The following is a 56846-nucleotide window of genomic DNA, read 5'->3' on the forward strand; positions in this document are numbered from 1 at the left end:
GCGCGAGGGCATGTACGACTTCCTCACCGGCCGCGAATTCGTCGTCGCCAACGCCGAGTTGCACGGCCTGGGCAAGAAGGCCGCCCAGCGCGCCCTCGCCACGGTCGAGATGGAGTACGCGCAGGACCGCAAGATCTCCACGTACTCCAAGGGCATGCGGCAGCGCGTGAAGATGGCCTCCGCGCTCGTCCACGAGCCGTCCGTGCTGCTGCTCGACGAGCCCTTCAACGGCATGGACCCGCGCCAGCGCATGCAACTCATGGAGCTGCTGCGCACGATGGGCGACGACGGCCGCACCGTCCTGTTCTCCTCGCACATCCTCGAAGAGGTGGAACAGCTCGCCTCGCACATCGAGGTGATCGTCGCCGGACGGCACGCGGCCAGCGGCGACTTCCGCAAGATCCGCCGCCTGATGACGGACCGGCCGCACCGCTACCTGGTGCGCTCCAGCGACGACCGCACGCTCGCCGCCGCACTGATCGCCGACCCGTCCACCGCGGGCATCGAAGTCGACCTCGACGAAGGCGCGTTGCGCATCCAGGCCGTCGACTTCGGCCGCTTCACCACCCTGTTGCCACGCATCGCCCGCGAACACGACATCCGGCTCCTGACCGTCTCGCCCTCGGACGAGTCGCTCGAGTCGGTCTTCTCCTACCTCGTCGCGGCCTGAAGGGAGTCACCGTGTACGACCCGACTGTCGCCCGGCTCACCTACCGGGCCCTCCTCGGCCGCCGCCGGGCCCTCATCCTCTTCGCCCTGCCGCTGCTGCTCATCGTCATCGCCGTGGCGGTACGCGCCCTCAGCGGCGCCGACGACCAGGTCGCCTCCGACCTGCTCGGCGGGTTCGCGCTCGCCACGATGGTGCCGATCATCGGCGTCATCGCGGGCACCGGCGCGATCGGCCCCGAGATCGACGACGGCTCCGTGCTCTACCTGCTGTCCAAGCCGGTCAAACGGCCCACGATCATCGTCACCAAGCTCACCGTCGCCATCGCCGTCACCATGGCGTTCTCGGCGCTCCCCACGTTCATCGCGGGCATGATCCTCAACGGCAACGGCCAGCAGATCGCCGTCGCCTACACGATCGCCTCCCTCGTCTCCTCCATCGCGTACGCGGCGATCTTCCTGCTGCTCGGCACGATCACCCGTCACGCGGTGGTCTTCGGCCTCGTGTACGCCCTCGTGTGGGAGGCGGTCTTCGGATCGCTGGTCTCCGGAGCGCGCACGCTCAGCGTCCAGCAGTGGTCGCTAGCCGTCGCCCACAAGGCCGCCGACGGCGGTGACCTGGTCACCTCCGACGTGGGTCTGCCCGCCGCCGTGATCCTGCTGATCGTCGTCACCGCCGGGGCGACCTGGTTCGCGGGGCAGAAGCTGCGGACGCTGACGCTGGCCGGTGAGGAGTAGGCCGCTCCACCGGGGTTACGGGGTACGGGGCAGCGGGGTCGCGGGTGCGGCCCCGCTGTCGCGCGTGGGGGTGCTTGACGTCTTGACGGTGTCTTCACCCTCGTGCCGGGACACTTGGTGGGAGGGGGATGCTGCAGGAGTGTCTTGGAGGTGCCGGTATGGCATCGGACGACGGTCGGGACGAGGAATCCGCGGGCGCCGAGGGCGGCGTCTGGGACGACGTGGTCCTCGACGACGACTTCATACGGTCCGCCGAGGCCGCCGAGCCGTCCGCTCGGGCCCGGATGCTGTCCGCGCGGTGGCGGGAGCGGGCGCCCGAGCCGCAGCCGTGGCGGTCCGACGAGCCGCCTGCCGGGTGGTTCTTCAGTCGGCGGCGGAAGAAGCGGCGGCGCAAGTAGGTGCCCGGCGACCGGGTGTCGGTCTCTGCCGGGAGGAAAATCGGTGGCGGGGCGTGCGGGGTGCTCGGCAGAGTAGTGGGTGTCACCGCGTCGGGGTCCGCCCCGGTGCTCACCTTCTGGGAGAGGGGCCGATGATGTTCAACCACCCGTCGTCGTGCCCCCGGCAGGACGATCCGGGTCGGGCTCCGGAGTAGTCACTACACTCCGTCCGAGCCGTGCCACGGGGGATCGTCCGGGGCGGCCGCTTCGAGCGCGTGGTTCGCTGCGCGGGCCGCCCACCCAACGTTGCGCTGGGCCGGGCTCGGGGTTACGGGAGCATCCCGTGCCCTGGGCCCGGCCCTCGTGCATGTGTGACCGACGGCGCCGTTGCCGGAACGGCAGCCGTTGCGGCGGCAGCGTTACGGCAGCAGGCGTTCCAGGACCACCGCGATGCCGTCCTCCTCGTTGGACGTCGTCACCTCGTCCGCTACTGCCTTGAGGTCGTCGTGGGCGTTGGCCATGGCCACGCCGTGGGCGGACCAGGCGAACATGGGGATGTCATTGGGCATGTCGCCGAAGGCGATCGTGTCCGCGGCCTTCACGCCGAGGCGCCGGGCAGCCAGGGACAGACCCGTCGCCTTCGTCAGGCCGAGCGGCAGGAGTTCCACTATGCCCTCGCCCGCCATCGTGACGCCCACGAGATGCCCCGCGGCCTGCTGCGCCGCGGCCGCCAGGTCGTCGTCGCTCAGCCCGGGATGCTGGACGTACATCTTGGTGAGCGGCGCCGCCCACAGCTCCGCCACGTCGGTGAAGGGGACGGCGGGGAGCGGGCCCTCCTGGACCACGTACCCGGGGCCGACCAGGACGTCGCCGTCCAGGCCGTCGCGGCTCGCGGCGAGGGCCAGCGGGCCGACCTCCGCCTCGATCTTGGCGAGGGCCAGGCCCGCGAGCTGGCGGTCGAGGGTCACGGAGGTCAGCAGGCGGTGTTCGCCCGCGTGGTAGACCTGCGCGCCCTGGCCGCACACGGCGATGCCTTCGTAGCCGAGGTCGTCCAGGACGTGCCGGGTCCAGGCGACGGAGCGGCCCGTGACGATGATGTGGGCCGCGCCCGCCGCGGTGACCGCGGTGAGCGCGTCCCGGGTGCGCGCCGAGACCGTGTCGTCGGGGGACAGGAGCGTCCCGTCGAGGTCGGTCGCGACGAGCGGGTACGGAAAGGACGGCGTGCCGCCCGTGGCAGCGGTGCTCACTTGGCGGTGGGCTCCAGGATCTCCCGGCCGCCCAGATACGGCCGCAGGACCTCGGGGACGCGCACGGAACCGTCGGGCAGCTGGTGGTTCTCCAGGAGCGCCACGATCGTGCGCGGCACCGCGCACAGCGTGCCGTTCAGCGTCGAGAGCGGCTGGACCGTCTTCTTGCCGTCGCGCTCTGCACGCATGCGCACGGACAGGCGGCGGGCCTGGAAGCTGTCGCAGTTCGACGCGGACGTCAGCTCGCGGTACTTGCCCTGGGTGGGGATCCACGCCTCGCAGTCGAACTTGCGCGAGGCGGAGGCGCCCAGGTCGGCGGAGGCGACGTCGATCACCTGGAAGGGCAGTTCGAGGCCGGTCAGCCACTGCTTCTCCCAGTCCAGGAGCCGCTGGTGCTCGGCCTCGGCGTCCTCGGGCGCCACGTACGAGAACATCTCGACCTTGTCGAACTGGTGCACCCGGAAGATGCCGCGGGTGTCCTTGCCGTACGTCCCGGCCTCGCGGCGGAAGCAGGGCGAGAACCCGGCGTACCGCAGGGGGAGCTTGTCGGCGTCGATGATCTCGTCCATGTGGTACGCCGCGAGCGGGACCTCGGACGTGCCGACCAGGTAGAAGTCGTCCTTCTCCAGGTGGTAGACGTTCTCGGCCGCCTGGCCGAGGAAGCCGGTGCCCTCCATGGCGCGCGGGCGCACCAGGGCGGGGGTCAGCATCGGGGTGAGCCCGGCCTCCGTGGCCTGCGCGATCGCCGCGTTGACCAGCGCCAGCTCAAGCAGCGCGCCGACGCCCGTCAGGTAGTAGAAGCGGGAGCCGGAGACCTTCGCGCCGCGCTCGACGTCGATGGCGCCGAGCGCCTCACCGAGCTCCAGGTGGTCCTTGGGCTCGAAGCCCTCGGCGGCGAAGTCGCGGATCGTGCCGTGCGTCTCCAGGACGACGAAGTCCTCCTCGCCGCCCACCGGCACGTCCTCGTGCACGAGGTTGCCGAGCTGGAGCAGCAGGCGCTTGGTGTCCTCGTCGGCCGTGTCCTGCTCGGTGTTCGCGGCCTTCACCGCGGCGGCGAGCTCGCCGGCCTTCTTCAGGAGCTCGGCCTTCTCGTCGCCGGAGGCCTTGGGGATGAGCTTGCCAAGCGCCTTCTGCTCGGAGCGCAGCTCGTCGAAGCGGAGCCCGGAGGACCTGCGCAGCTCGTCGGCGGAGAGCAGGGCGTCGACGAGGCCGACGTCCTCTCCACGGGCGCGCTGAGAAGCGCGAACACGGTCGGGGTCCTCACGAAGCAGGCGAAGGTCAATCACCCCTCAAGGCTACCGTCGCCCGGTTCCGGCCCACGACTTGATATTCACTTCAAGGGCGATATGACCGTTTTGCCGGAATGGGAATTCTTGCGAGTGACGTGCGGATGTCGCCAGGGTGGCCGGAGATCGCCGCGCGTCCTGAGGGTCAATAAACCGGACGCGAATCCCCGAAACGGGGCAGATGTCTGCCGCCGCCTTGACTCGATCCCCTTGTGGGAAACGGGACTTGGGGAGCCGGTTGTCCACAGGAATGGAAGCATCCGAAAAGTTATCCACAGGCTGTGCGAAAGATCTGTGGACACCGGAACGGGCCGCTCCGAATGCCGCCTCCACGTCGATGGATTCCTGCCCCAAACCTGCTCTGGACCAACTTTCGAGTGGAAATGGTTAACTCCAAAGAGTTGATCAATGGAAAAGAATGGACGAGGGGTGATGTGCGGGGCTGTGGACGCGACTGGGTCCTGAGGGTCGCTATGTCGACGATGTCGTACGTCGTTGTCGACTTGTCCCCAGATCGAGAAGGGCACCTGTGGATAACTTCTGTGGACAACATAAATCTGCAGGTAGTACTGCGTTTTCAGCCAGGCGGGAGCCCGACGGGAGGCCTTTGCGAAGCCCCGGAGAACGGCAGGTGACGGGGCGGCGAACACCAGGGCGAATGCCCGGGTGAGGGTTCGGGCGAAGGGTCGGGCGAGGGGTTCAGGCGCGGGTTCAGATGAACGCCGAGAACCGGCGAATGCCTAGAACCGGCCGTCCTGGCATTGCGTCAGCCAGTCCGACGCCGCCAGGAACTCCTCGTCGGACGTCCCCGGCCGCAGCGGCCGCACATCCGCCACCGCCACCCCCGCACGCGGATACGACCCAAGGAAGCGCACCTTCGGGCAGATCCGCTTCAGGCCCATCAGCGCCTCGCCCACCCGGCGGTCGGTGATGTGGCCCTCGGCGTCCACGCTGAAGCAGTAGTTGCCGATGCCCTGTCCGGTGGGGCGCGATTCGATCCGCATCAGGTTGACCCCGCGTACCGCGAACTCCTGGAGCAGTTCGAGCAGCGCGCCGGGGTGGTCGTCGCCGAGCCAGATGACCAGGGACGTCTTGTCCGCGCCGGTGGGCGCCGCGGGCCGCCCCGGGCGGCCGACCAGGACGAAGCGGGTGGCCGCGTTGGCCGCGTCGTGGATCTCGGTGACCAGCGCCTCCAGGCCGTACGTCGCCGCGGCGAACGCGCCCGCGAACGCCGCGTCGAACCGGCCCTCCTGCACCAGGCGGGCGCCGTCGGCGTTCGACGCCGCCGACTCCCACAGCGCGTCCGGCAGGTGCTCGCCGAGCCAGTTGCGCACCTGCGGCTGGGCGACCGGGTGGCCGGTGACCGTCTTGATGTCCTTGAGCTTGGTGCCGGGGCGGACCAGGAGCGCGAAGGCGATCGGCAGGACCACCTCGCGGTAGATCATCAGCGGCGTGCCCTTGGCGAGCTCGTCGACGGTCGTCGTGACACCGCCCTCGACCGAGTTCTCGATCGGCACCAGGGCCGCCGCGGCCTCGCCGCCGCGCACCGCGTCCAGGGCGGCCGGGACGGACACCATCGGGACCAGCTCCCGGGTGGCCGCCTCCGGCAGGGTGCGCAGGGCCGCTTCCGTGAAGGTGCCTTCGGGGCCGAGGTAGGTGTAGCGCGTCGCCGACATGGCCTCACCCTAATGCGCCGGGTGAGGCGGAGGTCGTCCGTTGTCCAGCATGCGAACGATGGCGAACTCCGGTCGACAGATGACGAAAGTCGACAGATGACGAAACCCGTCACCCGTCACCCCTCCAGCAACCTCTGCCCCACGTACTCGCCGCTCCCCGCACCCCCGGGCACCGCGAACAGCCCGCTCGCCTCGTGCCGGATGAACTCCGACAGCGCGTCCCCCCGGTCGAGCTTGCGCTGCACCGGTACGAAGCCCTTCAGCGGGTCCGCCTGCCAGCAGATGAAGAGGAGCCCGGCGTCCGGTTCGCCCTTGGCGTCGAAGCCGGCGTGGTACGAGAAGGGGCGGCGTAGCATCGCGGCGCCGCCGTTCTGGTCGGGGCGGGTGATGCGGGCGTGGGCGTTGAGGGGGACGACCAGACGGCCGCCGGCGCCGGTCTTCTCCAGCTTCATCTCGGTGGTCTCCGTGCCGCCCGTCAGCGGCGCCCCGTCGGCCTTGCGGCGCCCGATGACGTCCTCCTGGGCCTTGGTGGCCAGCTTCTCCCAGTCGTCGAGGAGCATCCGGATGCGGCGTACGACGGCGTAGGAGCCCCCGGCCATCCAGGCGGGGTCCGTGCCGTCCGCCTTCTCGGGCACGAAGATCCGCTTGTTGAAGTCGTCGTCGGACGGCTTCGGATTGTTCGTGCCGTCGATCTGGCCCATCAGGTTGCGGGCCGTCATCGGGCGGGCGGTGGCGCCGGGCGAGCGGTTGAAGCCGTTCATCTGCCAGCGCACCTTCGCGGCCGCACCGGCCTCCCGCTGCAGCGCGCGCAGCGCGTGGAAGGCGACGAGCGGGTCGTTCGCGCCGATCTGCACCCACAGGTCGCCGCCGCTGCGGGACTTGTCGAGGCGGTCGGAGGAGAAGTCCGGCAGCGGGTCGAGGGCGGCCGGGCGCTGCTTCTCCAGGCCGGTGCGGCGGAAGAAGCCGTGGCCGAAGCCGAAGGTGACGGTGAGCGCGGAGGGGCCCGCGTCCAGGGCGATGTCGGTGTCCGCGCCGGCCACCGGTTCGCCCGCCATCAGCCGCTTGGCCGTGGTCGACCAGCGGCGCAGCAGGGCGGCCGCCTCCGTGCGCCCCGCGCCCGGCGCGAGGTCGAAGGCGATCAGGTGGCCGCGGGACTGCACGGGCGTGGTGATCCCCGGCTGATGTTTCCCGTGAAACATCACCTCGTCCGTGCCGAGCGACGTCAGGGCCGCCCGGGAACCGCCCGTGGAGTCGGACGAGTCCGAGGACGCCGCGGCGTACCCGGCGGCGCCGCCCGCCGCGCCGAGCGCGAGGCCGGTGGCGCCCGCTGTGCCGAGCAGGCGCCGTCGCGAAATGGTGTGGTCCGCCATGGTGGGTCAGCCGATCTGCACGTTCTTGTCGAGGGTCACTTGGTCGATGTCGGAGGTGCGCACGGTCAGTTTGACCTGCCACTTGCCGGTCATCGGGATCTGCACTCCGCTCGCGCTCCAGTGTCCGGTCGCGATGCGGTCGGGGGCCACGGGCAGCGGTCCCACGTCCTTCGCCTTGAGGGTGAAGGACACCTTGACCTCGGGGAGGTCGAAGGCGCTGCCGTTGGGGCGGGTCGCGTAGACGTGCAGGTCGTTGCTGCCGGTGCGGCCGGGCGTCAGCTCCATGCGGACGGCGCCCTTGCCGTCCTCGCCGCCGGTGTCGAACGGGAAGTCGACCTTGACCGGGCCCGCGGGCTGCTGGGCCGAGGTGGAGGCGGCGTTCTTGGCCTCCTCCTCGGTGCGGCCCGGTTCGGTGCTGGTCAGGATCGTGGTGACGGCGAGCAGGACGACGGCGACGCCCGCCTCGGCGAACACCGAGCGGCGCAGGCCGGAGCGGTGCGGGTCGGCGTCGCGGAGGCGCTTCTGGCGGGCGGTGTCCATGGCGGCCTGCTGCCGGGCGAGCTGCGCGGACCGCTTGTCCTGGCCGGGGGCCTTGGTGTCGGCGGCCTTGGTGCCGGACGCCTTGCCGCCGTTGCTCTTGCCGTCGTCGGCCTTGTCGCCGCTGCCCTTGCTGCCACCGGCCTTGCCGCCGTTGCTCTTGCTGTCGGTGGCCTCGATGTCCGCCGAGATGCCCGTCTTGGAGCTGTGCGCCACGGCGACGGGCTTCTTCTTCTTGGTCGAGGTCTTGGTCGAGGTCTTCGCCGAAGCACCGGTCGCACCCGTCGCACCGGTCGCACCCGTCGCACCGGTCGCACCAGCCGTACGCGAGGACGTCGCCGTACCCGCCCGCTGTTCGACGACCGCCACGGCCGCGGCCTCCGGCGCCACACCCCCGGCCTCCCCCGCGATCCGCCCCGTCCACCGCCGCGACACCGACGCGACGCCCACGAGGACGACGACGAGGCCGATCTTGACGAGCAGCAACTGCCCGTACCCGGTCTCGACGAGCGCGGTCCAGGAGCCGACCTGCCGCCACGACTGGTAGAGGCCGGTCGCCGCGAGCGTCACCACACTGGCGAACGCGACGCGCGAGAAGCGGCGCACCGCCGCCGCGTCGATGTCCGGAGCGCGGTACAGGCAGAGCAGCAGCGCCGCGAGCCCGCCGAGCCAGGCGGCGACGGCCAGCAGGTGCAGGACGTCGACGGGCATCGCGATCCCGGCCTGGATGCCGGTCGAGGCGTGCTCGGCGAGCGCCCAGGTCGCCGCGATGCCGATGGCGACCACGCTGCCGCCGATGGCCAGGCCAAAGGCGAGGTCCCGCTTCTCCTTGGCGTCCTCGCGCCGCTCGTACGCGCCGAAGAGCACGGCGATGAACAGCGCGGCGGCCGCGAGCAGCAGCAGCCGCGACACGAGCGCGGCGCCGGTCTTGGTCTGCAGTACGTCGCCGAGCTTCGCCAGGTCGAAGGCGTCGCCGAGCTTGCCGGAGCCGGTGTAGGGCGCCCGCAGCAGCAGCGTCACCAGGGTGGCACCGGTGAGGGTGAGCCAGCCGCCGACGACGAGGCGCTGCAGCGGCCGGACGCCCGCGCCGCGCTGCCAGCAGCCGAGGACGAAGGCGGCGCCGCCGACGACGACGGTGAACCCGGCGTACGCGAAGTAGCGCGCGATGTCGTAGAGGGTGCCGACGAGGCCGCCGCCGACGTCCTGGTCGGGCAGCGAGACCTTGGTGGCGGAGGGCGCGCCGATGGAGAAGGTGAAGGCCCCGGCGATGGGGTGGCTGTCGGCGGAGACGACCTGGTAGGCGACGGTGAAGGTGCCGTCGGGCAGGCCTGCCCGCAGCTTCACGCCGTAGGAGTGCGAGCCGAGGTCGCTGGTCTTGCCGGTGTCGACGCGCTTTCCCGCGGGGTCGAGGACCCGGACCGAGCCGTCGGACATGGCGACCTTCTCGGAGAAGGTCAGTGACACCCGCTCGGGTGCCTTGTCGACCACCGCTCCCTGCTTGGGGTCGCTCCCGGTGAGCGCGGCGTGCGCGTCGGCGGGCGCCGCGGCGGCGAGCAGTGAGCCGAGGACGGCGCCGATCAGGGCGACGGCGACGAGCAGCAGTCGTCCGTAGCCGGTCAGGGCGGCCGGCCCCGGGCGGGGAGCGGTGGTCCGCATCAACTCTTCAGTCCCCTCAGTGCGACGAGTGCTTGTCGGTCGACGAGTGCTTGTCGGTGGTGGAGCGGGTCTTCGCGTTGCTCGGGTCGTGCCGCATGCCGTCGTGCTCGGCGCTGTCGTGCCGCATGCCGTCGTGCTCGGTGCCGTCGTGCTGCATGCCGTCGTGCTTGTTGCCGCTGTCCTGCTCGGCGCTCTTGTCCTTGGTGCTGTCGGAGGAGCTGGCCGGGTTGTACGTGGCGGGCTTCACCGGCATGGCGACGGTGATCGGCTTCGACTTCTCGAAGCGGAGGGTGACCTCCACCTTGTCGCCCTGCTTCGGCTTGTGCTTGAGCTTCTCGAGCATGATGTGGTTGCCGCCGCGCGAGAAGTCGAGCCTGCCGTTCGCGGGCACGGTGAAGGACTTCCGCTCCTTCATCGTGGAGCCGACGGTGGCGTGCAGGGTGACGCTGCCCGCGAGCGGGCTGGAGGCGGAGACGAGCTTGTCGGCCGCGCCCTTGTTGGTGACGGTGAAGAAGCCGCCGGCCATGTCGTCCATCGCCGGTACGGGGATGTAGGCGCCGCCGACGGTCAGTTCGGGCTTCGAGGCGGCCGCGCTGTCCTGGTCGGACTTCTTGGACTTGTCGGAGTCGCCGCAGCCCGCGAGGACGAGGCCCGCGGTCAGGGCGAGGGCGCCGCCGGTGAGGAGACGGCGGCGGCGGGTGATGCGGTGGTTCACGGGTTCTGTCCCTTGAGGATCTTGGGGAGGTCCTGCTCGTAGTCCTTGGCCGTCGCGTCCTTGCCGTTGTAGACGACATAGCCGGCGTCGGACTTCGGCGAGAAGGCGATGACCTGCGTGCCGTGCATCGATTCGATCTTGCCGTTCTTGAGCTTCTTGGACGGCTCGATGCTGATGCCGACGGTGCGGGCGCTGCCCTGGATGGTCGGGAAGTCGCCGGTCAGACCGATGAACTCGGGGTCCTGGGCCTTCAGCCACTTGCCGAGTTCCTTCGAGGTGTCCCGCTTCGGGTCGGTGGTGACGAAGACGACCTGGAGCTTGTCGAGGTCGGCCTTCGTGACGGCCTTCTTCTGCAGCAGGCTCTTCTTGGCGACGGCGATGTTGCTCATCGTCAGCGGGCACACGTCGGGGCAGTTGGTGTAGCCGTAGTAGAGGAGCACCGGCTTGCCCTTGGTCTGCTCGCGCAGGTCGTACTTCTTGCCGTGGGTGTCCGTCAGGATCAGGTCCGGCTTCTTGAACGGCTTGTCGAGAACCGTCGCGGCTTCGTCCTTCGCGGACTCCATCGACACGTCGGCGACCGGCTTCTTGCTGTCGCCGTCGCCACCGCCGCACGCGGTCAGGGTGACGGCGGCCGCGGTCAGGAGCGCGGCGGCGGTGAGCGTCTTCGTGGTCTTCTTGCTCAACTTGCGCATACGAAAATGTCCCAGATGTGAGGGGGCCGGGACGCGCCGGGGCCGGGGCCCGCGGCGCGTCCCGCGGGTGGCTCAGCTGCTGCGGCGGCGTCCGGCGAGCACACCGAAGGCCACGCCCGCGGCGCCGACGACGATGCCGACGATGCCGAGGGTGCGGGCGGTGGTGTCGCTGCTGTCGCTGTCCGAGGCGCTCTCTTCCTTGCCGCCGGACTTCGCGCCGGCCTTGTCGGCCTTGTTGTCGGCGGCGGCGCCGTGGTGGTCCTCGGAGGCGGCGCTCAGCGCGAGGGCGGGCGCCGGGAAGTCGGGCTCGTCCTGGCCCTTCTGCTGCGGCTCGATCCAGCGGACGACTTCCTTGTTGCTGTACGTCTGCAGCGCCTTGAAGACCATCTGGTCGGCGTCCTCGGGGAGCTGGCCGAGGGACAGCGGGAACTTCTGGAAGGTGCCGGGCTCGACGCCCTTGCCGTCGGCGGTCCAGGTGACCTTGGAGACGGCCTCGTCGATCTTCTCGCCGTGGATCTCGATCGGCTTCTTCAGCTTGGTCTTGGTGACCTTCGCCTTCCAGCCCGGGATGGGCTGCGTCATCACGGACGCGAGCGGCTGGTCGGCGGGGAAGGTGATCTCCAGCTTGGTGGTGGAGGCGTCGTCGCGCTCGTTGGGGACCTTGAAGTTGACGGTCGCGTAACCGCCCTTGGCGGCGACGCCCTCGGGGCTGACGCTGACGTGCGCGAAGGCGGGGACGGCGGAGAGCAGCAGGACGGCGGAGGCGGCGGTACCGGCGACGACGGAGACGCGGGTCAGGGACTTCATGGCGGAATGCTCCAGTTTCGGCAGGTGGTCACGGCGGTCGTGCCCGTGGTGAACGGTGAATACGGCCGTACGCACTGAGGTGTTCGGAAGGGGACGCGAAGCGCCGGGCCGTGCGGCCACGCGCGCGTGCGTGCGGGTGCGCCACGCGGCACCCCCTCCGGATGGATGCCGGGAGGAGCGGTCCGCGTCAGGCGGCGAGTGCGAGGGCGGCGGCCGCGGGCGGGCCGCGCCGGATCACCGTGTCCTCGAGCGCGACGGCCCGGAGCCGCGGCGGCGCCACGGTGCGCGGGGCGCGCGCGGGGCCCGTGGCGGGTGCGCCGAGGAGCCCGGCGCGCAGGACTCGTACCAGCGCGAGAGCAGCCCGGAGGGAACGTACGAGCGCCGCCTCGGCGACTCCGTACGCCCCCTGGGCGGAGAGCCGCACGAGGCGGGCGAGCGCGAGGTCGCCGCGGCGCAGCAGCCAGCCCGCGGCGAGGGCCGCGAGGACGTGCGCGAGCAGCATCGGAAGGGAGGGCAGGAGCGCGGCAGGGCCGGTCGGGCCCAGCGAGCCCATGGAAGGCAGCGCCGTCATCGACGGCATCGAGCCCGCCGTGTGCGCCGCCGCCTCGGCCCCCGCGTGGGCGTGTGCTCCGTGTGCGCCGCCCGACGGTTCGAGGCCCGCGCTCTGCAGGATCTGCCGGGCCTGGGCGGGCGTGATGGTCGCCCCGGCCGCGCCGCACGCGATGCGCGCCGCGCGCTCGACGAGCGAGGCGGCCCCCGAGCCGCCGCCCGCCGCTGACGTGCTCATCGCCATGCTGTGCTGCTGGCCGAGGCCGAACAGCGCGTGCAGGGCGAGCTGTCCGACGGCCAGCGCCCCCGCGATCCCCGGCAGCGACCGCTCGCGCCCGGCGAGGGGCACGGCGACGGCGAGGACGCCGAAGAAGGCGGCGATCAGCGTCCACCAGGGGACCGAGGCACAGGACGCGAGGACATGGCCCCCGGCGGACAGCACGACGCAGACCGCGGCGAAGGTCGCGGCCCGCAGGAACCGGACATCGGCTCCTGCGCGTGTCTGACGCGGGTGGGGGGCAGTCATGGCCGGGCCATCATCGCACCAGGCTTACCCGTCCCCTGCGGCAGGTCCGCGGGCACCGGCGAATTCTCCGGGGTACCCGGCTACACCGGGTGGGGTGCTCCGCGCGTCCGCCGTATGGGCGGCATCACGTCAAGTGGGCGCTTATCCGTGGTTACTCGCGGCAATACGTATCGGTATGTCGAGCCGCAGCCAGGAGGCTGGAGCATGAGCATCTGGTGGTCACTCCATTTGCGGCGCGAAGCTGCGAGCGTTCCGCTCGCCCGGCGCCTGCTGATGGGCACGATGGAGAGCGCGGGGGTGCACCCCGACGTCAGTTACGAACTCTCGCTGGCCCTCACCGAGGCCTGCGCCAACGCCGTCGAGCACGGTGGGGCCGCGACGCCCGGGGCGCCCGGCGGCGCGTACCGGGTCACGGCGTACCTGGACGGCGAGAAGTGCCGCATCGAGGTCGCCGACTCCGGTCCGGGCTTCCCTACGAGCCGCGTCCGCATGTCCGTCCGCCGCCGGGCCCGCCGCCGCACCCGCCGCCCGTCCCGCGCCCCCAAGCCGGTCACGCCCGCGGTACCGGCCGAGGTCGCCGAGAGCGGCCGGGGCCTGTGCCTGATCCGCGAGTTGGCCGACCATGTGGACTTCGGGAACGTGCCGGGCCGCGGCGGCGCGGTGATCAGTTTCGACAAGGTCCTGAAGTGGCGCGAGGACGCGCCGCTCGTCAGCGCGTAGCTGTCAGCGGGTGGTGGAGCTCGTCAGCGCGTAGCCGTCAGCGGGCGGCGGAGCTCGGCAGCGCGTAGACCTCAGCGGGTGCCGGAATCGTCCCGGGCGAAACGATGTCCTGACCGGTCAGGTCACCGCACCGTCGCCGCGTACACCTCAAGGGCCGACCGTGGTGCCCGCCCGAGCAGCGCGCGCAGCTGGTTGTCGGCGATCGACGTGCCGTCGAGGAAGCCGCCCGCGATCGCCGAGTAGGTGCTCAGGAGCATCGGGACCTGGAAGGGGAGCGCCTCGGCGGCGGTGGTGATCGCCTCGCGGGTGGCGGTGAGGGTGCCGGGTTGGTAGCGGCCGCCGAGTGCTTCGGCCAGGTCGGTGCCGCTCAGGGGCTGTTCGCCGACGAGTTCGTAGGTGCGGCCCGCGTGCGGGGCCGGGTCGGTGGCCACGCGGACGGCCACGTCCGCCAGGTCCGCGCGGGCCACGGCGGCGAGCCGGCCGTCCCCGAGGGGCGCGGCGATGGTGCCGTCGGGGCCCGGGGCGGCGATCGCGGCCAGGAACTCCGCGTACAGGCCGTTGCGCAGGACCGTCCAGCGCAGTGTGGAGCGGAGCAGCCTGCGCTCGGTCCAGCGGTGGGCGAGGGCGTACGTGAGGTGGTCGCCGTCGCCGCTGAGGCTGGTGTAGACGAGGTGGCCGACGCCGGCCTTCTCGGCGGCGGTGATCACGGCCTCGTGGCGGGCGGCGACGACGTCGTCCTCGGCGGCCCCGGCCGAGATCACGAGCAGGGTGGTGACGCCGGTGAAGTCCAGGGACGAGGGGTCGTCGAAGTCGACGCGGCGCTGTCCGGGCGCCGGGGCGCGGGTGCCGACGAGGACGTCGTCGCGGTCGGCGAGGCGGGCGGTGACGAGCTTGCCGAGTGCGCCCGTGGCGCCGGTGATCATGAGCATGGGAACGTTCCCCCGTCGTTCTGGGTTCTCCTTGCGGCGGGCGGCGGTGGTCGCCGGGCCCGGGATCATCGTGATCGGCGGCGGGCGCATGCGTAAGGAGGCACTCTGATGTCAGCAGGGCACACGGCGATAACCACCCCGCAGGCCGCGGTGGCGGCGGGCGAGCCGGTGATCCAGTGCGAGACGCCGCAGGACGAGTGCGGGGTCCGGGACGTCCTGGACCGCCTCGGCGACAAGTGGTCCGTCTACGTAGTGGTCGAACTCGCCTCCGGAGTACTGCGGTTCAAGGAGTTGCAGCGCCGCATCCACGGCGGCATCTCGCAGCGCATGCTCACTCTGACGGTGCGCCGCCTGGAGCGCGACGGCCTGGTGAAGCGCACCGTGTACCCGACGATCCCGCCGCAGGTCGAGTACGAGCTGACGGAGATGGGCCACAGCCTCACCCACCTCGTGAAGTCCCTCGCGGACTGGTCGATCGCCCACCGCCCGGCGATCTCGGCGGCGCGGGAGACGTACGACGCGCGGACCGCCGAGGACGTCCGCCCCTGACGGACCGGCCTCAGCCCTCGTCCGGCGCGGGCGGCAGCACCCGGCACAGTGCCTCGATCGCCGCCGCGTACCCGTGCTCGGGCGGCGTCGCGTACCCGACCACCAGGCCGTCCGGCGCGTGCGTCGACGCGTCCGGGTGCCGGTAGCCGGAAAGCCCCTCCAGGCCCACCCCCTGCCACGCGGCGGCCTTCACGGCGGACGCCTCCGCGCCGGGCGGCAGCCGCAGCACGGCGTGCAGCCCGGCGGCGATGCCGGTGACGGTGATGTGCGGGGCGCGTTCGGCGAGGGTGGCGACGAGGTGGTCGCGGCGGCGCCGGTAGCGCTGGCGCATGCGGCGGATGTGCCGGTCGTAGTGGCCGGAGTCGATCAGGTCGGCGAGGGTGAGCTGGTCGGGGACGCTCACCCAGGCCTCCCGCTCGCCCTTGGCGGCGACGACCGCGCCGACGAGGTGTTCCGGAAGCACCATCCAGCCGACGCGCACGGCGGGCGACAGGCTCTTGCTCACCGACCCGATGTACACGACGCGTTCGGGGTCGAGGCCCTGCACGGCGCCGACGGGTTCGCGGTCGTAGCGGAACTCGCCGTCGTAGTCGTCCTCCAGGACCAGCCCGCCGTGCGTGCGGGCCCAGTCGACGACGGCGGTGCGGCGCGCGGGGTGCAGCGGCCCGCCGGTGGGGAATTGGTGCGCGGGCGTGAGCAGCACCGCCCGGACGGGTCCGGGCACGTCCGCCAACTCCTCGACGCGGGCGCCGTGTTCGTCCAGCGCCAGGGGTGACGTCCGTACTCTGGCGGCGTCCAGGAGCGAGCGGTGGAAGCCGAGGCCGTACGCCTCCACGGCGAGCGGCCCGCGCAGCACCCCGCCGCCCGCGCCGCCCCCGGGCCCGCCGAACAGCAGCCGCAGCGCATGGGCGAAACCGGAGCACACCACGATCCGGTCAGGATCCGTCCTGGTCCCGCGCACCCGCGCCAGATACTCGGCGAGCGCCCGGCGCAGCTCGATCCGACCCTGCGGATCGCCGGGCCCGAAGGCCTCGTTGGGTGCGGCGACCAGGGCGCGCCGGGCGGCCGCGAGCCAGGCGGCGCGGGGGAAGGAACCGGCGTCCGGCTGGCCCTGGACGAGGTTGTGCGCGGGCTTCGCGGGGGCGGTGGGGGAGCGTTTGGGGATGCGTACGCGCGGTGGCGGAGCGGCCCGCTCGGCGACGCGGGTGCCCGAGCCCTGGCGGGCGGTCAGCCAGCCCTCGGCGACGAGTTCGGCGTAGGCGTCGGCGACGGTGTTGCGGGCGACGCCGAGGTCGGCGGCCAGGGAGCGGTACGGGGGCAGGCGGGTGCCGGGGGCGAGGCGGCCGTCCTGCACGGCGGCGCGCAGGGCGCGGATGAGGGCGGCGCGGCGGCTGCCTCCGCCGGACAGGTCCAGGTGCAGGTCGCTGCCGAGGCTCGCTGCCGAATTGACCCAGGAATCCGCCATGGAAATGCACCCTACCCGTGGTCTTTGCGCGCCGTAGGTTCATGGTCATGACGAACAACACGACGTACACCGAAATCGCCCGGCCCGCTCAGCCCGCCCAGTCCCCCGGGACCCTGCCCCGCATCGACTTCGCCAAGACCGCCCCGAAGGTCTTCAAGGCCGTCATCGGCCTGGACGCCGCCGCCCGCGCCGGGCTCGACCCGGCCCTCGTCGAGCTGATCCAGATCCGCGCCTCGCACCTCAACGGCTGCGCGTACTGCCTGCACATGCACACCAACGACGCGCGCAAGGCGGGCGAGAGCGAGGACCGGCTGCACATGGTCGCCGTCTGGCGCGAGGCCAGGAACTTCTTCTCGGCCAAGGAGCAGGCCGCTCTCGCGTTGACCGACGCGGTGACCCGCGTCGGCGATGCCGGTGTGCCCGACGCCGTGTACGCGGAGGCCGCGGGCCACTTCGAGGAGGCCGAGCTGGCCCAGGTCCTGGCCCTGATCTTCACGATCAACACATGGAACAGGATCGCGCTGAGCACGGCGAAGGTCGCCGGGACGGACGAGCGCGCGGGCTCCTGACCGGTCAGGCGGCCCGAGCCGCGGGGGCGCGGACGTCCCTGGCACGCGCCGCCCACCGCGCCACCGGCCCCATCGCGTACGACGCCGCCAGCACCGCCCCGCCCAGCAGCAGCCACCCCGGCGTCCCCCACTCCACCAGGAGCGCGGTCAGGATCAGAGGGCCGAGGGTGCGGGCGACGGTGACGCCGGTGCCGAAGAAGCCCTGGTACTCGCCGATGCGGCCGGAAGGGGCCAGGTCGAAGCCGAGTTGCCAGGAACCGGCGGACTGCAGCATCTCGGCGGCGAGCAGCAGCACGGACGCGGCGACGAGGACCGCGGCGGCCGTCCACGCCCCGCCCACGGCGGCCGCGAGGGCGAACACCGCGCACGCCGCCAGCATCAGCACCCCGGACCTGCGCACGGCCCGCAGCGCCGTCGGGATGCCGGAGACCGACCGTGCCGTACGCACCTGAAAGGCCATGACGCCCAGGGTGTTGAGGACGAACAGCGCCGAGACGAGCCACGCGGGGGCGGCCGTGCGTTCGGTGAGCCACAGCGGGATGCCGAGGCTGAGCAGCGGCATCCGCAGCAGCAGAACGGTGTTGAGGAGCGTGACGACCGCGTACGGCCGGTCCCTGAGCACCGCGAGCCGCTCCCCCGCGACCGCCGCCACCGGCGCGACGGCGGGCAGCCGCCACAGCACCGCGGCGCACACCGCGAACCCGGCGGCGTCCAGCGCGAACACGGAGAGGTACGCGGCCTCGCTGCCGTGGTGCAGGGCGATGCCGCCGAGTCCGGCGCCCACGGCGAGTCCCGCGTTGAGCGTGGACTGGAGGTGGGCGAGGAGCCCGGTCCGCTCCTCCTGGGTGACGAGCCCGGCGAGCAGCGCCTGGCGGGCCGCGGCGAGGCCCGACTGGGCGGCGGCGTACAGGAGCGCGGCGGCCACGAACGGCACGAAGTCGCGGACGACGAGGAAGGACGCGACGGCCGCGCTGGTCGCGAGGGCGAGCAGGACCGCCGTGCCGCGCGGCCCGCGCCGGTCGGCGAGCCGCCCGAGGGGCACCCCCACCACGGACCCGACGGCCCACGCGAGCGTGAGCCCGAGCCCGGTCTTCGCCGGGGCGAGCCCGACGACGTGCGTGAAGTAGAGGGCGGACGTGACGTAGTACGCGCCGTCGCCCACGGAGTTGGCGAGCTGCGCGAGGGCGAGCTGCCGCGCGGGTCCGGGGGCCGGAAGGAGGCGGGATGTCGTCATGCCCGGCACGCTAGAGGCCGAGTGGCGTGCCCAGTTGGTCCACTATGGGGCCTGGTTCATGGGCCACTTTCAGGCACCGGGTGGGACGGAACTACCCCGTCCGGCGATGTTTGAAGGCGTCGGGCGGGAGGGACAGAGCCCGTCCGGCGATGACAGAAAAAGAGCCCGTCCGGCGATTGAGGACGAGGCCGAAGGCTGATCGGCGGCACACCGGACGGGGGCACGCCGAGGGCCGGGCCCCACCTCGGGAACCCGGCCCTCGCCGACAAGAACAGCCGCGGCCGCAGGCTAGCCCTTCAGCTCGGCCATCCAGAGCTCGACCTCGTCCGACCGCCGGGGCAGCGCGGCGGAGAGGTTCCGGTTGCCGTCCTCCGTGACGAGGATGTCGTCCTCGATCCGGACGCCGATGCCCCGGTACTCCTCGGGCACGGTCACGTCGTCCGCCTGGAAGTACAGGCCGGGCTCGACGGTCAGGCACATGCCGGGTTCGAGGGTGCCGTCGGCGTACGTCTCGCGGCGGGCGGCCGCGCAGTCGTGGACGTCCATGCCGAGCATGTGACCGGTGCCGTGCAGCGTCCAGCGGCGCTGCAGGCCGAGCTCCAGGACGCGCTCGACGGGACCCTCGACGAGCCCCCACTCGACCAGCTTCTCGGCGAGCACGCGCTGGGCTGCGTCGTGGAAGTCGCGGTACTTGGCGCCCGGCTTGACCGCCGCGATACCGGCCTCCTGGGCCTCGTACACGGCGTCGTAGATCTTCTTCTGCAGCTCGTCGAAGCGGCCGTTGATCGGCAGGGTGCGGGTGACGTCCGCGGTGTAGTACGTGTGCGTCTCCACGCCCGCGTCGAGCAGGAGCAGTTCGCCGGAGCGGACGGCGCCGTCGTTGCGCACCCAGTGCAGGGTGGTGGCGTGCGGGCCCGCGGCGCAGATGGAGCCGTAGCCGATGTCGTTGCCCTCGACGCGGGCGCGCAGGAAGAACGTGCCCTCGATGTAGCGCTCGGACGTCGCCTCGGCCTTGTCGAGGACCCGTACGACGTCCTCGAAGCCGCGCACCGTGGAGTCCACGGCCTTCTGCAGCTCACGGACCTCGAACTCGTCCTTCACCAGGCGGGCCTCGGAGAGGAACTCGCGCAGCTCCTCGTCGCGCTCGGCGGTGACCTTGTCGGTCAGGGCCGCCTCGATCCCGGCGTCGTGGCCGCGGACGACGCGGACGGGGCCGGTGGCCTCGCGGAGCTTGTCGGCGAGCTCGCGGACGTCGGAGGCGGGGATGCCGTACAGCGTCCCGGCCTCGGTCAGGGAGTGGCGGCGGCCGACCCACAGCTCGCCCTGGCCGTCGAGCCAGAACTCGCCGTTCTCACGGTTGGAGCGCGGCAGGAGGTAGATGGTGGCGTCGTGGCCGCCGGTCCGCTTCGGCTCCATGACGAGGACGCCGTCCTCCGTCTGGTTGCCGGTGAGGTAGGCGTATTCGACGGCGGCGCGGAACGCGTACTCCGTGTCGTTCGAGCGGGTCTTCAGGTTGCCCGCGGGGACGACCAGACGCTCGCCGGGGAAGCGCGCGGAGAGCGCGGCGCGGCGGTCGGCGGTGTGCCCGGCCTGCTCGATCGGCTCCAGGTCGCGCAGCTCGGTGTCGGCCCAGCCCGCCTTCATGCTCTCGGCGAGCTCGTCGGAGACACCGGGGTAGAGGCCGTTCTTGCGCTGCTTGATCGGCTCTTCTTCGGTCTCCACCAGCTCTTCCGGGGTCTCCGGGTTGAGGGCGTCCGACACGGTCTGCCTCCTGTTTGACGGCTCTGTACGACTCTGGACCGCCTCCATCGTACGGTCGTACGTAAGGGGGTCCAGGGGCGGAAGACCTGTCACAGGACGGGGTCACGGGGAGGCAGTGCGGCCTCACGGGGAGTGCGCCTCGCCGGACTCGCGCCGCTCACTCGAAGCGGGCCGCGAGCAGCACCACATCCTCCTCGCTGGCCGCCGCGCCCGGGCCGTCGAGACCCTCCGGCAGGACCGTCCGCAGCACGTGGTCGGCGATCTCCCCGGGGTCGTCACGGGCCGCCTTCGGCACGCTCGCGGCGGCCGCGTGCAGCCGTGCGAAGGCCCGGTCCATGGCGTCGCCGGTGCGCTGAAGGAGCCCGTCCGTATAGAGCAGCAGCGTTTCTCCTGGCTCCGGGCAGATGTCCACGCTGGGCGCCTCCCAGCAGGCGAGCATCCCGAGCGGCGCCGACAGGGACGTCTCCACGAACTCCGTGCGCCGCTCCCCGACGAGCAGCGGCGGGCTGTGCCCGGCCCCGGCGAGGACGATCTTGCGCAGGGCGGGTTCGCAGTACGCGAAGAGCGCCGTCGCCGAGCGCGCGGGCTCGGTGAGGCGCAGCAGCAGCTCCAGGTCGGAGAGGACGGCGACGGGGTCCTCGCCCTCCATCACCGCGTACGCCCGCAAGGAGGCCCGCAGTCGTCCCATCGCGGCGACCGCGCTCGGCCCGGACCCGGTGACGGAGCCGACCGCGAGGCCGAGCGCCGCGTCCGGCAGGGGCAGCGCGTCGAACCAGTCGCCGCCGCCGCGCGGTCCGGTGCCGTGCCGGGCCGCGAGCTGCACCCCGGCGACGCGCGGCAGGCGCGGCGGCAGCAGCTCCGCGCGCAGGGTCGCGGTGGTGGAACGGGCGCGGTCCAGCTCCACCAGGCGCGTCAGGTGCTCACCGGCGTACTGCAGGTAGCGGCCGATGAGGTGCCGCTGCCGCTCGGCGGGCTCGGCGGGCTCGTCGTACAGCCAGACCACCACGCCGACGCGGCCCGCCGTGTCGGTGATCAGCGGCAGGGCGTAGCTCGCGGCGTACCCGAGGCGGACGGCGACCTCGCGGTGGCGGGGGTCGAGGGTGTCGTCGGCCAGGAGGTCGGGCTGCACGATCTCGGTGACGGGGGCCGCGGCCCTGGCGGTGGCGGGCGCGGAGTCCGGCGGGGCGGGGGCGGCCTCGGCGGTGGCGTCGAGGAGGCGCCCGAACGAGGTGGCGGCGCGCGGCACCGTCTCCAGGTGGCCGAGGTCGGCGCGGGCGAGGCCGAGGCCGACGGTGGTGGTGGGGCCGAGGCCGTCGGCGGGCTCCAGGACGACCAGGCCGCGGCGGGCGCCGACGAGGGCGCCTCCGGCGCGCAGGAGTTCGCCGAGCGCGCCGTCGAGTGCTGCCGTGCGGGACAGGCGTTCGGTGAGTTCGTGCAGCGTGGTGAGGTCGGAGACCCAGCCGGCCAGGCGGTCCTGGATCAGGGCTCCCGGGGCGCTCTGGGCTGCCGAGGTGGCCGGGGCGGGCGGGGCAGTGTGGGCCGGTGGCGGAACTGTGGAATCGATTCCGGCCACTTTCGGGAGGTGCGGGGCGTTCATGGCTGACGGCTTTCCGGCCAGTGCGTATTGCTCAATAGCATCGCAAACCCCCTGTCATTCTGCGCCGCTAGCAATGGCTCCACATCTACACGCAGTGGAGAGGGGATGTCCAGCATTGTCCTGCGAGGATTCCTGGTGTCCAGTGGGGCGGGAGTGAATTCCGGGAACTGACAGCGATCTTGAGAACTTGTCTGAAAACTGTTGCAGGGAACGGCATATTGCGGTCGACTGACATCGTTCGAAGGAGCGTCACAGCGGTCGTGATGGGTACGTACTCGGTGATGGCCAGGGGCAGTTGCGGGACGCCCGGAACCTGGTGGCGGACCCGAGCGTCTTAACCCACGGCGACCGTGCCCCATCCTCCCGTGGCACGGGCGGCAAGAAATACGCGGGACGGCAAACGCCAGGCGCCGCCACCCCACGCCACGTCAACGCTCGGCCCATAGGGGAGCCCCATGCCGCAGGCTGGGGTGTGATGCGCCAGCTTGTACGCACCTGTACGCACTTGCTTGCACCTAGTACGCGCACCTCGTACGCACGGCGATAGTGATCCACACATGGTGTGATGTGGCCCGAAGTGTCCCTCTGCGTGTAACGGAAAGGAACGAGCGCTCATGCGCGAGATCCTCGGAAGGCGACGCAGGCTCCTGTCCTGGCGAATCGGTAGGAAGTCTGACCAGAGTCCCGCTCTGCTCGGCGCGGCCATGACCTTCGCGACCGAATGGCGCTGGCCCGTGCTGCCCGGCGTCGGCATCGACGGCCAGGTCAGGAACGCCAGGGGCACCCGCACGTCCGAGCGGCGCGACACCACAGCGCGCTGCGCCTGCCCCGACCCCGAATGCGGCTTCCCCGGCGCCCACCCGCTCGACCCGGGCCTGCTCGCCGCGACGACCGACGAGCGCATGGTGCGCTGGTGGTGGACCAACCGCCCCGGCGCACCGGTGCTCCTCGCCACCGGCGGACGCGCCCCGTGCGCCGTGAGCCTGCCCGCGCCGGCCGGCGCGCGCGCCCTCGCCGCACTCGACGAGGCGGGCGTCCGCCTCGGCCCGGTCGTGGCCACCCCGGCCCGCGTCTTCATCCTCGTCGCGCCGTACTCGATGGAGCAGTTGGGCGCGCTCCTGTACGCCAAGGACTGGGTCCCGGGCTCGCTCCGGTTCCACGGCGACGGCGGGTACGTGGCGCTGCCGCCGTCGGAGACGGGCCAGGGCCAGGTCCACTGGGAGCGCGCACCGCTGCCCGGCTCGGCCGCCCCCTGGGTGCCCGATGTCGAGGCCGTGGTCGACGCGGTGGTCGACGCGCTCACTCGTACGGGTGTGAGCGCGCCCGAGTTGTAGGGCCTTGGGCGCGCGGCGAACGTTCCGCGTGCCCATCGTCGTTATCTTCGGGCCATGCACCCGCGCCCGGCCGTGAACCCCCGCCTGCTCGCGCTCCTGGGAGTCGTGGCCCTCGCGGTGCTCGTGCCGCTCGCCGGCGCCTCCGCGGGACCCGTGCTCCACGAGGACGCGAAGCGTCCCGCCGAGGGGCTGCTGTCCGAGCGGTCCGGGCCGTCCGAGTCCGGGCGGTCCGAGTCCGGGCCGTCCGGCCGAGCGCCTGCCGGATCCTCGCCGCGATCGTCGTCCCCGCCGTCGTCCCCGCCGCAGTCCCCGCCGCCGTCCCGGCCGCAGGACAAGCCCGCGGATCCGGCCGCCCCCGCGTACGACTCGGCGCCCCCGGCGGAGACCACCGCCCGGTGCGGTCCCGAACTCTCCTCGCCGCACGGTGTGGAGGCCCAGACCTGCGTCCTGTCCCAGGCCGACGACACCTGGGCGCGTACCTACTACCGCAACGCCACGGGTGAGGCGCTGACGGCCGTTCTGAGCGTCATGGGGCCGAAGGGGCGCACGGTGGAGATGCACTGCGCGGTGGGCGCCGACGACGAGCCGGCGGCGTGCGAGACGCCCCGTGAGCGCACGGCGGGAGGCGCGGCGCGGTACACGGCGGTGGCGGAGTTCGCCCGTGCGGGCGGAGCCGCGCTGCTGCTGCGCTCCGGCAGCAACTGAGCGGTGTCGCGGTGCAGTTGGGACAGTTGTCGACCGTCGTGCGGCCGCCGGGTGTGCACCGGGCACAGAAACGCCCGGTTGCTGGCGACGGGGGATGCACCAGCAACCGGGCTACCTGAACGGTAACAAGAGATCGGCGCTTGGCAAATTCGATCTCAGTTATCCGGACAGGGATTTACCTGTGTCCAAGGGGAGTTGTGACAGGAGTCACGCGTTCCGTTCCGACTGACTGGTGGGTCAGTCCGGCCGGGGCGCTCCCGGGGTGAGCGGAGACCCGGACAGGTCAGCTCAGGGTGACCTGTCGGTTGGTGAGGCCGCCGCGGGCCCGGCGCTCCTCCGGAGTCAGCGGTTCCGTCGCCGCGAGCGCTGTCGTGAGGCGCGACGCGAACTCGGCGGCGGGCTGCTCGATGTCCGCGGCCCCCATACCGGTCGGAAGGTCCCATACCGGCACGGTCAGACCGTGCGCGCGGAAGGACCCGACCAGGCGGGTGCCCTCGCCGAGGCTCGACGCGCCGGCCGCGTGCAGCCGGGCGAGCGCGTCGAGGAGCTGCTCCTCCGGGTGCGGCATGACCCAGCGCAGGTGGTTCTTCTCCGGGGTCTCGCACCAGTACGCGGCGTCGACTCCGGAGAGCTTGACCGTCGGGATGGCGGCGGCGTTCGCCCGCTCCAGGGAGGCGGCCACCTCCGGCGTCGCGTTCTCCGCGTCCGGCACCCAGAACTCGAACCCGGGGTGCACGACCGGCTCGAAGGCGCTCTTCTCGTCGATGAGTTCCTGCAGCCGCGGGCCGTCACCGGGCGCGCGGCGGCCGGGGACCGGCTGGCCGGGCTCGGTGGTGAGGGCGCGCTGGAGGGTGTCGGCGAGGTCGCGGCTGATGTCGCCGGAGGAGGTGTCGTTCTGCAGGCCCAGCAGGACCGAGCCGTCGTCGCGGCGCAGCGCGGGCCAGGCCATCGGCAGGACGGTCGCCAGCGTCACGGAGGGCACGCCCTCGGGGAGGCCGTCCTTCAGGGTGAGCTCGACGGTCGCGGCGGGGACCAGCTCGCGCAGGGCCACCCAGTCGCACTCGCCGGGCAGGCCGTCGAAGGGGCGCTGCACCAGCTCGGTCACGGCGTGCGCGGCGGCCCGGCCGTGGCAGGCCTTGTACCGGCGGCCCGAACCGCAGGGGCAGGGTTCCCGGGCGCCGACGACCGGGACCTCGTGGTCCTTGAGCTGCGGCTGCTTGCCCTTGTTGCCCTGGTTGCCCTTGGTCTGCGGGCGCTTCTTGGCCATCGTGGGTGTCTCCCGGTTACGGCTCGCTTGCGTACGGGCGCGAGCCTAGCCGTTCGCCGTCGGGGGCCCGGGGGACCGGGTGGGCGCCGGGGCGGTCCGCCGGGGACCGGGTATGCGTCGGATCGGCTTCGGGGACCGGGTGCGCGTCGGATCGGTCGGCGCCGGGGCCGTCCACTCGGCCCGCGCCGGATCAGTCCACGTCGTCGAAGGGGTCCGCGAACCCCAGGTCGGATATCGCGGCCACGGACGGCGCGGCGACGCGCGTAGCGAAGTCCTCGCGGCGGTGCCCGGACTGCACCAGGGCCCAGACGGTGACCTCGCCGTGGGTGTCGTCGCGGACCCCCCACGCCTCGGCGAGGGCGGTGATGATGTTGAGCCCGCGGCCGCCGTGGGCCGTGACCGAAGGAGTGGCCGGAATCGGGCGGGTCGGCCCGCCGCCGTCCGTCACCTCGACCGTCAGCCGTCCGGTCTTCTCGACGCGCCACGCGGCGCGTACGTCTCCGTCGTCGCCGTCCCCGTTGAGCCCCTCGCCCAGCGGCCTGCCGTGTCGGCAGGCGTTGCTGAGGAGTTCGGAAAGGATCAGTACGGCATCGTCGATGACCGACTCCGACACCCCGTTGCCGCGCAATTGATCGCGCATTCGGTGTCTGGCTTCTCCCACGCCCGCAGGACCATGGGGTACGGCCATGCTCGACGACGTGGGCACCTCCTGTGCCACCACAAACGCCACCCCCGAGACCTCCTTTGCCCCACGCCACGGTGTGGATGCCCCAATGGACTGGACCGGAAACCGGCCAACACCACGATGGTGACGCACTCGACACGGTCGAATACGCACCGAACGCGCCGGTGCACTCCCCGTAATGGGCGTCAGGCGCGGCCGAGTTGGGACAGCACCTGCTTCGGGCGGTTGGTGATGATCGCGTCCACGCCGAGCCGGGCGCACAGCTCGACGTCCGCGGGCTCGTTCACGGTCCACACGTGGACCTGGTGCCCGGCCCGCTTGAGCTTGGCGACGTATCCGGGGTGGTTGCGGAGGATCCGGATGCCCGGGCCCGCGATCCGCACGCCCTGCGGGAGGCGGCCGTCATGGTGGCGGGGCGAGACGAACTGCATCAGATAGACGGTGGGCAGGGTCGGGGACGCGGCGCGCACGCGGTGCAGCGACCGCGCGGAGAAACTCATGACGCGTACGGGCGAGGGGCCCTCGGCGGGCGGGGCGTCCAGGCCGAAGCGCTTCAGGAGGTGCAGCAGCCGCTCCTCGACCTGGCCCGCCCAGCGGGTGGGGTGCTTGGTCTCGATGGCGAGCTGGACGCGGCGTCCGGAGGCATTGTTTTCGGCCACCAGCTCCAGGAGCCGCTCCAGGGTGAGGACGGAGGTGTCCCGCGTGTCGGACGGGTCCTGCCCCTCGTCCCAGTCGGGCCCCTCCCCGTCCCCGGGGTCGCCGCCGTTCTTCCAGGAGCCGAAGTCGAGGGCGGCGAGATCGGCGAGCTCCAGGGCGGAGACGGCGCCGCGACCGTTGGAGGTGCGGTTGACGCGGCGGTCGTGGACGCAGACGAGATGGCCGTCCGCGGTGAGCCGTACGTCGCATTCGAGGGCGTCGGCGCCGTCCTCGACCGCCTTCTTGTACGCGGCCAGGGTGTGCTCCGGGGCGTCCTCGGAGGCTCCGCGGTGGGCGACGACCTGGATCTGGTGCTGTCGTGCATGGGTCACCGCGTCATCGTGCCATCGACCGCGGGTGTCCGGCTGGCGTCCGCGGGTGTCCGCTGGGCTGTCCGAATGGGGCGGTTTCGCCCACCGTGAACGCACAGCATCGGCTTATGGTGCCCTGACAGCCCATGGGAAAAGCTGACTGCAGACAAAACTGAACCGAAATGATCGTCTGCTGCTCTCAGGCCGTGACCGAGTACGACAGCGTGGACCGAGGAGAAGAAGCTGTGAGCACCGAGAACGAGGGCACTGAGGTACCCCCGGCCCCGTCCGCACCTCCTGTGCCGGTGGACACTCCCGCTGCTTCCGCACCCGACGCCGCGGCGCCACCGGTGGACCAGCCTGCGGCGGCCGAGGCTGCCCCGGCGGCTCCGACCGCGACCCCGGCTCCGGCTCCGGCGACTCCGGCGGCCCCTGCCCCGGCGGCCCCGGCGCCGAACGTCCCCGATCCCTACGCGCACACGGCCGGGCATGTCGGCGCGGGCCAGACGGGGGCCGGACAGCCCGCCGCCGGGTACACGCAGGCCGGGCAGACGGGTGCGGGGTACGGCCGGCAGCCCGCGCCCGCCGCGTCGCCCTCCGGGGCGTGGCCGCCGCCTCCGGCGGTGCCGTCGTACGCGCAGGGCGGCGGCTCCGGCGGTACGGGCTGGGGCGCGTCCTGGACGGCGGAGCAGCCGGCCGCGCCGAAGCCGGGTGCCCGGCGCGGCGGCCTGGTCGCGGCGGTGCTCGCGGCGGCGCTGATCGCGGGCGGGGTCGGCGGCGGCCTCGGCTTCTGGGCGGCGGACCGCAACGACGACAACAGCACGGACTCGACGACGGTCTCCGCGTCGGACAGCCCGGCCGACCTCAAGCGGGAGCCCGGCTCGGTGGCGGGCATCGCGAACAAGGCGCTGCCGAGCGTCGTCACCATCGAGGCCCAGAGCGGCAGCGGCGAGGGCGGCACGGGCACCGGCTTCGTGTACGACAAGCAGGGCCACATCCTCACCAACAACCACGTGGTGGCGTCCGCGGCGCAGGGCGGCAAGCTGTCGGCGACGTTCTCGAACGGCAAGAAGTTCGACGCCGAGGTCGTCGGCCGCGCCGAGGGCTACGACGTAGCGGTGATCAAGCTCAAGAACAAGCCGTCGGACCTCGCCCCGCTGCCGCTCGCCGACTCCGAGAAGGTGGCCGTCGGCGACTCCACGATCGCCATCGGCGCCCCCTTCGGCCTCTCCAACACGGTCACGACGGGCATCGTCAGCGCGAAGAACCGCCCGGTGACCTCCAGCGACGGCGGCAGCAGCAAGAGTTCGTACATGAGCGCGCTGCAGACGGACGCGTCCATCAACCCGGGCAACTCCGGCGGCCCGCTCCTGGACGCGCGCGGCGCGGTCATCGGCATCAACTCCGCGATCAAGCCCGCGGACAGCGGCGGCATGGGCGGTGGCGGCCAGTCCGGCTCGATCGGCCTGGGCTTCGCGATCCCGGTCAACCAGGCGAAGAACGTGGCCCAGCAGCTGATCAAGACGGGCGAGGCGACGTATCCGGTGATCGGCGCTTCGGTCTCCCTGGCGAACACCTCGGACGGTGCGACCATCTCCGACCGAGGCGCCGGCAACTCCGGCGCCGCCGTGGAGCCGGGCGGCCCGGCGGCCAAGGCGGGCCTCAAGTCCGGCGACGTCATCAAGAAGCTCGACGACACGGTCATCGACAGCGGCCCGACCCTCATCGGCCAGATCTGGACCCACCGCCCCGGCGACACCGTCAAGATCACCTACGAACGCGACGGCAAGGAGCGCACCGCCGACGTCACCCTCGGCGCACGCAAGGGCGACGGCTGACCCGCTACTCTTGACCCCGCGCCACAGCCGCACACCGGCCACGGGCGCGGGGTGGGTTGCCCGAGCGGCCTAAGGGAACGGTCTTGAAAACCGTCGTGGCAGCGATGTCACCGTGGGTTCAAATCCCACACCCACCGCAGGATCTGGCCGTGCGGCCCGAGGAGGCGGGGTGACCGGAATTTTCCGGTCACCCCGCCTCTTTCGTTTTCCGCTCCCTGAGGGCCCAACCGGCCCTGGCTGTCGCAACCGGCCCTGGCTGCGGCGGACTTGCCTTCCTTGGACCAGTTCCGTCGAGCGGTGGCGGGGAATTGAGAGTACGCCGCGGGCAGGGCACACGAGGTGCATTTCCTTATAAGCAAGGAGAGTTGGACATCACCCATTTCAACTCCCCCGCTGACGGCATGGGTTCGTGCTTCGCGCCTCCCCGAGTGGGGGAAATGGGTGCGGGAGCTGTAAATGATCACCGGGATTAACGTGTGATGTTCACCTCAAGCCGTGAACCATTCTGCGCCCAACTTACCCTCAATGTCCATATATCGGTGGGGTGTTTTGCCGGTTTCGCCACGACTAGGCGTTTGCTGCTGAGGGTCCTTAACCATTCTTGACATGCGGATTGTGGGAAACGCATGATCTCTCGGCGCCAGCACTCTGGCGCCTGCAATTCGAAACGGGAGAATGTAAATGCGTAAGGCTTGCACGGCAATCCTGACGGGTCTGTTCAGCGTCACGCTCTTTGTCGCGCTTCCGGGCAACCAGAGCGAAGCCCGCGCCATCACCTTCGACCCCAACGCATGCCTTGATCTTTCCCAGGTGCAGGTGTGCAAGAAGGGTTACATCTGGAAGAACGTGCCGATGACCGGGCCCGTTGCTCCGGGCAAGTGCCGTCCGTGGGTTTCTGTGAAGACCAAGAAGAAGTGCTGACGACACTTCTCTGAAAGCCGCGTGCGTGAGTGGCGGGCCATCATGTGATGGTCCGCCACTTCCTTTTTCTCTGACGGGCGTTCGGCGGCGGGGAGGATAGTGGGGGTGGGTCTGCCAGGGGGAGGGTGAGTCGTGTGTATCGACGGCAACTCGTGGGCGTAGCCGCGGGTGTTGGGCTCTTGGTGGGGTGTGGCGGCGGTGCGGGTGGTGAGGAGCCGTCCGGTGATTCGGCTCGGGAGGCCCGGGGCGCGGTCGAGTCCTATGTGCGGGCGCTGAACGCGCGTGATGCGGACGGGCTGATCAAGGTGGGTGGCGTACCCGATGACTCGCGGGCCCGGCGGGAAGCGCGGCGGATCCTTGCCGAGAGGGGCGGTCGGGAGCTGTCGATCGTCGATGTCGGGGTCACGTTCGACATGGGGCCGGACGTGGGTTCCGCGAAGTTGGAGGCGCGGGAGAAGTCCGGGAAGGGGCTGCGGGACGTCTTCTCCGTGGTGCGGGAGAAGGGCGACTGGCACCTCGTCATCTTCGACGACCGGCCGTCCTCGCCCGGCAAGTCACGGTCGTCGACGGACCAGCGGGGACTGTGACTCGGCTTCGATGCGCGGCGTAGGGCCCGCGGCGTGCGGCGTGCGGGATACGTCTTCTCTGCCTGTGCGCGGCAGCGCCTACGCATAGCCCGTCAGGCGTGCTGCCGACGCGATCGTCGATGCCGCCTCGCGTGCGGTGAGGCCCACGCGGACGGCTGCGTCGGTGAGGGGCGCGGTGAGGGCCTCGCCGAAGCCGTTCTCGTACGCGCGGCATGCCGCCCAGAACAGCCGCGTGTTGCGCTGTCCCGCGTGCGCGGCGAGGACGAACTGGACGAGGCCCTGGCCCTGTTGGGGGTCCGCGGGGGCACCCGCGTGCGCGGGCCGGTGGCGGCGGGGTGACGGGGTGAGCAGGCGCAGGAGCGCGGGCGGGCAGGTGGCCGGCGGGAGGTGGGCGGTGCCGGGGACCACGCTGTAGACGCCGTGTTCGGTACGGGAACCGGGGCCGACCAGGTAGCCGCCCGCGCCGCGGATGTCGATGCCGGGAGCCAGGCGGCCCGCGGAGTTCGGTACGACGGTGTCGGGCGGCCCGGCCAGCCAGATGTGGCGGCCCCCGCTCGGCGTCGCCACGACCACCGTCTCCGGGATCGTGAACAGGTGCCGCAGTGCCAACTCCCGCAGTTCGGCGGGGGCGTCGACGCCCGACTTGGTGTCCAGGTCGATGCCGATCAGGTGGTAGGGCGGCAGCCCGCAGGCGATGCCGTAGCCGGAGGCCCAGGGCGCGGCGGCGAACAGTTCGCGGATGCGTTGGGGGTCGGTCGACGCGTCGTGGACGCCGTGTCCCATGCGGCCGCATTCGCCTCGGCAGGGGGGTGAGTGGTGTGGGGCGGCGTGGCGGCGCGGGTCCCTGTGATGCGGCTCGGCGTGATGCGGGGAGCGCAGCGCCGGGAGCTTCGTCCGGGAGAGCGGGATGACGGCGAGGCCGCGCTCGGCCGCGGTCAGGGCGTGGGCCAGCGCGAGGGTGGCGGTGCGGCGGTCGGCGCGGCCTGCGGAGGGGTGGTCGGCCGGGTGGGGCTCGGGGGCGTGGGATGCGGACGTACAGGGTCCGGAGGTGGGAGGCCCGGAGGTGTGGGACTCGGAGGCACGAGGTGCGGCGGCGTGGGGCGCGGCCGCGTCGGCTTCGGCGGGCTCCGCGCCGTGCTGCTCCGCCGAGCGAGGCGCGGGCTCCGCCGCGCGGCGGGGGATGTGGTCGGCGGCATAGCGGTCTGCGGCATGGCGGTCGATGGGGGCCATGACTTCAGTTTCGTACAAGCGTTCGATGAAGGGAAGGGGGGTGGCCCGGGGTGGCGCGCTGTCCGCGGACGGCGCCCCCTACTTCGGGCGGCTGCCGGAACGCTTCAGCCCGTGCGGCGCCTGGCCTCGGCCACCACCTTGGCGCTGAGCTGCGACTTCGGGGGCGCGAAGCGTGTTTATCGACTTGTCCTCATGCTTGCGGGGGAATCGGGCCTTCCGGACTGGTTCGCCGGGGATTCGGTGGGCAACTCTGATCTCGCGACGTCGTGCAGATGCAAACCGGGACGGTCGGCCAACTGTCCCGGAGCAAGCGCTACTTGAGGCGCATCCGGCTTCCCGCCGGTGCGTAGCTCCCGTTCTGGAGGAATGACATGGCAAGCATCCGTACCGCCCGTGCCCTCGCTGCTGTCGCGGCCCTGCCCCTCGCCGCCGCTCTCTTCTCCGGTGTTGCGATGGCCGACAACGGCTCGTTCGCGGACGACGGATCCAACGCCGGTGTGGCCACGGTCAACGGCAGCGGCGTCGGCGACGACAACAACGGCAACTCGTCCACCACGCAGCAGCAGGCGGTTGGCAACGGCGCCTCGAACCAGAGCAACACGGCTCAGGTGAACGGTTCCGCGTTCACGGCGATCAACCAGGGCAACTCGAACGTCGCCGTCAACTTCAGCGAACTGTGGTGACCTCGGGCCTCGTTGGGGAGTGATCCTCGGGAGGCTGCTCCGTGGGGTGATGTGACACGTTGCGCGGCGGTGCCTCGGGCACCGCCGCGCAGCTGTGTTCGGGGGTGACGGGGGCCTTGACGCCGGTTCGGTTTCTGACGGACAGTCAGAAACTGTTCCCGGTACGAGGCCGTACGAGGCCGTACGAGAAGGAGAGGCCGCCCCCGTGCACCTCGCCCCCACCGAACGCCAGCAGCGTCTGCGCGCCGAACTGCGCGCGTACTTCCGCGAGCTGATGCCCGAGGGCCCGCCCGCGAGCGACGACCCGGCCGGGCAGCGGCGGCTCCTGCGGCACATCGGCGCGGACGGGTACCTCGGCCTCGGCTGGCCCGTCGAGTACGGGGGCCAGGGGCGCGGCGCGGACGAACAGTTCGTGTTCTTCGACGAGGCGTACCGCGCGGGCGCCCCCGTGTCGATGGTCACGCTGAACACCGTCGGCCCGACCCTCATGAAGTACGGGACCGAGGAGCAGAAGGCCACCCTTCTGCCCGGCATCCTGCGCGGCGAAACCGTCTTCGCGATCGGATACAGCGAGCCGTCCGCGGGCACGGATCTGGCCTCTCTGCGGACGCGGGCCGTACGAACGGGAGGCGGGAGGGACGGACGGGGTGCGCATGTCGGGAGTGGTGCAGAGAGCGGGCATGACGCGCGTGTCGAGAGTGGCGCAGGGAGCGAACGTGGCGTGAGCCACGGCTGGCTCATCGACGGCCAGAAGAGCTTCACCTCCAACGCCCACAACGCCGACTGGATCTGGCTCGCCTGCCGCACCGACCCCGAGGCCCCCAAGCACCGGGGCATCTCGATCATCCTCGTGCCGACCGACGCGCCCGGCTTCTCCTGGACGCCGATCGAGACGGTCGGCGGCCAGACCACGACGGCGACGTACTACGACGGCGTACGCGTCCCCGCCGGGAACCTCGTCGGCGAGGAGCACGGCGGCTGGCACCTCATCGCCAACCAGCTCAACCACGAGCGGATCGCGCTCGCGGCGATCGGCATGCAGGCCGAGGACTTCTACGCGGCGGCACGCACGGCCGCGCGTTCACCTGATCCGGTGACTGGCGAGCGCCGGATTGACGCCCCGTGGGTCCGTTTGAAGCTGGCCGAGGCGCATGCGCGGCTCGCGGCAACGCGCCTGCTCAACTGGCGTTTGGTGGGCGATGTGGAGGCTGGCGGTCCGGCCCCGGGGGACGCGAGCGGCGTGAAGTTCATGGGAACCGAATCGGCGGTCGAGGTGTACCGAATATGTCAGGAGATCGCGGGGGACGTGGGGCTCGTGCGGGCCGGTTCGCCCGGCTCCCTGGCACTGGGGACGGCCGGGGACGGGGAGCTGGAGCGGATGAACAGGGCGGCGCAGATCAACACCTTCGGGGGCGGGGTGAGCGAGGTGCAGCGGGAGATCGTGGCGACGATGCGGCTCGGGATGCGGAGGGGGCGGCGATGACGCGCGGGGACGAGGCGGGCGGACCGGGTGGGCCCGGTGGGCCCGGCGGATCGGACGGGCCGCGGGAGCCGGATGAGCTGTACGAGAAGCTGCGGGCGTACGAGGGGCAGGCCGCCGCGGTCGCCGGGCGCGGCAAGGACCCGGTGAACGAGCCGATGATCAGGCACTGGTGCGAGGCGATGGGGGACACCCATCCCGGGTACGGCGGGCCGGAGGCCGTGGCGCCGCCGACCATGCTCCAGGTGTGGACGATGGGCGGCCTCTCCGGGCACAGCGGCCGCTCGGAGGCGTACGACGAGTTGTTCGCCCTGCTCGACGACGCCGGGTACGCGTCGGTGGTGGCGACCGACTGCGAGCAGGAGTATCTGCGTCCGCTGCGCCCCGGGGACGAGATCACCTTCGACGCGGTGATCGAGTCGGTCTCGGAGCGCAAGACGACCAAGCTCGGTACGGGGTACTTCGTGACGACGCGGATGGACGTCCGCGTGGACGGGGAGACGGCGGGGACGCATCGGTTCCGGATCCTCAAGTACGTGCCCGCGCGGCGGCGGCAGATGGGGGCGGGCGGGGCCGGGGCGGAGCGGGCTGCGGGGGCGAAGGGCGCAGCGGGGGCGCGGGGGCCCGGGAAGTCCGCCGGGTCGGCCGGCGCGGCCGTCGCGGGCGGGGCCAGGCGGCCGAGGCCCGTGATCAACAGGGACAACGCGGGGTTCTGGGAGGGGGTGGCCCGGCACCGGCTGCTGATCCAGCGCTGCGGCTCCTGCGCCCGCCTCCGCTTTCCCTGGCTGCCGGGCTGCAACGCCTGCGGTTCGCCCGAGTGGGACACGGTCGAGGCGAGCGGCGAGGGCACGGTCTATTCGTACGTGGTGATGCATCACCCGCCGTTCCCGGCGTTCGTGGTGTCGGAGCAGGCCGCGGACGCGGACGCGGTGCCGTACGCGGTCGTGCTCGTCGAGCTGGCCGAGGGGGTGCGGATCATCAGCCAGGTGGTGGGGGTGGCGCACGACCGGGTGCGGATCGGGATGCCGGTGCGGCTGGAGTTCCGGCGGGTCGACGAGGAGTTGGAGCTGCCGGTGTTCCGGCCGGTCACCACGGACGCGCGTGAGGGTGCCGCGGCTTCGGTCCGGGGGGAGCCCCCGGCCGGGGCGGCCGACTCTGCGCGAGAGGGCGTGCGCTGACATGGACTTCACGCCCACACCGGAACAGGCCGCGGCCCAGGACCTGGCCGCGCGGATCTTCGGGGATCTGTCCACACCGGACCGGCTCGCGGCGGCGGGCAGCGCGTCGGACGCCGAGCTGTGGAAGGCGCTGTGCGCGGCGGGCCTGCCGGGCGCGGTGGAGGAGGTCGGGCTGCTCGGCCTGGTGCAGCTCCTGGAGGAGCAGGGCCGGACGACGGCGCAGGTGCCGTTCGCGGTGAGCTGTGTGTACGGACTGCTCGCGGTGACGGCGCACGGTTCGGCGGACCAGCGGGCGAGGCTGCTGCCGGGGCTGCGGGACGGGACGGAGGTGGCGACGGGGGCGTTCCCCGCGCGTGGTGGTGGTGGGGGCGGGCAGGTGCGGGTCGAGGGCGACAGGCTGAGCGGGACGGTGGCGTGGGTGCCGTGGCTGCGGGACGCGACGGTCGTCCTGGTGGCCGCGGCGGACCGGAGTCTGTGGCTGGTGCGGCCGGCCGACGCGCGGTGCGAGCCGGTCGAGCTGACGGCGCCGTGGCGGGCGGGGAGGCTGGTGCTCGACGGGGTGCGGGGGGAACGGCTGGGGGACACCGGCGCGGCAGCGGTCGCGTACGACGACGTGTTGGCCACCGCCCGTACCGCCTTCGCCGGGCTGCAGGTCGGGGTCTGCGAGGGTTCGCTGACCCGAGCCGTGGCGTACACCAACGAGCGGGAGCAGTTCGGCCGTCCGCTCGCGGCGAAGCAGGCGGTCCAACTCCGTGCGGCGGACGCGTACATGGACACGGAGGCGATCCGCGTCACGGCGTACGAGGCGGCGTGGCGCCGGGACGAGGGCCTGCCGTACGGCACGCACGCGCTGACCGCCGCGTGGTGGGCGTCGGAGGCGGGCCGCCGCGTCGTGCACGCGGGCCAGCATCTGCACGGAGGGGTGGGCGCCGACGTCGAGTTCCCGGTGCACCGGCACTTCCTGTGGGGCCGCCAGTTGGACGCGTACCTGGGTTGCGGCGGCGAAGTCCTCGCCGAACTGGGCGACTTGATCGCGACGGAGGAGTCCGTATGAACACCGAATCCGCCCGATCCGAATCCGCCCGATCCGAATCCGCCCGATCCGAATCCGCCCGATCCGAATCCGCCCGATCCGAATCCGCCCGATCCGAATCCGCCCGATCCGAATCTGCCCCTGCCTCCGCCCGATCGGCATCCGCCCGATCCGCGTCGGCAGCCGCGTCCGCCCGACCGGCGGCCACCCCAGCGCCCCCGCGCCCCGGGGACGCCTTGCCACCCCTGGAGATCCCGATCACCCGCACCCTCATCGTCGCCGGGGCCATCGCCTCGCGGGACTACCAGGACGTGCACCACGACGCGGAGCTGGCCGAGGAGAAGGGTTCCCCGGACATCTTCATGAACATCCTCACGACGAACGGCCTGGTGGGGCGGTACATGACGGACTGCTTCGGCCCCGAGGCCACGCTCCGGAAGGTGGCGATCAGGCTGGGGGCGCCCAACTACCCGGGGGACACGATGACGTTGACAGGGACGGTCGAGCGGGTCGAGGCCGAGGGGGAGCTGGCGTCGGTCACCGTCGGCGTCGTGGGCGCCAACGGCATCGGCAAGCACGTGACCGGCACCGTCACGGTGACGGTGCCCGCCGGGCCGTCGGGGACGGCGGACGTACGGGTCGGGGGTGACGCATGAGCGTACGGGCGAAGGACAGCCTCGGCGGAAAGGCGGCCGTCGTCGGGATCGGGGCGACGGAGTTCTCCAAGGACTCCGGGCGCAGCGAGCTGAAGCTGGCCGTGGAGGCGGTGCGGTCGGCGCTCGACGACGCGGGCCTGCGCCCGGCCGACGTCGACGGCCTGGTGACGTTCACGATGGACACCAGCCCGGAGATCACGGTGGCGCAGGCGGCGGGGATGGGCGACCTGTCCTTCTTCTCCCGCGTGCACTACGGCGGCGGCGCGGCCTGCGCCACCGTGCAGCAGGCGGCGCTCGCGGTGGCGAGCGGGGTGGCCGAAGTCGTCGTGTGCTACCGGGCGTTCAACGAGCGGTCGGGCCGCCGCTTCGGCTCCGGGGTGCAGCACCGGGAGCCGTCGGCGGAGGGCGCGGCGCTCGGCTGGTCGCTGCCGTTCGGGCTGCTCACGCCCGCGTCGTGGGTGGCGATGGCGGCCCAGCGCTATCTGCACACGTACGGCCTGACGCCGGAGGCCTTCGGCCACGTGGCGGTCACCGACCGGAAGTACGCGGCGACGAACCCGGCGGCGTACTTCCACGGCAGACCCATCACGCTGGCGGACCACGCGGCCTCGCGGTGGATCGTCGAGCCGCTGCGGCTCCTGGACTGCTGCCAGGAGACGGACGGCGGGCAGGCGATCGTCGTGACGAGCGCCGAGCGGGCCCGTGACCTGCCGCACCCGCCCGCCATGATCGCCGCCGCGGCCCAGGGGGCGGGCCGCGCGCAGGAGCAGATGACGAGCTTCTACCGCGACGACCTCACCGGCCTGCCCGAAATGGGCGTGGTGGCACGGCAGTTGTGGCGCACGTCGGGGATCGGGCCACAGGAGGTGGATGTGGGGATCCTGTACGACCACTTCACGCCGTTCGTGCTGATGCAACTGGAGGAGTTCGGGTTCTGCGAGCCGGGGGAGGCGGCGGAGTTCGTGGCGAAGGAGCGGCTGCCGCTGAACACCCACGGCGGTCAGCTCGGCGAGGCGTATCTGCACGGGATGAACGGCGTGGCCGAGGCCGTCCGGCAACTGCGCGGCACGGCGGTGAACCAGATACCCGGCGCCGCGCGCACCCTCGTCACGGCGGGCACCGGTGTCCCCACATCGGGGCTGATTCTGACGGCGGACGGCTGAACGCGGCGCGTCTCCCCCGCTCGGCGGCGGCCCCGGCCCGTTCACTCGCTGCATGCGCCATCGAAAGAAGCTCCTGGGAATCGTGCTCGGCCTGGCCATGGCGACGCTGGCCATGGACACGGAGGGCTCCGCCGCGACGGCCACGGCCACGAAGACAGCGACGCCCACGATCGCGCCGCCGGGCGGGCCGCCCCCGGGCCCCGACCCCGGCCTGGTGCGCGCCGCCGCCGCGGGCCGGGTCGGTGGCCACTTCTACGGCCGCGCCTTCGACACCTGCCAGGCACCGTCCGCCGACACCATGCGGCGCTGGCAGGACTCGGACTACGGGGCGGTCGGGGTGTACTTCGGCGGCCGCGGCCGGGCCTGCCCGAACCAGCGGCACCTGAGCCGGGACTGGCTGCGGTCGGTGGACGGGATGGGCTGGGGGGTGCTGCCGCTGTACGTCGGGTCGCAGTCGCCGTGCGTCGTGGCACAGAACAAGCAGCACGTCCGCATCGGCCGGAACCCCGCGCGGCAGGGTGCCCGGGAGGGCGCGGACGCGGTCGGCAAGGCCCAGGACCTGGGCATCGCGCCGGACAGCCCGCTCTACCTGGACATGGAGTCGTACCGTCAGGACAACCGCGCGTGCGCCCGCGACACCCTCGCGTTCGTCCGCGCCTGGAATCGCGAAGTGCGCGGCCAGGGCTACGTACCGGGCTTCTACAGCAGCGCGAACTCCGGCGTACGGCACATGGACGAGGCTCGGCGGCAGGGGGTGGAGGACCTGCCGGAGGTGATGTGGTTCGCGCGTTGGAACATCGAGCCCGATCTGTACGGCGAGCCCGCGCTCGGGCGGGACTCCTGGCTGCCCAACCGGCGGATCCACCAGTACGCGGGCAACGTCACCGAGCGGCACGGCGGGCGCACGATCACGATCGACCGCAACCTTGTGGACGCCCCGGTGGCCACACTGGGCTAAGGGTTCCCTCCGGGACCAGGGGCCCACCCCGTCGCACCGAGCCGGACCCGCGTCCGCCTGGCCGCGGAGACCGGGCCCGTTCCCGCGCGCCCACCGTCCGCCGGGCGCGTACGCCCCCGGCCCCGAACCCCTGCCGCCAGGCGGTTTCGTACACCTCAGGGTTGAACCCGCAGGGGTCGGCCCCACCTCCTCCACCTTCAGGAGGTGGGGCAGGCTCCCCTCGTACAACCTGAGGCGGACAAGGCTTCGGGACCTGCGGCCGATCCGCTGCTGTAGGGGTCGCTTCTAGCGTGGAGCCATGACCGCATCCATGGTGACCGTGTGCACCAGCGCATCGAAGGCCGCGACGCGGACCACGAGTCCTTCCGCCTACCCGTCGTTCGCCTCCTACGTCCGGGCCCGCCAGCTTGTGCTGCTGCGGACCGCCCGGTCGCTTACGGCGAACCCGAGCGATGCCGAGGACCTGCTGCAGACGGCGCTGACCAAGACGTATGTGGCCTGGGACCGGATCGAGGACCACCGGGCGCTCGACGGCTATGTCCGCCGGGCGCTCCTGAACACCCGCACCTCGCAGTGGCGCAAGCGCAAGGTCGACGAGTTCGCCTGCGACGAGCTGCCCGAACCGGAGACCGTGCCCGCCGGTGACCCGGCCGAGCAGCAGGCGCTGCACGACGCGATGTGGCGCGCGATCATGAAACTGCCCGCGCGGCAGCGGGCGATGGTCGTCCTGCGGTACTACGAGGACCTGAGCGAGGCCCAGACGGCCGAGGTGCTCGGGGTCTCCATCGGTACGGTGAAGAGCGCGGTGTCGCGTGCGCTCGGCAAGCTCCGTGAGGACCCGGAGCTGACGCCGGTTCGCTGAGCGTCCGGTGCCACCGGGCGTCGGCGTGCCGAGCGTCGGCCCGCCGAGTGTGTGCTCCGCCGGGCACGCGCTCCGCCGAGGCCGCCCCCGCCGAGCCCGTTGCCGTCGAGCCCGCCCCCTGCCGAGCGTGCGCTCCGCCGAGCGTCGCTCCGTGCCACCGGCCCGGGGCCGACGAGGACCCGCTGCACGTCATCCGCTCCATCGCGGTCATTTTCTCTCCATGTGCTCCCGCGGTAGTGACATACCGTGCGGTATGCGGCAAGAATCTGGGGCTACTGCCAGGTAGAGCGCCGGGAACACCCGGTCGCCTGTGCCGCGCCCACCAGGAGGACGCCGTGCTGAGCACCATGCAGGACGTACCGCTGACTGTGACTCGCATCCTCGACCACGGGACGACCGTGCACGGGGATTCGCAGGTCGTCACGTGGACCGGTGACGGTGCTCCGCAGCGCCGGACCTTCCGGGACGTCGGCGCCCGCACCGCCCGGCTCGCCCACGCCCTGCGCGACGACCTCGGCGTCCAGGAGGACGAGCGGGTCGCGACGTTCATGTGGAACAACGCCGAACACGTCGAGGCGTACTTCGCCGTCCCCTGCATGGGTGCCGTCCTCCACACCCTCAACCTGCGCCTGCCCGCCGACCAGCTCACGTGGATCGTCGGCCACGCCGCCGACCGCGTGATCATCATCAACGGTTCGCTGCTGGGCCTCATCGCGCCGCTCCTCGACCGCATGCCGACCGTCGAGCACCTGGTCGTCTCCGGCCCCGGCGACCGTTCCCTCCTCGACGGCGCCCGCGTCCGCGTGCACGACTACGAGGAGCTCATCGCGGGCAAGCCCACCGCCTACGACTGGCCCGAGCTGGACGAACGCCGCGCCGCCGCCATGTGCTACACCTCCGGCACCACCGGCGACCCCAAGGGCGTCGTCTACTCCCACCGCTCCATCTACCTGCACTCCATGCAGGTCAACATGTCCCAGTCCATGGGCCTCACCGACGCCGACCTCACCCTCGTCGTCGTACCGCAGTTCCACGTCAACGCCTGGGGCCTGCCGCACGCCACCTTCATGACCGGCGTCAGCATGCTGATGCCGGACCGCTTCCTGCAGCCCGCGCCGCTCGCCGAGATGATCGAGTCCGAGCGGCCCACGCACGCCGCCGCCGTGCCCACCATCTGGCAGGGCCTGCTCGCCGAACTCACCGCCAAGCCCCGCGACGTCAGCTGTCTCACTCAGGTCACCATCGGCGGCGCCGCCTGTCCGCCCTCGCTGATGGAGGCCTTCGACCGCCTCGGCGTCCGCGTCTGCCACGCCTGGGGCATGACCGAGACCTCCCCGCTCGGCACGGTCTCGCGCCCGCCCGCCCACGCCATCGGCACCGACGCGGAGTTCGCCTACCGCCTCACCCAGGGCCGCTTCCCCGCCGGTGTCGAGGGCCGCCTGGTCGGCCCCGACGGCACCCGGCTGCCCTGGGACGGCGAGTCCGCGGGCGAGCTGGAGGTGCGCGGCCCCTGGATCGCCGGTTCCTACTACGGCGGGGCGGGCGGCGAGTCCCTCAGGCCCGAGGACAAGTTCAGCTCCGACGGCTGGCTGAAGACCGGCGACGTCGGTGTCATCAGCGCCGACGGCTTCCTGACCCTCACCGACCGCGCGAAGGACGTCATCAAGTCCGGCGGCGAGTGGATCTCGTCCGTCGACCTGGAGAACGCGCTGATGTCCCACCCGGACGTCGCCGAGGCCGCGGTCGTCGCCGTCCCCGACACCAAGTGGGGCGAACGCCCGCTCGCCACCGTCGTCCTCAAGGAGGACGCCACCGCCGACTACGCCGCCCTGCGCGACTTCCTCGCCACCCGCGTCGCCAAGTGGCAGCTCCCGGAGCGCTGGGCGATCGTCCCGGCCGTCCCCAAGACCAGCGTCGGCAAGTTCGACAAGAAGGTGCTGCGCAGGCAGTACGCGGCGGGCGAGCTGGATGTGACCCAGCTCTGACCCGCACCTCGCCGCTCTGACGCGCGGTACGGCGCCGGCTGCCCCGCGGGCGTGGCTCGCGGGGCAGCAGCCGTACTCTCCGGCACGACCCCTCACCGCCGTACTCTCCGGCGCGACCCCTCACCGCCGCGCCCGCAGCGACGTCACCCCCCACCCCACCGCCAGGCAGCCCCCGGCCACCGCGCACACCCCGTTCCAGCCCCAGTGTGTGAACGCCGTGCCCGCGAGGGCCGAGGCCATGGCGCCGCCCGCGAAACCCGCCACCACATAGGCGGTGTTGGCGACCGCCGGGGCGGACGTGGTGGTCAGGGCCAGCGTCTGGTTGGCTATGTGGCTCGCGACGAGCGCCGCGTGGACGGCGACCGCCGCCGCGCACAGGGCCCACAGCCGCTCGCCGCCCAGCCAGAACAGCGGCACCGACACCGCCGCGAGCCCGTACGCCGAAGCCACCACCTTGGCCACGCCGAACCGGTCCACGAGGCCGCCCGCGACCGGCGCCACGAGGCTCGCCGCCAGGCCGAAGAGCCCGAACAGCCCGGCCGCGCCGGTCGTCATGCCGTACCCGCCGTCGCCCTCGCCGGTGAGCAGCAGCGCGAGGGAGGTCCACAGCGCGCTCCAGGCGCCGTACATCCCGCCCTGGCGTATGCAGGCCCGGCGCAGCTCCGGTGACATCCGGACCACGCCCGGGAGTTGGGCGAGACCCGCGAACAGCGGGCCGGTGCGGCGGCTGGTCTCCTTGGGCAGCGCGGCCGCGGAGGCCAGGCCGAGGACCACCGTGAGCACGGCGGCGCCGAGGAAGACGGCACGCCAGCCGAAGGCCTGTCCCGCGAGCGCGCCGAGGACCCGGGCCGCGACCACGCCGGTGAACAACCCGGCTATGAGGGCCGCGACATGGCTGGCCCGCCGATGCGCCGGTGCCCGGGCGGCGACCAGCGGCACGAGCAACTGCGGGACGACCGTCGCGGCGGAGGCGACCAGGACGGCGGCGGCGAGCGCGGTCGCGCCGGAGGCCGTCGCGCCCAGGGCCAGCGCGGCGGCCGTGGCCAGGGACAGCCCCGCGACCAGCCGCCGGCGGTTCACCCGGTCCCCGAGCGGGGCGAAGAACAGCAGCCCGGCCGCGTACCCGAACTGGGCCACCGAGGCGATCCACGCGACGCCCGACGGTGTGGAGCCGAAGTCCCGGGCCATGAGGGGGAGCAGCGGGGCGGCGACGTAGATGTTCGCCGCCGTGACCGCCGTGCAGACGGCTATGAGGACGAGGAAGAGGCGCGGCGGGAGCCCACCGGGGTGCGCCTCGTCCGCGGGTCTCGGGCGGTGCGCATCCTGCCTCGCCGCCGAGGTGCCCGGCAGTGCGTCCGGCAGCGAGTCCGTCCGGGAGGGGGATGGCATGCGTGAGGTCATGGTGGTGGCAGGGCTCCTCTTCGTACCGCCGATGGCACTCGCGTACCGCAGCTGGCAACCAACTGGTTGGTTGTTAAATTCTGCGCCCGCGCTTCGGCGACTGTCAAGCAACCAAACGGTTGGTTAGAAGCGAAAGTCGCTTACGCTGTCCTCATGGCAGTGAGAGACCCCGAGGCCACCAAGGCCCGGATCTTCGACGCGGCGGTCGCGGAGTTCGCCCGGTTCGGCATCGCGGGCGCCCGCATCGACCGCATCGCGAGCGAGGCGAAGGCCAACAAGCAGCTCATCTACGCCTATTACGGCAACAAGGCGGAGCTGTTCGCGCAGGTCCTCGAGAAGAAGATGGTCGATCTGGCCGTCAGCGTCCCCGTCGACGCCGACGACATCGACGGCTGGATGGACCGGCTGATCGACTACCACGCCACCCATCCCGAGGTGCTGCGCCTGCTCTTCTGGGAGGGCATCGAGTACGGCGGCACGGAGGAGTTGCCGCACGAGTACGAACGCCAGGCGCACTACGACAGCAAGGTCGCCGCCTTCGAGGAAGCCCAGGCGCGCGGTGCCGTCACGGCCGCGATCCCGGCGCGCGACATGCTCTTCATGCTGGTCGCGCTGGCCGGTTGGGCCTCCGCGGTGCCGCAGATGCGGCGGGTCCTGGTGGGCGGCGAGGACGAGGACCGCGCACGCCTGCGCGCCTCGGTCCGCGCCGCCGCACGCCGCCTCACGGCGCCCGGGGACTAGCCCGCGGTCGGGTCAGTTCGTGCCGATCTTCGCCAGCAGGTCCACGATCCGGCTCTGCACCTCGTTGCTCGTGGACCGCTCCGCGAGGAACAGCACGGTCTCGCCCGCGGCGAGCTTCGGCAGGTCGGTCTCGTCGACGGCCGCCGTGTAGACCACCAGGGGCGTGCGGTTGAGCTGCCCGTTCGCGCGCAGCCAGTCGACGATCCCGGCACGTCGGCGGCGTACCTGGAGCAGGTCCATGACCACCAGGTTCGGCCGCATCTGCGCGGCGAGCGTGACCGCGTCCGCGTCGCTCTCGGCCCGCGCGACCTTCATCCCGCGCCGCTCCAGGGTCGCGGTCAGGGCCAGCGCGATCTCCTCGTGCTCCTCGATGAGCAGGACGCGCGACGGGTGCTGCTCGCTGTCGCGCGGAGCGAGGGCCTTCAGGAGTACGGCGGGGTCGGCGCCGTACGCCGCCTCGCGGGACGCCTGGCCGAGTCCCGCCGTGACCAGCACGGGAACCTCCGCGGCGACCGCCGCCTGCCGCAGCGACTGCAGCGCCGTACGCGTGATCGGCCCGGTCAGCGGGTCCACGAACAGGGCCGCGGGGAACGCGGCGATCTGCGCGTCGACCTCCTCGCGCGAGTGCACGATGACAGGGCGGTAGCCGCGGTCGCTGAGGGCCTGCTGGGTGGTCACGTCGGGCGCGGGCCACACCAGGAGGCGGCGCGGGTTGTCGAGCGGCTCGGGCGGCAACTCGTCGTCCATGGGCTGCGGCTGCGGCTGGTTCGACACCTCGACGGCGCCCCCGGGGCCGTCCAGGAGCTGCGGACCCTCGTCGGCGTCGGCGTCCGGAGCGCCGATCGCATAGGCGCGACCGGTGCCCTCCGTAGTCGGCGAAAGCCGGGGCTGCGGCTGTGCCTTGGCCTGCTGCGGCTGGGGTTGCGGCTGCGCCTGGGGGTGGGGGCGGGCCGCGTCCTGGCGTTCGTCGACTGCGGGGTCGGGCCGGGTGGACAGCCGCCTGCGCCGACCGGAGCCGCCGGAGGAGGGCTGCGCCGGGGTCTGGGACGGGTCCGGCTGCGGGGACTGCGGGGGCTGCGCCTGCGGCAAAGGGTGCGCCTGCGGGGGCTGCTGCGGCTGGCCGGGCTGCGGGGCGGGTCCGGCCTGCTGCGGCTGACCCGTCTGCCCCTGTGGCCCAGGTTGCCCGGGCTGCCCGGGCTGTCCCGGCTGCGCGGCGGCCTGGCGTCCGAAGGGCACGCCCTGTCCGAGCGTTCGTACGCTGATGGCGCGCCCCTGCGTCGAGTTCGGGTCGACGGGAGCGGCCTCGGCGGGCAGCGGCTGGGCGGCACGCACGCGTGGATCACGTTCCGGCGGCAGGGCTGCGCCCTGGGCGGGCGTGCCCTCGGCGTGCGGACCGGCCTGCGGCGGGACACCGGTGGCCGGGGTGCCGCCCGGCGGTGTGCCCTGGACCGGCATCCCCTGGGACGGCGTCGCGGCGGCTTCGGCCGGAGCCTGCCGTGCGCGACGGCGGCCGGTCGGGGCCTGCGGCTGGGCGGCGGGGTTCGCCGGGGCTGCCTGCGCGGCCGGAGCGGCCGGGGCGGTCTGCCCGGGCAGCATCGCGGACTGCGCGGGGTGCGGCTGGGGCGGGGTGTGGTCGTCGGCCGGATCGCGCAGCGCGGTGGCATGCTGTCCGGTGTCGTCCTGCCTGGAGGGGCTGGTGGAACCGGTGGTGTTGGTGGAGCCGGTGGGGCCGACGCCGGGAGCTCCCACGGGCAGCCCGCCAGGCGCCGCACCGGGAGCCGCACCAGGCACACCACCCGGCACACCCGCAGGCACACCACCCGGCACACCCGCAGGCACACCACCCGGCACACCCGCAGCCACACCACCCGGCGCACCCGCAGGCAGCCCACCCTGCGCCCCAGCGGACGCACCCCGCCGAGCCCCCGCCGCCCGGGCCCCCTGCACTCCCTGAGCCCCCGCGGCCGACGCCCCCTGCGCCCCCGCGGACCGCCCGCTCTGCCGTACTTCCTGCGCTCCCACGGATCGCGCTCCCTGCGCCCCCGCAGTCACACTCTCCTGGACCTGCGCCTGCGCCTCGGGCGCACCGCCCTGCGCGGGTACGCCACCACGGCCCCCCGCCTGAAGCCCGGCCTGCACACCCGCAGGAACGTTCACCGAGGCGCCGACCTGCACGGATCCACTGTGCGGAGCACCCAACTGACCGGCCCCGCCCGGCGAAACGCCGCCCTGGGGGCCACCACCCTGCGGAGCACCCTGCCCGGCCCCGCCATAAACCCCACCGTCACCCGGCCCAGCCGCCCCGCCCACCTGCTCGGCCCGGCCAGGCGCGCCATCGCCCTCCTCGCGGTCCGCCTCGGCCGGAGGCAGCGCGAACACCCGCCCGCTGGAGGCCTCCTCCGCGGCGGCACGCTCACGGGCGGCGGCCAGCGCACGCCGGGCCCGTCGGCCACCGGTACGCGGCGCCTCAGCGCCCTCGCCGGACGCATCCGGCTCCGGACCGCCCGGCTGGCCCGTCCCCGAAGGCAACGCGGCCAGCGCCTGCTGCTCACCGCCGCGCCGGGCCCGCCGTCCGGACGCCACGGCGACCTCGGTCGACATCGGGCCGCCCTGCGACGGCACTCCCTGCGGCGGCACGGCCTGGCCCAGGGCCGCCGATCCGGCCGCGTGCTCGGCCGCCGTCACCACGGCACCCTCGGCGGGACTCGGCCGCCCCCGACGCCGTCCGGTGCCGCCCGCACCCCCCGAAGCGTCAGCGGACCCACCACTGGAGCCCGCACCACCGGCCCCGGCACCCGCACCCGCGCCGACGTCCGAGCCGACGCTCGCCGGTCCCTCGGCCACGGCCCGCCGCCTGCGCCGCCCGGTCCCACCGGACCCCGACCCGGCGGCCTCGACGGACCCCGTGTCATCCGCCGAGCCACCCGCAGCACCGGAACCGTTGTCCCCGGAGGCAGTGGCCGAGCCACCGTCATCCCCAGGGACCTCACTGTCCAAGAAGGAGTCCACCGAAGACCGCCGGGCCCGCCGACGTCCACCTCCGGTGCTCCCGGGTCCCCCGGAGGAACCCGCCCCCTGTCCGGGCACCTGCGCACCCGAACCAGCAGTCTCCGTGGACACCGAATAACCGAGGGCCCCGACAACGTCCGCCGCGGCCGCCGCGGCGGCGCCCGTGCCGTCGCCCCTGGGCACCTCGAGCACGTACGCGCTGCCGTTCATGCCCGGCACCTCGTGCGTCTGCAGCACGCCGCCGTGCGCCTCGACGATGCCGCGTACGACGGGCTCGTGCACCGGGTCCCCGCCGGAGTACGGCCCGCGCACCTCGATGCGGACGACCTCGCCGCGCTGGGCGGCGGCCACGACGACCGTCGAGTCGACGTACCCTGCCTGCCCCGCGGCGCCCGAAACCACGGCTCCCGCGCGTGTGTTGCCGGTAGCGTCGACTCCGGCGACGTCGGCGATCAGATGGGCCAGCGCGGTGGCGAGGCGGCGCGCGTCCACCTCGACCTCGATCGGCGGCGCGTGCACGGCGAACTGGGCGCGGCCCGGGCCGATCAGCTCGACGGCACCGTCGACACCGGCGGCGACGACGGCGTCGAGCAGGACGGGCGTACGGGACAGCTGCTCGGTGCCGTCCTGGAGCCGCTGGAAGCCGAGGACGTTGTCGACGAGCGTCGTCATGCGGGCGTACCCGGCCGACAGGTGGTGGAGCACCTGGTTGGCCTCGGGCCAGAGCTGGCCCGCGTCGTCGGCGGCGAGCGCGGACAGTTCGCGGCGCAGCTCGTCGAGCGGGCCGCGCAGCGACTGGTCGAGGACGGCGGCGAGCTGGCTGTGCCGCGCGGAGAGGGTCTCGTACCGGGCCTGCTCGCGCTCGGCGAGTTCCTCGTGGCGGTCCTTCTCGCGCTCGGCGAGCGCCGCGTAGCGCTCCTGCTCGGCGGCGAGTTCCTCCTCGCGCAGCTCGGCGGCCTCCGACAGCTCCTCGGCGTGCCGGGCGAGCGCGGCCTCGTACTTCTCGGCGAGGGAGTCGTAGGGCCGCCGGTCGGTGAACGTCATGACGGCGCCGACGAGCTGGTCGCCGTCGCGCACGGGGGCCGTCGTCAGGTCGACGGAGACCTTCTCGCCGCTCTTGGACCACAGCACCTGGCCGCGTACGCGGTGCTTGCGGCCGGAGCGCAGGGTGTCCGCGAGCGGCGACTCGTCGTACGGGAAGGGGTCGCCGTCGGCGCGCGAGTGCAGGACGAGCTGGTGCAGCTCCTGGCCGCCGAGGTCGCTGGCGCGGAAGCCGAGTATCTGGGCGGCGGCGGGGTTCACGAGGACGACGCGGCCGTCGGTGTCGGTGCCGACGACGCCTTCCGCGGCGGCCCGCAGGATCATCTCGGTCTGGCGCTGCGAACGGGCGAGTTCGGCCTCGGTGTTGAGCGCGCCCGACAGGTCGCGGACGACGATCATCAGCATCTCGTCGCTGCCGTAGCCGCCGTACCCGCCGTGGCTGCCGAACCGCTCGTCGTACGCGTGCCGGCTGTCTTCCAGGTTGGAGCTGGTGACCTCGACGGGGAACTCGGTGCCGTCCGTGCGGCGGGCGATCATCCGCTTCGGCTTGGTACGTCCGCGTTCGTCCGTGGAGTCCGGTCGGCGCATGGAGCCGGGGATCAGCCGGGAGTCGAACTCCGGCAGCAGATCGAGCAGTCCGCGTCCCACGAGCGCGGTGCCGGGCGCCTCGAAGGCCTCGAGCGCGATGGCGTTCGCGTTCACGACGGTCCCGTTGGCGTTGACGAGCACCAGCGCGTCCGGGAGCGCGTCGAGTATGGCTGCGAGGCGAGCAGCGCCTCGGGATGGCCTGCTGCTCACGACGACGCTTCCTCCCTGATTACCGCATCTTGCTGACCGCCCGAGCCATCTTGCCTCTCGGCTCGCGGCATGTCACGGGAGGGAGTCTACGGGGAGTGGTTGCGGGCGCGACGCCGGATGAGGGGGAGGTCGCACGCAGAAGCTGTGAGTCTTCCGTAGTCCCTGGTCACGGAAGGGTCGCGAAGCACCCCTCCGGAGAGGCCCCGGCGCCCCGCCCACCACGGGCTCCGTCTCAACCGCCGTTCGCGGGCAGCACCGGCACGAGGCTGTTCCACCGCGAGATCTGGCAGCCGTCGGTACGCGAGAACGTCGCGTCGACAGGACGCCCCTGCCAGGTGCCCGTGACGTGAGCGGTCTCCGGGCCGCCGTACTGCTGGGTGCACGCGGCGCCCCGCGCGACCGCCTTGAACGGATTCACGCCCTCCGCCGCGAGCTGATCAAGACGTTCGCACGCGTCATCGGGCGAAGGGTGCGTGCCGCCCGTGGGGGCGCATTCCAGGGTGTACGTGCCGTCGCCCGCGCCGGACTCACCGACGGCGATGGTGAGCCGGTCGGCGTCGGGGCGGTCGACGGCGTGGTCGCCGATGGGGCCGGTGGCGTTGTCCGCGGCGCGGCCGAGGCTCCCGGTGCCGAGGAGGTCGGCGGCGCTCGGGCCGACCGCGCCGAGGGGACCGCCGCCGAGGCGGCCGCTGCCGAGGTGGTCCGCGTGCGCCGCGGTGGGGAGCGCGGTCAGCAGGGCGGCGGACGCGGCCGCGGCGGTGAGGAGGAGGCGGCACGGTGTGGACGGCTTCACGGGTTCTCCCTGAGGGGCGCGGTTCCGGCGGATACCTACCGCCTCTAACGCCGCCGCCCCCGCCGCGTTGCGGCCCCGCTTTTACGCTTTGCTCTGCAGGCCGCCCGACTAGTACCGTGGGGGCCGCGATTGGTGACGCGCCCCCTGGCTGTGTCATCATCTGCACGCACCCCCGCGCTCGCGCGGGTTTGCAGGTTGGGAGGCGTCGCCTAGTCCGGTCTATGGCGCCGCACTGCTAATGCGGTTTGGGTCTTAAAGCCCATCGAGGGTTCAAATCCCTCCGCCTCCGCACCACGATCCGAAGCCCCGGTCATCAGACCGGGGCTTCGGTCGTTTCCGGCCAGGGGCTTCCATCGCCCCTGTCACCCATCGGCCGCCCCGGTCACCCATCAGGGTCACCCAGAGGCCGCCACAAGATCACCCAGCCTGGCCGCGCGGAGCCCTCGCGGATGGCATTTGCCCAGCTCAGAAGGGGTGCGGGAAACGGATTTCGCCTCACGGCGCAGGTCATGTAATGTTGTTCCCGCAACGCCGACCGGGGCGAAAAGCCCGGAAGGAAGAGCAACACAACAGAAGAATCAAGCACTCGTAGCTTAACGGATAGAGCATCTGACTACGGATCAGAAGGTTGCAGGTTCGAATCCTGCCGAGTGCACATGGTGAAGAGGCCCCGGGATTCGTCCCGGGGCCTCTTGCGTTGGTTGGTCAGGGCTTCTTCGGGGCCGCTGCCTCCAGGGCGGCGACCGAGCCCGACATGATGGTGCGGGTGTGGGTGGTGATGTGGTCGAGGGGCCAGTCCCACCAGGCGAGGTCGAGGAGGCGGGCGACGTCTTCGTCGGAGTAGCGGCGGCGGATGAGGGTGGCGGGGTTGCCGCCGACGATTCCGTAGTCGGGGACGTCGGTGGTGACGACCGAGCCGGAGGCGATGATCGCGCCGTGGCCGATGCGGACGCCCGGCATCACCATCGTGCGGTAGCCGAACCAGACGTCGTTGCCGATGACCGTGTCGCCGCGGCCGGGCAGGCCGCTGATCAGGTCGAAGTGCTCGGACCAGGAACCGCCCATGATCGGGAAGGGGAAGGTCGACGGGCCGTCCATGCGGTGGTTGGCGCCGTTCATGATGAACCGCACGCCCTCGCCGAGCGCGCAGAACTTCCCGATGATCAGCTTCTCCGGGCCGTAGTGGTAGAGGACGTTCCGGGTCTCGAAGGCCGTGGCGTCGTCCGGATCGTCGTAGTACGAGAACTCGCCCGCCTCGATCAACGGTGAGGTGATCAAGGGGCGGAGGAGCACCACGCGGGGCTGGTCCGGCATCGGGTGCAGGACGTTCGGGTCGGGTGTGAGGGGGAGGGGTGGCATGGGTGGTCTGCTCCTAGGGTGCCGGTGCCGGTGCCGGTGCCGGTGCCGGTGCCGGTGCTGGTGCCGGTGCCGGTGCCGGTGCCGGTGCTGGTGCCGGTGGTCATCGCAGGTTCGGCTACGGCCTCGTTCGGCGTCCACCCATTACTTCCCAAGGGGTTCCCTCCTAGGGGACTTCGGGGTCGGCCCAGGTGCCGACCGTCACCTCGTCGCCGACGGAGATCTTGCCGGGGGTCAGCACGGCGTACTTCGTGCCCAGGGCGACCCCGCCCTGGGGGGCGCGGCGGTAGGTGGCGAGGGTGCGCAGGGGTTCCGGGCCGGCGCGGCGGCCCGCGTCCTGGTCGACGAGGGTGACGGCGCAGCGTATGGCCGGTTTCGTGTAGCCGAGTTCGGTGGTGCCGATCGTGAGGTGGTGGGCGCGGTCCTCGGTGTGCGGCTCGTCCCAGCCCGAGATGACGACGTTGGGGCGGAAGCGGTCCATGGGGAGGAGTTCGGCGCCCCGTTCGAGCAGCTTCGCGTTCAACAGGTCCACCGTGGCGCGGGAGATGAGGTGCAGGGCGCTGCTGTCCGCATAGCCCGAGGTGCCGGGGGTCAGGCCGTCGGTCACGCGGTGGTGCTCCGGCGGTACGCGGACGAGTCGGCTCGGCGCGTCCAGTACGTCCGACAGCCACGCCGCCGCCGGGTCGCCCTGGTCGATCCCCGTGTACGCCGCCCCGAACAGGTCCACGTCCCGGCGCGGGCCCGTCGTGTCGACGTCCACGTGGACCTCGTCGTGGCCGGGGGCCCGCAGCGTCAGCCGGGTGCCGTCCGCGTCGACGGCGGGCTGGATCAGGGCCAGCCCCGGGTCCCGCCGCTGCGTTCGGTACGTCCCCTCCTCGCTGACGACCATGAAACTGCGGTCGTGCGCCAGGCCCGCCGGTGTCAGGACGGCCTCGCTCGTCGATGTCCCGGCGCAGCCCTTGATGGGGTAGTACGACAGCTCGGCGACGACGGCCATGCGGTGGTCCTTCTTTCGGTCGCGGTGCGGAGACGGTGCTCTTGGGCAACGTAGGGGCAACGTAGGGGACCGGTCCGAAAATGCCATACGCCGAAGGTCTTGTGTGTCTGTGCTGGTCAGGGGGCATTGTCAGTGGGGTGCTGCATGCTCTTCGCATGACGTGGTGGTGCACGGGGGTGCGGTGGCGGGTCGGTGGCGGGCCCGTTCTGGGGTGGTACGCGCCGGGGCGGGGTGAGCGGGAGAGTCCGCTGGCGTTCGGGGGCGCGGTGGCGTTCCGGGTCCGGGGCGGGCGGCGTTGTCTCGGGGTGTGGCGGGGCGGGCGGTGGACGGCCTGTCCGGTGGGCGCGGCGGTGCCGGGGCGGGTCACGCGGGCGCAGTGCGAGGAGTGTGCCCGCGTCGACCGGGCGCACTCGGTCGCGGCGGACACGTTCGCCGACGACCCTCGGCCGTACCACGTGTACGTGGCGTGGTTCGGGCCCGGCCTCGTCAAGGTGGGGATCACGGGGGTCGCGCGGGGCGGGGCGCGGCTGCTCGAACAGGGGGCCGTGGCCTACACCTGGCTCGGGCGGGGGCCGTTGATGGCGGCGCGGCGGACGGAGGAGCTGCTGCGGACCGCGCTCGGCGTGCCGGACCGGATTCCGTACGAGCGCAAGCGGGCCCTGCGGGCGCGGTTGCCCGGAGTGGCGGAGCGGGCGGGGGAAGTGGCGGAGGTGCATCGGAAGGCGGTGGCGCTCGGCGGGTGGCCCGAGTCGTTGGAGCGGTTGCCCTGCGGAGTCGTGGACCACGGTGGGGTGTTCGGCCTTGACGCGCTCGGGGGCGAGGGGCCCGGCGGGGAGGGGCGGGTCGTGGACGAGTTGGTCGACGGTGGGGCCGTGGTGGGGGAACTGGTCGCTGCGGCCGGGCCCGACCTGCATGTGGATGTGGGGGCGGGAGCGAGAGGGGGAGTGGGGGCGGACTCGGGGGCTCGTGGGCGGGGGTTGGTGATCGACAGTCGGTTGCTGAGCGGGTGGCGGCTTGTGGCGGTGGAGGGGGAGGGGGAGCGGGGTTCGGTGGGCTCCGGGGGTTCGGGGTGGTCGGGGGTGACGGTTCCGGTGCGGGGGATACCTGTGGTGCAGGGCGGGTTGTTCTGAGGGCTCGTGGGGGGCCTGCGGCTGGGCTCGTGGGGGACACCTGTGGCTGGGCTCGTGGTGGGGCCTGCGGCAGGGCTGTGGTGGGGCTCCGCGGGCCGCTTCGTAGACCGGAAGGCAAAGTCCTGCCGCCCGTTCGGCAATAACGGGGCCCGAGGGTGGACAGGGGCTCGGCGCACAGCGGACGGTGGGTGCCATGAGTGATCAAGAGTTTGGTGCCGCAGCCGCCGGGACCGGGTCGCCGCGGGTCACCGCGGACAGCGATGCCGTCGGCCGCACCCGTCCCGCCCCTCCCTTCGAACCGCCCTACTACGCCGTGGTGTTCAGCTCCCTGCGCGCCCAGGGGGACAACGGCTACGACGCGACCGCCGAGCGCATGGACGAGCTGGTGGCCTCCGTGCCGGGGTTCCTCGGGGTGGACTCGGCGCGGTCGCCGGGCGGGTTCGGCATCACCGTCGCCTACTTCCGCGACGAGGAGGCCATCGCGGCCTGGCGCGACGACCCGGAGCACCGCGAGGCGCGGGCGCGGGGCCGCAAGGAGTGGTACGAGGGCTACGCCGTGCACGTGGCCAAGGTTGAGCGGAGCTATGGCCTTGGGTGACGCCTTGGACGGGGAGGAGGTGGCCGAGGCCGCGAGGGTCACCGAGTTCTGGGGGCGGCTCGGGCTGCCCGGACTCGTCGACGTACACACGCACTTCATGCCGGAGCGTGTCCTCAGCAAGGTGTGGGACTACTTCGACTCGGTCGGGCCGCTCACGGGCGTGAAGTGGCCGATCGTGTACCGGCACGACGAGGAGCGGCGGCTCGCCGTGCTGCGCGGGTTCGGGGTGCGGGCGTTCACGTCGATGCTGTACCCGCACAAGGCGGGCATGGCGGAGTGGCTGAACGGCTGGGCCGCGGAGTTCGCCGCGCGGACGCCGGACTGCCTGCACACGGCGACGCTGTTCCCGGAGCCGGACGTCGGGCGGTATGTGCGCGCGGCCGTCGAGGCCGGGGCGCGGGTGTTCAAGTCGCATGTGCAGGTGGGGGCGTACGACCCGAACGACGCGGCGCTCGACCCGGCGTGGGGGCTGCTCGCGGAGGCCGGGATTCCGGTGGTGATGCACTGCGGGTCGGGCCCGGCGCCCGGCAAGCACACCGGGCCGGAGCCGGTGGCGCGGCTGCTCGCACGGCACCCGCGGCTGCCGCTGGTGGTGGCGCACATGGGGATGCCGGAGTACACGGACTTCATGGACCTGGCCGAGCGGTACGCGCAGGTGCGGCTCGACACGACGATGGCGTTCACGGACTTCAGCGAGGAGACGGTGCCGTTCCCGCGGGCCGAGCTGGGGCGGCTCGCGGACCTCGGGCTCGGCGGGCGGATCCTGTTGGGGACGGACTTCCCCAACATTCCGTACGGGTACGTCCACCAGCTGGAGGCGCTGGCGGGGCTCGGGCTCGGCGACGACTGGCTGCGGGCGGTGTGTCACGGGAACGGGGCGGAGCTGTTCGGGCTGGAGTGAGGGCGGCCACCGGCGGCGGGCTCGGACCGCGCTGCGGCGAGGGCGGCCTTGCGGCGGGGGCGGCCTTGCGCGAGCTCGGCCCCGCGTGCGGGCGGCCCGGCCGGGCCCGGGTCCGGACCCGGCCCCGCCCAGCCCGGTCCGGCGGAGCGTTTTCTCAGGGAATTCACAGGAAGCCGAAAGCCCTCTCTCACGGCCGCCGACCACGCTGAAGCCATGACCACGACCTCGCCCCAGGGGCGTACCGAACTGCTCAGGCCGGACGGGAGCCGCGTCCGCGTACTCGTCGTGGACGACGAGGTGTCGCTCACCGAGCTGCTGTCCATGGCACTGCGGTACGAGGGCTGGGAGATCCGCAGTGCCGGGGACGGCGCCGGTGCCGTGCGGGCCGCGCGGAGCTTCCGGCCGGACGCAGTCGTGCTCGACATGATGCTGCCGGACATGGACGGCCTGGCCGTGCTCGGGCGGCTGCGCCGTGAACTGCCCGACGTGCCGGTCCTGTTCCTGACGGCGAAGGACGCCGTCGAGGACCGGATCGCGGGGCTCACCGCGGGCGGCGACGACTACGTGACCAAGCCGTTCAGCCTCGAAGAGGTCGTCGCGCGGCTGCGCGGGCTCATCCGGCGGTCCGGCGCGTCCGGGCGGCGCAGCGAGTCGGTGCTGGCCGTGGGCGATCTGACCCTCGACGAGGACAGCCACGAGGTGACGCGCGGCGGCGACTCCATCCACCTCACCGCCACCGAGTTCGAGCTGCTCCGCTATCTGATGCGCAATCCGCGGCGCGTGCTCAGCAAGGCGCAGATCCTCGACCGGGTGTGGAGCTACGACTTCGGGGGCCAGGCCAACGTCGTCGAGCTGTACATCTCGTATCTGCGCCGGAAGATCGACGTCGGGCGGGAGCCGATGATCCACACGCGGCGGGGCGCCGGGTATCTGATCAAGCCACCCGCCGTGGCGGCGTGAGCCTCCCGGACGGCGCCCGCACCCGAGAGCCCGGAGAGCCGCGCTTCCCCAGGCGCCTCGCCCGCAAGCCCGGCAAGCCCCGCAAGCCCGGCAAGCCCCGTAAGCCCGGCAAGCCCCACAAACCCCGCACCCTCCGCACCCGCCTGGTCGTCTCCGCCGTCGCCCTCATCGCCGTCGTGTGCGCGGTCATCGGCACGGTCACGACGCTGACGCTGCGGTCGCACCTGTACGACCAGTTGGACGGCTCGCTGGCGCAGGTCTCGGGGCGGGCCTCCGGGCCGCCGCTCGGGACCGTGCTGCCCGGCGGACACCGCGGCGCCGGGCCGGACGACCGGAGCCCGGACGCCCGGGACCCGGACGACCAGCGTCCTGAACGACGTGATCCGCTGAAGTTCGTCACCGCCGGACCGCAGGAACTCGGCACCATCGGCGCCGTCGTGAACAGCGACGGCACCGTGGGCACCGGCGTCATCAGCACCGAGGCCGACAGCAGCACCGCCCCCGGCGCCGCCTCCGACCGGCTCGACGCCGACCAGCTCGCCGCCCTCGCCGCCGTGCCCAGGGACGGCGAGTCGCACAACGTGGACGTACCGGAACTCGGCGAGTACCGCGTCGAGTACGCCGGCGGCATGAACGGCGACTACCTCGTCGGCCTGCCCACCACCAAGGTCGGCAACACCCTCAGCACCCTCGTCGTCACCGAGGTCAGCGTCACCGCCGGGGGCCTGGTCGCCGCCTCGCTCGCGGGCGCCGCCATGGTCGGTGTGGCCCTGCGGCCGCTGCGCCGTGTCGCCGCCACCGCCACCCGCGTGTCCGAACTGCCCCTGCACAGCGGCGAAGTGGCCCTGCACGAGCGCGTCCCCGACGCCGAGGCCGACGCCCGTACCGAGGTCGGCCAGGTCGGCGCCGCGCTCAACCGCATGCTCGACCACGTCCACTCGGCGCTGCACGCGCGCCAGCGCAGCGAGACCCGGGTGCGCCAGTTCGTCGCCGACGCCAGCCACGAGCTGCGCACCCCGCTCGCCTCCATCCGCGGGTACGCCGAACTGACCCGCAGGGGACGGGAGGAGACCGGCCCCGACACCCGGCACGCCCTCGGCCGCATCGAGTCCGAGGCCACCCGGATGACCGGCCTGGTCGAGGACCTGCTGCTCCTTGCCCGCCTCGACGCGGACCGCCTCGACACGGTCCGCGGGGACACCGGCCGCACCGGCCGCACCGGCCGCACCGACCTCGCCGACCTTGCCGACCTCAAAGGCAGCGCGGCCCGCCCCCTGTCCTACGAGCCCACCGACCTCGTCCCCCTCGTCGTCGACGTCCTCAGCGACGCCCGCGCCGCGGGGCCGGACCACATCTGGCGCCTCGACCTGCCGTCCGAGCCTGAGCGCGATCCAGTTCCCGAGCCCGTGCTCGTCCTCGCCGACCCGGCCCGCGTCCACCAGGTCCTGGTGAACCTCCTCGCCAACGCCCGCACCCACACCCCGCCGGGCACCACCGTCACCGCCCGCCTGCGCCGCGCGGGGCACGGGGTCTGCCTGGACGTCGCCGACGACGGGCCCGGCATCCCGCCCGAGCTGCTCCCGCACGTCTTCGAACGGTTCGCCCGCGGCGACTCCTCGCGCTCGCGTGCCCACGGCTCGACGGGCCTCGGCCTCGCCATCGTGCAGGCGGTCGTGGCCGCGCACGACGGCTCCGTGACGGTGGCGAGCGAGCCGGGCGGGACGGTGTTCTCGGTGCGGCTGCCCGCGTACACCGAGTCCGCTTCGTACGCGGACGGCACGCCGCCCACGTACTCACAGACGGGCCACAGCCTCAGCACACAGCCCTGACAGAGCGGTTGGCGAGCGTCGGACGCATGCCAACCGACTTCCCCGACGGGGCCC

50 protein-coding genes and 3 tRNA genes (2 of these 53 running past the window's edge) are annotated in these 56846 nt (G+C 72.6%); 30 read left to right on the forward strand and 23 right to left on the reverse strand.

Annotation, left to right across the window (positions count from 1 at the left end):
• The 3 genes from IE274_RS27595 to IE274_RS27605 all read left to right on the forward strand — a co-directional run.
• Positions 1-670, forward strand: the 3' portion of a protein-coding gene (locus tag IE274_RS27595; RefSeq protein WP_190118594.1) for an ABC transporter ATP-binding protein. It extends 242 nt beyond the left edge of the window; only the last 670 of its 912 coding nucleotides appear in the window; the start codon falls outside the window, past its left edge; it ends in the stop codon at positions 668-670.
• 11 nt (positions 671-681) lie between these two features.
• On the forward strand, positions 682-1404 hold the full coding sequence (locus IE274_RS27600) for an ABC transporter permease (RefSeq protein ID WP_190118595.1): 723 nt from the start codon (positions 682-684) through the stop codon (positions 1402-1404).
• A 158-nt stretch (positions 1405-1562) separates the two neighbouring features.
• Positions 1563-1802 (forward strand): SGM_3592 family protein, encoded by a 240-nt coding sequence (locus tag IE274_RS27605; protein ID WP_190118596.1) that lies wholly within the window; start codon positions 1563-1565, stop codon positions 1800-1802.
• Positions 1803-2200: 398 nt separating this feature from the next.
• On the opposite strand, the gene IE274_RS27610 is transcribed toward IE274_RS27605, so the two are convergent.
• The 9 genes from IE274_RS27610 to IE274_RS27650 all read right to left on the reverse strand — a co-directional run bounded on the left by IE274_RS27610 (position 2201) and on the right by IE274_RS27650 (position 12842).
• Positions 2201-3028 carry an HAD family hydrolase gene (locus IE274_RS27610; RefSeq protein ID WP_190118597.1) on the reverse strand — a complete coding sequence of 276 codons (828 nt, stop codon included), beginning with the start codon at positions 3026-3028 and terminating at the stop codon, positions 2201-2203.
• The gene (serS, locus tag IE274_RS27615) at positions 3025-4314 is read right to left on the reverse strand and encodes a serine--tRNA ligase (protein WP_190118598.1); all 1290 of its coding nucleotides are present in this window, start codon (positions 4312-4314) and stop codon (positions 3025-3027) included. Before serS ends, IE274_RS27610 begins: the two co-directional genes overlap by 4 nt.
• 740 nt (positions 4315-5054) lie before the next feature.
• Positions 5055-5990, reverse strand: a complete 936-nt coding sequence (pheA, locus tag IE274_RS27620) for a prephenate dehydratase (protein ID WP_190118599.1) — start codon at positions 5988-5990, stop codon at positions 5055-5057.
• Between the two features lie 116 nt (positions 5991-6106).
• Positions 6107-7360: an iron uptake transporter deferrochelatase/peroxidase subunit gene (gene efeB / locus IE274_RS27625; RefSeq protein WP_190118600.1), complete on the reverse strand. Its 1254-nt coding sequence runs from the start codon at positions 7358-7360 to the stop codon at positions 6107-6109.
• Positions 7361-7366: 6 nt separating this feature from the next.
• Complete coding sequence (locus IE274_RS27630; protein WP_190118601.1) at positions 7367-9553, reverse strand: copper resistance CopC/CopD family protein; 2187 nt, start codon at positions 9551-9553, stop codon at positions 7367-7369.
• Between the two features lie 16 nt (positions 9554-9569).
• On the reverse strand, positions 9570-10268 hold the full coding sequence (locus IE274_RS27635) for a copper chaperone PCu(A)C (RefSeq protein WP_190118602.1): 699 nt from the start codon (positions 10266-10268) through the stop codon (positions 9570-9572).
• Complete coding sequence (locus IE274_RS27640) at positions 10265-10960, reverse strand: SCO family protein (protein ID WP_190118603.1); 696 nt, start codon at positions 10958-10960, stop codon at positions 10265-10267. Before IE274_RS27640 ends, IE274_RS27635 begins: the two co-directional genes overlap by 4 nt.
• A 72-nt stretch (positions 10961-11032) precedes the next feature.
• Complete coding sequence (locus IE274_RS27645; RefSeq protein WP_190118604.1) at positions 11033-11767, reverse strand: YcnI family copper-binding membrane protein; 735 nt, start codon at positions 11765-11767, stop codon at positions 11033-11035.
• A gap of 187 nt (positions 11768-11954) precedes the next feature.
• Positions 11955-12842, reverse strand: coding sequence for a hypothetical protein (locus IE274_RS27650; protein WP_190118605.1), 888 nt, complete (start codon positions 12840-12842; stop codon positions 11955-11957).
• Between the two features lie 204 nt (positions 12843-13046).
• On the opposite strand from IE274_RS27650, the gene IE274_RS27655 reads away from it, so the two are divergent.
• The gene (locus tag IE274_RS27655; protein WP_190118606.1) at positions 13047-13562 is read left to right on the forward strand and encodes an ATP-binding protein; all 516 of its coding nucleotides are present in this window, start codon (positions 13047-13049) and stop codon (positions 13560-13562) included.
• Between the two features lie 122 nt (positions 13563-13684).
• Here IE274_RS27655 and IE274_RS27660 read toward each other — a convergent pair whose 3' ends face one another.
• Complete coding sequence (locus tag IE274_RS27660) at positions 13685-14491, reverse strand: NAD(P)H-binding protein (protein ID WP_190118607.1); 807 nt, start codon at positions 14489-14491, stop codon at positions 13685-13687.
• Between the two features lie 108 nt (positions 14492-14599).
• Here IE274_RS27660 and IE274_RS27665 point away from each other — a divergent pair, with 108 nt between their 5' ends.
• Positions 14600-15040, forward strand: a complete 441-nt coding sequence (locus IE274_RS27665) for a winged helix-turn-helix transcriptional regulator (RefSeq protein WP_190118608.1) — start codon at positions 14600-14602, stop codon at positions 15038-15040.
• A 10-nt stretch (positions 15041-15050) separates the two neighbouring features.
• Here IE274_RS27665 and pdxR read toward each other — a convergent pair whose 3' ends face one another.
• Complete coding sequence (pdxR, locus tag IE274_RS27670) at positions 15051-16505, reverse strand: MocR-like pyridoxine biosynthesis transcription factor PdxR (protein ID WP_190118609.1); 1455 nt, start codon at positions 16503-16505, stop codon at positions 15051-15053.
• A 41-nt stretch (positions 16506-16546) separates the two neighbouring features.
• Between pdxR and IE274_RS27675 the strand changes: the two genes are divergently transcribed.
• The gene (locus IE274_RS27675; protein ID WP_190118610.1) at positions 16547-17074 is read left to right on the forward strand and encodes a carboxymuconolactone decarboxylase family protein; all 528 of its coding nucleotides are present in this window, start codon (positions 16547-16549) and stop codon (positions 17072-17074) included.
• Positions 17075-17078: 4 nt separating this feature from the next.
• Here the strand turns inward: IE274_RS27675 and IE274_RS27680 are convergent, their stop codons facing one another.
• The 3 genes from IE274_RS27680 to IE274_RS27690 form a co-directional block, all read right to left on the reverse strand.
• Positions 17079-18308 (reverse strand): MFS transporter, encoded by a 1230-nt coding sequence (locus IE274_RS27680; protein WP_190118611.1) that lies wholly within the window; start codon positions 18306-18308, stop codon positions 17079-17081.
• Between the two features lie 288 nt (positions 18309-18596).
• Complete coding sequence (locus IE274_RS27685; protein WP_190118612.1) at positions 18597-20117, reverse strand: aminopeptidase P family protein; 1521 nt, start codon at positions 20115-20117, stop codon at positions 18597-18599.
• Between the two features lie 109 nt (positions 20118-20226).
• Positions 20227-21666 (reverse strand): PP2C family protein-serine/threonine phosphatase, encoded by a 1440-nt coding sequence (locus tag IE274_RS27690; RefSeq protein ID WP_190118613.1) that lies wholly within the window; start codon positions 21664-21666, stop codon positions 20227-20229.
• Between the two features lie 614 nt (positions 21667-22280).
• Here IE274_RS27690 and IE274_RS27695 point away from each other — a divergent pair.
• The gene (locus tag IE274_RS27695; protein ID WP_190118614.1) at positions 22281-23000 is read left to right on the forward strand and encodes a bifunctional DNA primase/polymerase; all 720 of its coding nucleotides are present in this window, start codon (positions 22281-22283) and stop codon (positions 22998-23000) included.
• A gap of 54 nt (positions 23001-23054) precedes the next feature.
• Positions 23055-23705, forward strand: a complete 651-nt coding sequence (locus IE274_RS27700) for a hypothetical protein (RefSeq protein WP_229909848.1) — start codon at positions 23055-23057, stop codon at positions 23703-23705.
• Between the two features lie 283 nt (positions 23706-23988).
• Here IE274_RS27700 and IE274_RS27705 read toward each other — a convergent pair whose 3' ends face one another.
• From IE274_RS27705 to IE274_RS27715, 3 genes are all read right to left on the reverse strand, one after another.
• Positions 23989-24972 (reverse strand): DUF5926 family protein, encoded by a 984-nt coding sequence (locus IE274_RS27705; protein WP_190118615.1) that lies wholly within the window; start codon positions 24970-24972, stop codon positions 23989-23991.
• Positions 24973-25162: 190 nt separating this feature from the next.
• Positions 25163-25789 carry an ATP-binding protein gene (locus tag IE274_RS27710; RefSeq protein WP_190118616.1) on the reverse strand — a complete coding sequence of 209 codons (627 nt, stop codon included), beginning with the start codon at positions 25787-25789 and terminating at the stop codon, positions 25163-25165.
• A 53-nt stretch (positions 25790-25842) separates the two neighbouring features.
• A complete protein-coding gene (locus IE274_RS27715) occupies positions 25843-26685 on the reverse strand; it encodes a glycerophosphodiester phosphodiesterase (RefSeq protein ID WP_190118617.1) in 843 nt (280 codons plus the stop codon).
• A gap of 224 nt (positions 26686-26909) precedes the next feature.
• On the opposite strand from IE274_RS27715, the gene IE274_RS27720 reads away from it, so the two are divergent.
• The 4 genes from IE274_RS27720 to IE274_RS27735 all read left to right on the forward strand — a co-directional run bounded on the left by IE274_RS27720 (position 26910) and on the right by IE274_RS27735 (position 30010).
• Positions 26910-28502 carry a S1C family serine protease gene (locus tag IE274_RS27720; protein WP_190118618.1) on the forward strand — a complete coding sequence of 531 codons (1593 nt, stop codon included), beginning with the start codon at positions 26910-26912 and terminating at the stop codon, positions 28500-28502.
• 50 nt (positions 28503-28552) lie between these two features.
• Positions 28553-28639: transfer RNA gene (locus tag IE274_RS27725), tRNA-Ser, on the forward strand.
• A gap of 544 nt (positions 28640-29183) precedes the next feature.
• Positions 29184-29423 carry a hypothetical protein gene (locus tag IE274_RS27730; protein WP_190118619.1) on the forward strand — a complete coding sequence of 80 codons (240 nt, stop codon included), beginning with the start codon at positions 29184-29186 and terminating at the stop codon, positions 29421-29423.
• Positions 29424-29848: 425 nt separating this feature from the next.
• Positions 29849-30010 carry a hypothetical protein gene (locus tag IE274_RS27735; RefSeq protein WP_190118620.1) on the forward strand — a complete coding sequence of 54 codons (162 nt, stop codon included), beginning with the start codon at positions 29849-29851 and terminating at the stop codon, positions 30008-30010.
• 78 nt (positions 30011-30088) lie between these two features.
• Here IE274_RS27735 and IE274_RS27740 read toward each other — a convergent pair whose 3' ends face one another.
• Positions 30089-30961 carry a bifunctional DNA primase/polymerase gene (locus IE274_RS27740; protein WP_190118677.1) on the reverse strand — a complete coding sequence of 291 codons (873 nt, stop codon included), beginning with the start codon at positions 30959-30961 and terminating at the stop codon, positions 30089-30091.
• A 650-nt stretch (positions 30962-31611) separates the two neighbouring features.
• Here IE274_RS27740 and IE274_RS27745 point away from each other — a divergent pair.
• The 9 genes from IE274_RS27745 to IE274_RS27785 all read left to right on the forward strand — a co-directional run bounded on the left by IE274_RS27745 (position 31612) and on the right by IE274_RS27785 (position 41238).
• On the forward strand, positions 31612-31923 hold the full coding sequence (locus IE274_RS27745) for a hypothetical protein (protein ID WP_190118621.1): 312 nt from the start codon (positions 31612-31614) through the stop codon (positions 31921-31923).
• Positions 31924-32128: 205 nt separating this feature from the next.
• A complete protein-coding gene (locus IE274_RS27750; protein WP_190118622.1) occupies positions 32129-33406 on the forward strand; it encodes an acyl-CoA dehydrogenase family protein in 1278 nt (425 codons plus the stop codon).
• Positions 33403-34581 carry a bifunctional MaoC family dehydratase N-terminal/OB-fold nucleic acid binding domain-containing protein gene (locus IE274_RS27755; RefSeq protein WP_190118623.1) on the forward strand — a complete coding sequence of 393 codons (1179 nt, stop codon included), beginning with the start codon at positions 33403-33405 and terminating at the stop codon, positions 34579-34581. Before IE274_RS27750 ends, IE274_RS27755 begins: the two co-directional genes overlap by 4 nt.
• 1 nt (position 34582) lies before the next feature.
• A complete protein-coding gene (locus IE274_RS27760) occupies positions 34583-35635 on the forward strand; it encodes an acyl-CoA dehydrogenase family protein (protein WP_190118624.1) in 1053 nt (350 codons plus the stop codon).
• Positions 35636-35850: 215 nt separating this feature from the next.
• Entirely contained in the window at positions 35851-36270 is a 420-nt protein-coding gene (locus IE274_RS27765) for a MaoC family dehydratase (RefSeq protein WP_190118625.1), read from the forward strand.
• A complete protein-coding gene (locus IE274_RS27770; RefSeq protein WP_190118626.1) occupies positions 36267-37433 on the forward strand; it encodes a lipid-transfer protein in 1167 nt (388 codons plus the stop codon). The genes IE274_RS27765 and IE274_RS27770 overlap by 4 nt, the downstream gene beginning before the upstream one ends.
• Before the next feature lie 52 nt (positions 37434-37485).
• A complete protein-coding gene (locus IE274_RS27775) occupies positions 37486-38391 on the forward strand; it encodes a DUF1906 domain-containing protein (RefSeq protein ID WP_190118627.1) in 906 nt (301 codons plus the stop codon).
• 298 nt (positions 38392-38689) lie between these two features.
• Positions 38690-39253 (forward strand): SigE family RNA polymerase sigma factor, encoded by a 564-nt coding sequence (locus IE274_RS27780; protein WP_372446974.1) that lies wholly within the window; start codon positions 38690-38692, stop codon positions 39251-39253.
• Positions 39254-39588: 335 nt separating this feature from the next.
• The gene (locus IE274_RS27785; protein ID WP_190118628.1) at positions 39589-41238 is read left to right on the forward strand and encodes a long-chain fatty acid--CoA ligase; all 1650 of its coding nucleotides are present in this window, start codon (positions 39589-39591) and stop codon (positions 41236-41238) included.
• Positions 41239-41358: 120 nt separating this feature from the next.
• Here IE274_RS27785 and IE274_RS27790 read toward each other — a convergent pair whose 3' ends face one another.
• Positions 41359-42627, reverse strand: a complete 1269-nt coding sequence (locus IE274_RS27790; protein ID WP_190118629.1) for an MFS transporter — start codon at positions 42625-42627, stop codon at positions 41359-41361.
• Positions 42628-42792: 165 nt separating this feature from the next.
• Here IE274_RS27790 and IE274_RS27795 point away from each other — a divergent pair, with 165 nt between their 5' ends.
• Positions 42793-43380, forward strand: a complete 588-nt coding sequence (locus tag IE274_RS27795) for a TetR/AcrR family transcriptional regulator (RefSeq protein ID WP_190118630.1) — start codon at positions 42793-42795, stop codon at positions 43378-43380.
• Between the two features lie 12 nt (positions 43381-43392).
• On the opposite strand, the gene IE274_RS27800 is transcribed toward IE274_RS27795, so the two are convergent.
• Positions 43393-48228, reverse strand: coding sequence for a hybrid sensor histidine kinase/response regulator (locus IE274_RS27800; RefSeq protein WP_190118631.1), 4836 nt, complete (start codon positions 48226-48228; stop codon positions 43393-43395).
• Positions 48229-48460: 232 nt separating this feature from the next.
• Complete coding sequence (locus IE274_RS27805; protein ID WP_190118632.1) at positions 48461-49021, reverse strand: SSI family serine proteinase inhibitor; 561 nt, start codon at positions 49019-49021, stop codon at positions 48461-48463.
• A gap of 198 nt (positions 49022-49219) precedes the next feature.
• Between IE274_RS27805 and IE274_RS27810 the strand changes: the two genes are divergently transcribed.
• Together IE274_RS27810 and IE274_RS27815 are read left to right on the forward strand one after the other, a co-directional pair.
• Positions 49220-49310, forward strand: a tRNA-Ser gene (locus IE274_RS27810).
• Positions 49311-49603: 293 nt separating this feature from the next.
• Positions 49604-49676 (forward strand) — tRNA-Arg (locus IE274_RS27815).
• Positions 49677-49726: 50 nt separating this feature from the next.
• Here the strand turns inward: IE274_RS27815 and IE274_RS27820 are convergent.
• Both IE274_RS27820 and IE274_RS27825 read right to left on the reverse strand, forming a co-directional pair.
• Entirely contained in the window at positions 49727-50380 is a 654-nt protein-coding gene (locus IE274_RS27820; protein WP_190118633.1) for a CatB-related O-acetyltransferase, read from the reverse strand.
• 163 nt (positions 50381-50543) lie between these two features.
• On the reverse strand, positions 50544-51374 hold the full coding sequence (locus IE274_RS27825) for an MOSC domain-containing protein (protein ID WP_190118634.1): 831 nt from the start codon (positions 51372-51374) through the stop codon (positions 50544-50546).
• A gap of 155 nt (positions 51375-51529) precedes the next feature.
• Between IE274_RS27825 and IE274_RS27830 the strand changes: the two genes are divergently transcribed.
• From IE274_RS27830 to IE274_RS27855, 6 genes are all read left to right on the forward strand, one after another.
• Entirely contained in the window at positions 51530-52504 is a 975-nt protein-coding gene (locus IE274_RS27830; RefSeq protein WP_190118635.1) for a DUF2797 domain-containing protein, read from the forward strand.
• 193 nt (positions 52505-52697) lie between these two features.
• Positions 52698-53102: an antibiotic biosynthesis monooxygenase family protein gene (locus tag IE274_RS27835; RefSeq protein ID WP_190118636.1), complete on the forward strand. Its 405-nt coding sequence runs from the start codon at positions 52698-52700 to the stop codon at positions 53100-53102.
• Positions 53089-54003 (forward strand): amidohydrolase family protein, encoded by a 915-nt coding sequence (locus IE274_RS27840; RefSeq protein WP_190118637.1) that lies wholly within the window; start codon positions 53089-53091, stop codon positions 54001-54003. The genes IE274_RS27835 and IE274_RS27840 overlap by 14 nt, the downstream gene beginning before the upstream one ends.
• A 213-nt stretch (positions 54004-54216) precedes the next feature.
• On the forward strand, positions 54217-54963 hold the full coding sequence (locus IE274_RS27845; RefSeq protein ID WP_190118638.1) for a response regulator transcription factor: 747 nt from the start codon (positions 54217-54219) through the stop codon (positions 54961-54963).
• 143 nt (positions 54964-55106) lie between these two features.
• A complete protein-coding gene (locus tag IE274_RS27850; RefSeq protein WP_190118678.1) occupies positions 55107-56792 on the forward strand; it encodes a sensor histidine kinase in 1686 nt (561 codons plus the stop codon).
• A gap of 26 nt (positions 56793-56818) precedes the next feature.
• On the forward strand, positions 56819-56846 hold the beginning of the coding sequence (locus IE274_RS27855; RefSeq protein WP_190118639.1) for a bifunctional glycosyltransferase family 2/GtrA family protein. Its footprint extends 1283 nt past the window's final position; 28 of the gene's 1311 nt are visible here — the first part of the coding sequence; it begins with the start codon at positions 56819-56821; its stop codon lies beyond the right edge, outside the window.

The sequence above is a fragment of the Streptomyces flavofungini genome, assembly GCF_014650815.1.
Taxonomy (GTDB): domain Bacteria; phylum Actinomycetota; class Actinomycetes; order Streptomycetales; family Streptomycetaceae; genus Streptomyces; species Streptomyces flavofungini.

What these genes read in the sequence shown, in the direction of transcription:
- IE274_RS27655 (WP_190118606.1), top strand. Translation starts at nt 13,047, where the DNA reads ATGAGCATCTGGTGGTCACTCCATTTGCGGCGCGAAGCTGCGAGCGTT.
- IE274_RS27775 (WP_190118627.1), top strand. Translation starts at nt 37,486, where the DNA reads ATGCGCCATCGAAAGAAGCTCCTGGGAATCGTGCTCGGCCTGGCCATG.
- efeB (WP_190118600.1), bottom strand. Translation starts at nt 7,360, where the DNA reads ATGGCGGACCACACCATTTCGCGACGGCGCCTGCTCGGCACAGCGGGC.
- IE274_RS27650 (WP_190118605.1), bottom strand. Translation starts at nt 12,842, where the DNA reads ATGACTGCCCCCCACCCGCGTCAGACACGCGCAGGAGCCGATGTCCGG.
- IE274_RS27645 (WP_190118604.1), bottom strand. Translation starts at nt 11,767, where the DNA reads ATGAAGTCCCTGACCCGCGTCTCCGTCGTCGCCGGTACCGCCGCCTCC.
- IE274_RS27845 (WP_190118638.1), top strand. Translation starts at nt 54,217, where the DNA reads ATGACCACGACCTCGCCCCAGGGGCGTACCGAACTGCTCAGGCCGGAC.
- IE274_RS27700 (WP_229909848.1), top strand. Translation starts at nt 23,055, where the DNA reads ATGCACCCGCGCCCGGCCGTGAACCCCCGCCTGCTCGCGCTCCTGGGA.
- IE274_RS27830 (WP_190118635.1), top strand. Translation starts at nt 51,530, where the DNA reads ATGACGTGGTGGTGCACGGGGGTGCGGTGGCGGGTCGGTGGCGGGCCC.
- IE274_RS27745 (WP_190118621.1), top strand. Translation starts at nt 31,612, where the DNA reads ATGGCAAGCATCCGTACCGCCCGTGCCCTCGCTGCTGTCGCGGCCCTG.
- IE274_RS27755 (WP_190118623.1), top strand. Translation starts at nt 33,403, where the DNA reads ATGACGCGCGGGGACGAGGCGGGCGGACCGGGTGGGCCCGGTGGGCCC.
- IE274_RS27675 (WP_190118610.1), top strand. Translation starts at nt 16,547, where the DNA reads ATGGTCATGACGAACAACACGACGTACACCGAAATCGCCCGGCCCGCT.
- IE274_RS27640 (WP_190118603.1), bottom strand. Translation starts at nt 10,960, where the DNA reads ATGCGCAAGTTGAGCAAGAAGACCACGAAGACGCTCACCGCCGCCGCG.
- IE274_RS27795 (WP_190118630.1), top strand. Translation starts at nt 42,793, where the DNA reads ATGGCAGTGAGAGACCCCGAGGCCACCAAGGCCCGGATCTTCGACGCG.
- IE274_RS27685 (WP_190118612.1), bottom strand. Translation starts at nt 20,117, where the DNA reads ATGGAGGCGGTCCAGAGTCGTACAGAGCCGTCAAACAGGAGGCAGACC.
- IE274_RS27840 (WP_190118637.1), top strand. Translation starts at nt 53,089, where the DNA reads ATGGCCTTGGGTGACGCCTTGGACGGGGAGGAGGTGGCCGAGGCCGCG.
- IE274_RS27780 (WP_372446974.1), top strand. Translation starts at nt 38,690, where the DNA reads ATGACCGCATCCATGGTGACCGTGTGCACCAGCGCATCGAAGGCCGCG.
- IE274_RS27770 (WP_190118626.1), top strand. Translation starts at nt 36,267, where the DNA reads ATGAGCGTACGGGCGAAGGACAGCCTCGGCGGAAAGGCGGCCGTCGTC.
- pheA (WP_190118599.1), bottom strand. Translation starts at nt 5,990, where the DNA reads ATGTCGGCGACGCGCTACACCTACCTCGGCCCCGAAGGCACCTTCACG.
- pdxR (WP_190118609.1), bottom strand. Translation starts at nt 16,505, where the DNA reads ATGGCGGATTCCTGGGTCAATTCGGCAGCGAGCCTCGGCAGCGACCTG.
- IE274_RS27825 (WP_190118634.1), bottom strand. Translation starts at nt 51,374, where the DNA reads ATGGCCGTCGTCGCCGAGCTGTCGTACTACCCCATCAAGGGCTGCGCC.
- IE274_RS27730 (WP_190118619.1), top strand. Translation starts at nt 29,184, where the DNA reads ATGCGTAAGGCTTGCACGGCAATCCTGACGGGTCTGTTCAGCGTCACG.
- IE274_RS27660 (WP_190118607.1), bottom strand. Translation starts at nt 14,491, where the DNA reads ATGCTCATGATCACCGGCGCCACGGGCGCACTCGGCAAGCTCGTCACC.
- IE274_RS27820 (WP_190118633.1), bottom strand. Translation starts at nt 50,380, where the DNA reads ATGCCACCCCTCCCCCTCACACCCGACCCGAACGTCCTGCACCCGATG.
- IE274_RS27695 (WP_190118614.1), top strand. Translation starts at nt 22,281, where the DNA reads ATGCGCGAGATCCTCGGAAGGCGACGCAGGCTCCTGTCCTGGCGAATC.
- IE274_RS27835 (WP_190118636.1), top strand. Translation starts at nt 52,698, where the DNA reads ATGAGTGATCAAGAGTTTGGTGCCGCAGCCGCCGGGACCGGGTCGCCG.
- IE274_RS27790 (WP_190118629.1), bottom strand. Translation starts at nt 42,627, where the DNA reads ATGCCATCCCCCTCCCGGACGGACTCGCTGCCGGACGCACTGCCGGGC.
- IE274_RS27665 (WP_190118608.1), top strand. Translation starts at nt 14,600, where the DNA reads ATGTCAGCAGGGCACACGGCGATAACCACCCCGCAGGCCGCGGTGGCG.
- IE274_RS27705 (WP_190118615.1), bottom strand. Translation starts at nt 24,972, where the DNA reads ATGGCCAAGAAGCGCCCGCAGACCAAGGGCAACCAGGGCAACAAGGGC.
- IE274_RS27630 (WP_190118601.1), bottom strand. Translation starts at nt 9,553, where the DNA reads ATGCGGACCACCGCTCCCCGCCCGGGGCCGGCCGCCCTGACCGGCTAC.
- IE274_RS27760 (WP_190118624.1), top strand. Translation starts at nt 34,583, where the DNA reads ATGGACTTCACGCCCACACCGGAACAGGCCGCGGCCCAGGACCTGGCC.
- IE274_RS27605 (WP_190118596.1), top strand. Translation starts at nt 1,563, where the DNA reads ATGGCATCGGACGACGGTCGGGACGAGGAATCCGCGGGCGCCGAGGGC.
- IE274_RS27680 (WP_190118611.1), bottom strand. Translation starts at nt 18,308, where the DNA reads ATGACGACATCCCGCCTCCTTCCGGCCCCCGGACCCGCGCGGCAGCTC.
- IE274_RS27690 (WP_190118613.1), bottom strand. Translation starts at nt 21,666, where the DNA reads ATGAACGCCCCGCACCTCCCGAAAGTGGCCGGAATCGATTCCACAGTT.